Annotated in this window: 47 protein-coding genes, 1 tRNA gene and 1 pseudogene (1 of these 49 cut by a window edge); 25 read left to right on the forward strand and 24 right to left on the reverse strand. The window is 72.5% G+C overall.

Features of this window, described 5'->3' with window-relative positions; all coding sequences use genetic code 11:
- Positions 1-127: 127 nt before the first annotated feature.
- Positions 128-421, reverse strand: coding sequence for a YiaA/YiaB family inner membrane protein (locus tag ACZ4XD_RS27835; RefSeq protein WP_085922519.1), 294 nt, complete (start codon positions 419-421; stop codon positions 128-130).
- A gap of 161 nt (positions 422-582) precedes the next feature.
- On the opposite strand from ACZ4XD_RS27835, the gene ACZ4XD_RS27840 reads away from it, so the two are divergent.
- The 3 genes from ACZ4XD_RS27840 to ACZ4XD_RS27850 all read left to right on the forward strand — a co-directional run bounded on the left by ACZ4XD_RS27840 (position 583) and on the right by ACZ4XD_RS27850 (position 2478).
- Positions 583-656 (forward strand) — tRNA-Pro (locus ACZ4XD_RS27840).
- A 290-nt stretch (positions 657-946) separates the two neighbouring features.
- Complete coding sequence (locus ACZ4XD_RS27845) at positions 947-1591, forward strand: LysE family translocator (RefSeq protein WP_042160946.1); 645 nt, start codon at positions 947-949, stop codon at positions 1589-1591.
- Positions 1592-1755: 164 nt separating this feature from the next.
- A complete protein-coding gene (locus ACZ4XD_RS27850; RefSeq protein WP_468046506.1) occupies positions 1756-2478 on the forward strand; it encodes a DUF6215 domain-containing protein in 723 nt (240 codons plus the stop codon).
- A 39-nt stretch (positions 2479-2517) separates the two neighbouring features.
- On the opposite strand, the gene ACZ4XD_RS27855 is transcribed toward ACZ4XD_RS27850, so the two are convergent.
- Positions 2518-2751 carry a hypothetical protein gene (locus ACZ4XD_RS27855; protein WP_468046508.1) on the reverse strand — a complete coding sequence of 78 codons (234 nt, stop codon included), beginning with the start codon at positions 2749-2751 and terminating at the stop codon, positions 2518-2520.
- A gap of 280 nt (positions 2752-3031) precedes the next feature.
- Here ACZ4XD_RS27855 and ACZ4XD_RS27860 point away from each other — a divergent pair, with 280 nt between their 5' ends.
- The 5 genes from ACZ4XD_RS27860 to ACZ4XD_RS27880 all read left to right on the forward strand — a co-directional run bounded on the left by ACZ4XD_RS27860 (position 3032) and on the right by ACZ4XD_RS27880 (position 8169).
- Positions 3032-3520, forward strand: coding sequence for a helix-turn-helix domain-containing protein (locus tag ACZ4XD_RS27860; protein ID WP_466856833.1), 489 nt, complete (start codon positions 3032-3034; stop codon positions 3518-3520).
- A gap of 79 nt (positions 3521-3599) precedes the next feature.
- A complete protein-coding gene (locus tag ACZ4XD_RS27865) occupies positions 3600-4208 on the forward strand; it encodes a hypothetical protein (protein WP_245698946.1) in 609 nt (202 codons plus the stop codon).
- The gene (locus ACZ4XD_RS27870; protein ID WP_468046510.1) at positions 4201-5421 is read left to right on the forward strand and encodes an MAB_1171c family putative transporter; all 1221 of its coding nucleotides are present in this window, start codon (positions 4201-4203) and stop codon (positions 5419-5421) included. Before ACZ4XD_RS27865 ends, ACZ4XD_RS27870 begins: the two co-directional genes overlap by 8 nt.
- 154 nt (positions 5422-5575) lie before the next feature.
- Entirely contained in the window at positions 5576-6799 is a 1224-nt protein-coding gene (locus ACZ4XD_RS27875; protein WP_468046512.1) for a cytochrome P450 family protein, read from the forward strand.
- A gap of 209 nt (positions 6800-7008) precedes the next feature.
- Positions 7009-8169, forward strand: a complete 1161-nt coding sequence (locus ACZ4XD_RS27880) for a D-alanyl-D-alanine carboxypeptidase family protein (protein ID WP_468046514.1) — start codon at positions 7009-7011, stop codon at positions 8167-8169.
- Between the two features lie 180 nt (positions 8170-8349).
- Here ACZ4XD_RS27880 and ACZ4XD_RS27885 read toward each other — a convergent pair whose 3' ends face one another.
- From ACZ4XD_RS27885 to ACZ4XD_RS27910, 6 genes are all read right to left on the reverse strand, one after another.
- Positions 8350-9087, reverse strand: a complete 738-nt coding sequence (locus ACZ4XD_RS27885; RefSeq protein ID WP_468046516.1) for a DUF309 domain-containing protein — start codon at positions 9085-9087, stop codon at positions 8350-8352.
- A 130-nt stretch (positions 9088-9217) separates the two neighbouring features.
- Positions 9218-9550: a DUF427 domain-containing protein gene (locus ACZ4XD_RS27890; protein ID WP_468046518.1), complete on the reverse strand. Its 333-nt coding sequence runs from the start codon at positions 9548-9550 to the stop codon at positions 9218-9220.
- Positions 9551-9675: 125 nt separating this feature from the next.
- Positions 9676-10146 (reverse strand): thioesterase family protein, encoded by a 471-nt coding sequence (locus ACZ4XD_RS27895; RefSeq protein WP_468046520.1) that lies wholly within the window; start codon positions 10144-10146, stop codon positions 9676-9678.
- A complete protein-coding gene (locus ACZ4XD_RS27900; protein ID WP_468046522.1) occupies positions 10143-11114 on the reverse strand; it encodes a 3-hydroxyacyl-CoA dehydrogenase NAD-binding domain-containing protein in 972 nt (323 codons plus the stop codon). Before ACZ4XD_RS27900 ends, ACZ4XD_RS27895 begins: the two co-directional genes overlap by 4 nt.
- Positions 11115-11174: 60 nt before the next feature.
- Complete coding sequence (locus ACZ4XD_RS27905; RefSeq protein WP_468046524.1) at positions 11175-12062, reverse strand: beta-keto acid cleavage family enzyme; 888 nt, start codon at positions 12060-12062, stop codon at positions 11175-11177.
- A gap of 50 nt (positions 12063-12112) precedes the next feature.
- Entirely contained in the window at positions 12113-12982 is an 870-nt protein-coding gene (locus ACZ4XD_RS27910; protein ID WP_468046525.1) for a TetR/AcrR family transcriptional regulator, read from the reverse strand.
- 205 nt (positions 12983-13187) lie between these two features.
- Here ACZ4XD_RS27910 and ACZ4XD_RS27915 point away from each other — a divergent pair, with 205 nt between their 5' ends.
- The 3 genes from ACZ4XD_RS27915 to ACZ4XD_RS27925 all read left to right on the forward strand — a co-directional run bounded on the left by ACZ4XD_RS27915 (position 13188) and on the right by ACZ4XD_RS27925 (position 18167).
- Complete coding sequence (locus ACZ4XD_RS27915) at positions 13188-15251, forward strand: SpoIIE family protein phosphatase (RefSeq protein WP_468046527.1); 2064 nt, start codon at positions 13188-13190, stop codon at positions 15249-15251.
- An 84-nt stretch (positions 15252-15335) separates the two neighbouring features.
- Positions 15336-16736, forward strand: coding sequence for a glutamine synthetase family protein (locus tag ACZ4XD_RS27920; protein ID WP_468046529.1), 1401 nt, complete (start codon positions 15336-15338; stop codon positions 16734-16736).
- A gap of 141 nt (positions 16737-16877) precedes the next feature.
- Positions 16878-18167: an MFS transporter gene (locus tag ACZ4XD_RS27925; protein ID WP_468046531.1), complete on the forward strand. Its 1290-nt coding sequence runs from the start codon at positions 16878-16880 to the stop codon at positions 18165-18167.
- A 45-nt stretch (positions 18168-18212) separates the two neighbouring features.
- Here ACZ4XD_RS27925 and ACZ4XD_RS27930 read toward each other — a convergent pair.
- Both ACZ4XD_RS27930 and ACZ4XD_RS27935 read right to left on the reverse strand, forming a co-directional pair.
- Positions 18213-18332 (reverse strand): annotated as a pseudogene (locus ACZ4XD_RS27930) (M81 family metallopeptidase); the annotation flags it as partial.
- 28 nt (positions 18333-18360) lie between these two features.
- Positions 18361-19080 (reverse strand): L,D-transpeptidase family protein, encoded by a 720-nt coding sequence (locus ACZ4XD_RS27935; RefSeq protein WP_468046533.1) that lies wholly within the window; start codon positions 19078-19080, stop codon positions 18361-18363.
- On the opposite strand from ACZ4XD_RS27935, the gene ACZ4XD_RS27940 reads away from it, so the two are divergent.
- Positions 19079-19348 carry a hypothetical protein gene (locus tag ACZ4XD_RS27940; RefSeq protein WP_468046535.1) on the forward strand — a complete coding sequence of 90 codons (270 nt, stop codon included), beginning with the start codon at positions 19079-19081 and terminating at the stop codon, positions 19346-19348. The two genes, ACZ4XD_RS27935 and ACZ4XD_RS27940, sit on opposite strands and share 2 nt — an antisense overlap.
- A gap of 467 nt (positions 19349-19815) precedes the next feature.
- Positions 19816-21213 (forward strand): NADP-dependent succinic semialdehyde dehydrogenase, encoded by a 1398-nt coding sequence (locus ACZ4XD_RS27945; protein WP_468046537.1) that lies wholly within the window; start codon positions 19816-19818, stop codon positions 21211-21213.
- Positions 21214-21489: 276 nt separating this feature from the next.
- Here the strand turns inward: ACZ4XD_RS27945 and ACZ4XD_RS27950 are convergent, their stop codons facing one another.
- A complete protein-coding gene (locus ACZ4XD_RS27950; RefSeq protein ID WP_468046539.1) occupies positions 21490-23634 on the reverse strand; it encodes a SpoIIE family protein phosphatase in 2145 nt (714 codons plus the stop codon).
- Positions 23635-23967: 333 nt separating this feature from the next.
- Here ACZ4XD_RS27950 and ACZ4XD_RS27955 point away from each other — a divergent pair, with 333 nt between their 5' ends.
- On the forward strand, positions 23968-24399 hold the full coding sequence (locus tag ACZ4XD_RS27955) for a DUF2000 family protein (RefSeq protein ID WP_468046541.1): 432 nt from the start codon (positions 23968-23970) through the stop codon (positions 24397-24399).
- 206 nt (positions 24400-24605) lie between these two features.
- Here the strand turns inward: ACZ4XD_RS27955 and ACZ4XD_RS27960 are convergent, their stop codons facing one another.
- From ACZ4XD_RS27960 to ACZ4XD_RS27975, 4 genes are all read right to left on the reverse strand, one after another.
- Entirely contained in the window at positions 24606-25829 is a 1224-nt protein-coding gene (locus tag ACZ4XD_RS27960) for a metallophosphoesterase (RefSeq protein WP_468046543.1), read from the reverse strand.
- A 237-nt stretch (positions 25830-26066) separates the two neighbouring features.
- Positions 26067-26576, reverse strand: a complete 510-nt coding sequence (locus tag ACZ4XD_RS27965) for a DUF1990 family protein (RefSeq protein WP_468046545.1) — start codon at positions 26574-26576, stop codon at positions 26067-26069.
- A gap of 112 nt (positions 26577-26688) precedes the next feature.
- On the reverse strand, positions 26689-27540 hold the full coding sequence (locus ACZ4XD_RS27970; protein ID WP_468046547.1) for a crotonase/enoyl-CoA hydratase family protein: 852 nt from the start codon (positions 27538-27540) through the stop codon (positions 26689-26691).
- Complete coding sequence (locus ACZ4XD_RS27975; RefSeq protein WP_468046549.1) at positions 27540-29204, reverse strand: acyl-CoA dehydrogenase family protein; 1665 nt, start codon at positions 29202-29204, stop codon at positions 27540-27542. Before ACZ4XD_RS27975 ends, ACZ4XD_RS27970 begins: the two co-directional genes overlap by 1 nt.
- 84 nt (positions 29205-29288) lie before the next feature.
- On the opposite strand from ACZ4XD_RS27975, the gene ACZ4XD_RS27980 reads away from it, so the two are divergent.
- Complete coding sequence (locus ACZ4XD_RS27980; RefSeq protein ID WP_468046551.1) at positions 29289-30062, forward strand: PaaX family transcriptional regulator C-terminal domain-containing protein; 774 nt, start codon at positions 29289-29291, stop codon at positions 30060-30062.
- Positions 30063-30146: 84 nt separating this feature from the next.
- On the opposite strand, the gene ACZ4XD_RS27985 is transcribed toward ACZ4XD_RS27980, so the two are convergent.
- A complete protein-coding gene (locus tag ACZ4XD_RS27985) occupies positions 30147-31550 on the reverse strand; it encodes an alpha/beta hydrolase family protein (RefSeq protein ID WP_468046553.1) in 1404 nt (467 codons plus the stop codon).
- Between the two features lie 386 nt (positions 31551-31936).
- On the opposite strand from ACZ4XD_RS27985, the gene ACZ4XD_RS27990 reads away from it, so the two are divergent.
- Entirely contained in the window at positions 31937-33205 is a 1269-nt protein-coding gene (locus ACZ4XD_RS27990; RefSeq protein ID WP_468046555.1) for an aspartate aminotransferase type Ic, read from the forward strand.
- 93 nt (positions 33206-33298) lie between these two features.
- Here the strand turns inward: ACZ4XD_RS27990 and ACZ4XD_RS27995 are convergent, their stop codons facing one another.
- Positions 33299-34495: a lactonase family protein gene (locus tag ACZ4XD_RS27995; protein WP_468046557.1), complete on the reverse strand. Its 1197-nt coding sequence runs from the start codon at positions 34493-34495 to the stop codon at positions 33299-33301.
- Positions 34496-34791: 296 nt separating this feature from the next.
- Here ACZ4XD_RS27995 and ACZ4XD_RS28000 point away from each other — a divergent pair, with 296 nt between their 5' ends.
- Complete coding sequence (locus ACZ4XD_RS28000; RefSeq protein ID WP_468046644.1) at positions 34792-35880, forward strand: tetratricopeptide repeat protein; 1089 nt, start codon at positions 34792-34794, stop codon at positions 35878-35880.
- On the opposite strand, the gene ACZ4XD_RS28005 is transcribed toward ACZ4XD_RS28000, so the two are convergent.
- Complete coding sequence (locus ACZ4XD_RS28005; protein WP_468046559.1) at positions 35774-37198, reverse strand: lipase maturation factor family protein; 1425 nt, start codon at positions 37196-37198, stop codon at positions 35774-35776. The genes ACZ4XD_RS28000 and ACZ4XD_RS28005 overlap by 107 nt on opposite strands.
- A gap of 391 nt (positions 37199-37589) precedes the next feature.
- On the opposite strand from ACZ4XD_RS28005, the gene ACZ4XD_RS28010 reads away from it, so the two are divergent.
- The gene (locus tag ACZ4XD_RS28010; RefSeq protein ID WP_158686011.1) at positions 37590-37760 is read left to right on the forward strand and encodes a hypothetical protein; all 171 of its coding nucleotides are present in this window, start codon (positions 37590-37592) and stop codon (positions 37758-37760) included.
- A 55-nt stretch (positions 37761-37815) separates the two neighbouring features.
- Here ACZ4XD_RS28010 and ACZ4XD_RS28015 read toward each other — a convergent pair whose 3' ends face one another.
- A complete protein-coding gene (locus ACZ4XD_RS28015; protein WP_468046561.1) occupies positions 37816-38391 on the reverse strand; it encodes a TIGR03086 family metal-binding protein in 576 nt (191 codons plus the stop codon).
- A gap of 122 nt (positions 38392-38513) precedes the next feature.
- Positions 38514-40343: an alpha-L-fucosidase gene (locus ACZ4XD_RS28020; protein ID WP_468046562.1), complete on the reverse strand. Its 1830-nt coding sequence runs from the start codon at positions 40341-40343 to the stop codon at positions 38514-38516.
- A 308-nt stretch (positions 40344-40651) separates the two neighbouring features.
- Between ACZ4XD_RS28020 and ACZ4XD_RS28025 the strand changes: the two genes are divergently transcribed.
- On the forward strand, positions 40652-42214 hold the full coding sequence (locus tag ACZ4XD_RS28025; RefSeq protein WP_468046564.1) for an AMP-binding protein: 1563 nt from the start codon (positions 40652-40654) through the stop codon (positions 42212-42214).
- Positions 42215-42245: 31 nt separating this feature from the next.
- Here the strand turns inward: ACZ4XD_RS28025 and ACZ4XD_RS28030 are convergent, their stop codons facing one another.
- Positions 42246-43088, reverse strand: coding sequence for a nitroreductase/quinone reductase family protein (locus ACZ4XD_RS28030; RefSeq protein ID WP_468046566.1), 843 nt, complete (start codon positions 43086-43088; stop codon positions 42246-42248).
- A gap of 527 nt (positions 43089-43615) precedes the next feature.
- Positions 43616-45724, reverse strand: coding sequence for an alpha-galactosidase (locus ACZ4XD_RS28035; RefSeq protein WP_468046568.1), 2109 nt, complete (start codon positions 45722-45724; stop codon positions 43616-43618).
- A 421-nt stretch (positions 45725-46145) separates the two neighbouring features.
- On the opposite strand from ACZ4XD_RS28035, the gene ACZ4XD_RS28040 reads away from it, so the two are divergent.
- The gene (locus ACZ4XD_RS28040; RefSeq protein ID WP_468046570.1) at positions 46146-48224 is read left to right on the forward strand and encodes a restriction endonuclease; all 2079 of its coding nucleotides are present in this window, start codon (positions 46146-46148) and stop codon (positions 48222-48224) included.
- Positions 48225-48278: 54 nt separating this feature from the next.
- Here ACZ4XD_RS28040 and ACZ4XD_RS28045 read toward each other — a convergent pair whose 3' ends face one another.
- On the reverse strand, positions 48279-49082 hold the full coding sequence (locus tag ACZ4XD_RS28045; RefSeq protein ID WP_468046572.1) for an alpha/beta fold hydrolase: 804 nt from the start codon (positions 49080-49082) through the stop codon (positions 48279-48281).
- A gap of 343 nt (positions 49083-49425) precedes the next feature.
- Here ACZ4XD_RS28045 and ACZ4XD_RS28050 point away from each other — a divergent pair, with 343 nt between their 5' ends.
- The 4 genes from ACZ4XD_RS28050 (at position 49426) to ACZ4XD_RS28065 (ending at position 54572) form a co-directional block, all read left to right on the forward strand.
- Positions 49426-50517: a tetratricopeptide repeat protein gene (locus ACZ4XD_RS28050; RefSeq protein WP_468046574.1), complete on the forward strand. Its 1092-nt coding sequence runs from the start codon at positions 49426-49428 to the stop codon at positions 50515-50517.
- 108 nt (positions 50518-50625) lie between these two features.
- Positions 50626-51795, forward strand: a complete 1170-nt coding sequence (locus ACZ4XD_RS28055; protein WP_468046576.1) for a CapA family protein — start codon at positions 50626-50628, stop codon at positions 51793-51795.
- 34 nt (positions 51796-51829) lie between these two features.
- Positions 51830-54277: an excinuclease ABC subunit UvrA gene (uvrA, locus tag ACZ4XD_RS28060; RefSeq protein ID WP_468046646.1), complete on the forward strand. Its 2448-nt coding sequence runs from the start codon at positions 51830-51832 to the stop codon at positions 54275-54277.
- Positions 54278-54359: 82 nt separating this feature from the next.
- Complete coding sequence (locus ACZ4XD_RS28065) at positions 54360-54572, forward strand: EF-hand domain-containing protein (RefSeq protein ID WP_468046578.1); 213 nt, start codon at positions 54360-54362, stop codon at positions 54570-54572.
- Positions 54573-54581: 9 nt separating this feature from the next.
- On the opposite strand, the gene ACZ4XD_RS28070 is transcribed toward ACZ4XD_RS28065, so the two are convergent.
- Entirely contained in the window at positions 54582-55544 is a 963-nt protein-coding gene (locus tag ACZ4XD_RS28070; RefSeq protein ID WP_468046580.1) for a LysR family transcriptional regulator, read from the reverse strand.
- Between the two features lie 115 nt (positions 55545-55659).
- Between ACZ4XD_RS28070 and ACZ4XD_RS28075 the strand changes: the two genes are divergently transcribed.
- Positions 55660-56140: the 5' portion of a LysE family transporter gene (locus ACZ4XD_RS28075; protein WP_468046582.1), read on the forward strand. Its footprint extends 158 nt past the window's final position; 481 of the gene's 639 nt are visible here — the first part of the coding sequence; the start codon lies at positions 55660-55662; the stop codon falls past the right edge of the window.

Consider the following 56140-nt stretch of genomic DNA (forward strand, 5'->3'; position numbering starts at 1 on the left):
CTCCCCCCCTCCCCGATGGCGCCTCTCCCCCCCCCTCCCCCCCCCCCCCCCCCCCCCCCCCCCACCCTCCCCCCCCCCCCCCCTACCCCCCCCCCCCCCCCCCCCCCCCCCCCCCCCCCCGCCGGGGTCAGACCTGCCCCGGCTTGAAGACGTCCTGCTCGATGAGGAGCTTGTCGATCCGGGCCTTGTCCACCCGGTTCGTCACCTCCTCGACCTCCTGGCGGTCGCGCACGCACTTCGCCAGCGTGAACGCCGACGACACCACGAAAATCAGGCCGAGAGCGAGAAAACCGCGCTCCCACGGCCCCACCGGCAGCTTGATGATCCCGATCACCAGCGCCACCAGCGACAGCCCGAAGGAGATCGCGGCCTGCACGAAGAAGGCCGTGGTCGTCGGCCGCTGAATCGATGGAGTAGTCATGCGCGTAGCGTGGCGGCACGGTGACACCGGCGCATGAGTACAGCTACTCATCTCGCACCCGCCGCCCCGCCGCGAGCCGGGAAAGTGGCAGCCCCCACCCTCTGACATGCGGTATTGTTCTCGTGCGCGGTCAGCCGGGACATCCCGGCCGCATCGGGCACCGGGACGTGGCGCAGCTTGGTAGCGCACTTGACTGGGGGTCAAGGGGTCGCAGGTTCAAATCCTGTCGTCCCGACGGTGCAAGCGCAGGTAGGGGCCATCTTCGGATGGCCCCTACTGTGCGTTCCGGAGCACTCGGGCGCGGAGCAGGGGCTCTCCGCATCGGGCCCGTCCCACTCAAATGCCGTGCGTGCCTGCCGGGTTGGGCTCGCCTGGCCTCATAACCTCCCGCGGCCGCTTCGGGCATCAGCGAGCCCGGGGAGCAGCCGGTGCCCGGCGATATCGGTATGTGGATGAGCCTGGAGCGGATGGTCCGCCCTCTGTTTGTATGAGCCCCTGGAACGCATTTCAGGAGGTGGGGGACACATGGTGTCCACGGAGAGCATTCTCGCGTTTGCGGCGATGTCGCTGCTGGTGATCGTGATTCCGGGGCCGAGCGTGCTGTTCGTGATCGGCAGGGCCCTTGCGCACGGCCGCCGCACGGCGCTCGCGACGGTCCTCGGCAACCTGGTCGGTTCGTACGTCCTGGTGATTGCTGTGGCGTGGGGCCTCGGCGCGCTGGTGGAGAGCTCGGCGGCGGTGTTCATGGGCGTGAAGATGGCCGGCGCGGCCTACCTCGTCTATCTGGGCGTGCAGGCGTTCCGGCACCGCAAAGAGATGCGCGCGGCGGCCATGGAGGCCCCGGCGAGTGAGCGGCGTGGCGATCTGCGGACGATCCTGGACGGGATTTTCGTGGGCGTCACCAACCCGAAGGGCATCGTCTTCTTCGCCGCGGTGCTGCCACAGTTCGTGGACCACGCGGCGGGCCACGTCCCCGTCCAGATGATGGTGTTGGGCCTGGTCCCGGTCGCCATCGGCCTGATCACGGACACCCTGTGGGGCCTGGGTGCCTCGGCGGCCCGTTCCTGGTTCGCCCGCTCGGACCGTCGTCTGTCGATGGTCGGCGGGGCGGGCGGCTTCGCCATGATCGGGCTGGGCGTGACGGTGGCGGCGACGGGCCGCGCCGACTAGGGACCGGACGGCGAGCCATGAGCCGAGCCGGCGGTGCCACCGGGCCACAGCAAGAGCGCCCAGGGAGGGCCGGCGCCGTGGTGACGGCGAATTCCCTTGTCCACCTGATGATCGCGGGTTAAGGTCCGGGGGCACTTATCGGGGGATCATGGCAGGTGGGGGACATGGTGGACGATTCTGGCGCGCCCGCGAAGGGTGCGCCCGCGCAAGGGGCGGGCGCGGAGGGTGCGGGCGCGTGGGGGCAGGCCGTCGCTGCCGTGGCACTGGTATCGGCACTCGGTATCGGTCTGTGGGCGTTGCAGGGGACATCGTCGTCCTCGGACAGCGCCCCGCCGCCCGCCACATGCTCGGGCGGGGAGTCCAAGAAGGAGTCCCGGCGCGTTTCCGGGGCGCAGCTGTGCGCGGCGCTGAACCGTCCCGACCTCGCTGAACTGCTGGGCACGCCGGGGCAGACCGCGAAGACGGCAGGCGGCAGCGCCAGCTCCGTCAAGCTCGGCAACGGCAAGGAGATCGCCACTCCGTCTGCCCAGGTCGAGTTCGAGGACTGCACCGTCACGCTGTCGGCCACCTACGACGGTCACCCGGTGGCCGGGTCCGCCGCGCTTCTGGGGGACGGCGCGCGGCAGCAGACGGTTCTGGACCGCCCGGCGGTCGTCTACGCGGACCGCACCATCAGCATCAGATTCCGCCTCGACGGGAGCGACACCGACAGCGGCCCCGGCGTCCCGGCCCGCACCCTCACCGTGGCCCGGGACGCCAAGGACAGCGGCGGTTCCTTCGAGGTGTCGCTGTGGCGCGCGGACGGCGCGGTGCCGGACGACGCGGTGCTGCTCCGGGTCGCCGAGAAGGTGCTGCCGACGGTGCCGGGGTGGGCGGCAGCGGGGTGACTGCCTTGAGCTCCTGTTCGGTGGCCGGGCCCGGCTCTTTCATCCCTGTACGCGTTGGGCCTCGTCCCTGATCTTCTTCTTGTGCTTGTCCGTGAGCTGGAGGTATCGCTCGCAGCGGCCGCACTCCACGCACACCAGCACCTTGCTCGGAATGTCCTCGGCCCCCCAATAGCCGAGCTCCACCATGAACTGCCTCTTGACCGCCTTCAGGCAGTAGACCTCTTCCGAACCGCAGGCAGGGCATGTTCCTTGGCGCATGTTCGTCACCGTCATGGGCTGGCAGCTTAGTGGGCGGGGGGTGAGTCGCGGCCAACAGGGGAGTGGGCGGGCGGGGTTGGGTGAGGGGCGAGTTCTGACGAGGCCAAGGAAGGCGGCGTGCTGCGCGTGACGCTCCGTATGACCTGCGCCCTTCGTCACTCAACTCCCGGTTAAGTCCAGCGATCCCTACTGTCCGTAAGTGGACTGGTGCACCGCGTTCCTGGCGTGTCAGGATGAACGCGAGGTGACGGGGCCTTAACTGTTCGTTGGGCTCAATCGACGGGGGACGGTAGACATGAACGTGGGGGGAGACAGCCGGTCCAAGGGGGCGGGCAGTGTGCTCGCGGAACGGCTCAACCACCTCTTCGCGAACATGCATCCGCCGGGGGCTCCGTATACCAACGCCTTTGTGGCCGAGGAGATCAGCGGGGGAGCGGAGGAGTACGGCGGGGTCAAGGTCACCGAGCAGTATCTGTCGATGCTGCGCAACGGCAGGCGTACGAACCCGAGCCCGGAGCTGCTGCGCGCGCTGGCCAAGTTCTTTGCCGTACCGGTCGGTTATCTGCTGGGGGACCTCTCGCAGCCGCAGGCCGCGCGGGTGGAGGAAGAGGTCCGCTTCCTGGCCGCGATGCGGGATCAGCGGGTGCGCGCGATCGCGCTGCGCTCCGTCGGGCTGCCGCCGGAGGTGCAGGACAGTCTGACGACGATCATCTCCCAGTTCCGGCAGCAGATGAATCTGCCGGCCGATCCGCCGGAGCAGGGCGGTGAGCGACGCGGTGAGTGAACCGGTGCGGACCGCTGAGCGCGGCCAGATCTTCTCTTCCTGGCAGCGGGTCGGAGACGAGGACGGGACGAGCATGCGAGTGGGGCAGATACGCCGGCGGTGCAAGCGGCTCATCAAGGAGCTCGCGCTGCCGGCCACAACCGATCTGCGCGGAATGTGCGACATCGTCGCCGCGCGGGTGGCGCGGCCCGTCCATCTGGTGCCGATGAGCCTGGGCGGGGTGGTCTCGGGGATGACGGCCGTCACCGATGACGGCTACTGGGTCTTCTACGAGCTGAAGACCTCACCGTGGCACCAGGCGCACATCGTGCTGCACGAGCTGAGCCACCTCCTGTTGGGACACGGCCAGGATCCGGCGGTCACCGAGGACGCGCTGAAGCTCTGGACACCGTCCGTCGATGTCGCCACCGCCATGCGGCGGATGGGCCTGACCATGGGCTTCGCCCGGCATCACGGCTATGACAACCTCGCCGAACGGGAGACCGAAGTGCTCGGCACGCTCCTGATGGAGCGGGTGGCGCCGTCCGCGGCCGAACGCGCCCTGCCCCTGGAGGGTCAGGCGGCCGAGCTGGCGGCGGCGCTCGGGCCCGCGCTCCAGCACATCCGGCGGCAGGAGACACCGGCCGGGGACGAGCGGACCGACGGCGCGGGAGCGGGCGCGCCGCAGGACGGGGGTCCGCGTGTTTGACGTCATCTATCTGTCGTTCGGTGTCGCCGCCTGGGCGATCGTCGGGTACAAGTCCGTCGCGTGGTTCCGGGACCGCAGCAACGCGGACCTGGGGCTGGCCTGTGTGATGACCGGCGGGGTGGCGACGGTCTTCCTCTTCTCCGCACCCAGCGTCTACCGCGCCTTCGACCGGCTCACGGGCGTGGCCAACCTCGCCATGGTCTTCCTCTACTCCTCCGTCGTGGTGTTCGCCGCCGGTGCGCTGGTGTTGCTGCTGCGCTGGACGGCGGGCGAGGGCGCGCAGGCGCGGGCCCGTGCCCGACGCAGGGCGCGCGTCGCCGTCGGGAGTGTGGCCGCGCTGTGGGCGGTGGCGATCACCGGCTTCGCGGTCGGCCGGCCGGACGCCGTCGAGCACCCCCGCGACTTCAGCACCGCCTACACCGACTCCCCGGGAGTCATGCTCTTCCTGGTGCTATATCTGGCCATTTTCGGACTGAGCTCGGCGGCCCTGGGGACGCTCTGCCCCCGTTACGCCGCGCAACTCGGCGGCACCCACCTGGCGCGCGGTCTGCGGGTGCTGGCCGCGGGCTGCTGGCTCGGCCTGGTCTACTGCGCCTGCAAGGTGATCGGCTTCGTCCTGTCCTGGACGGGCCACCCGGCACTGTGGCTCTCCAACGGGGTGGCCCCGTTGAGCGCCTCGGTCGCGGCGCTGATGGTTCTCGCCGGATTCGCGCTGCCCGCGGCCGGCCCCCGGGTCGCCGCCTGGCGCCGGCTGCGCCGGCTCTCCCCGCTCTGGCGGACCGTCACCGCGCAGACCCCCGAGGTCACGATGGGCTCCCCGGCCTGGTCCGTACGCTGGCCGTTCGCCGACCTGGAGTGGCGGGCCAACCGGCAGATGGCCGAGATCCGGGACGTACAGCGCGGCATCCGCCGCCATGTGGAGTCCGACGCCGTCGACATCGCCCGCGAGCGGGCCCGCGCGGTCGCTCTCGACGACCGGCAGCTGGCCGCCGTCGCGGAGGCCGCCGCGCTCCGCCGTGGCCTGGAGAACCGTGCGGTGGGCCATGTCCCCGACCACGGCGCCGACAGCGTGGTGGTCGCCAACGGCACGGATCCGGCCGAACTCACCGCGGAGTACGAGCACTTGGCACTGGTCGCGGATGTCTACCACTCGCCGCTGATCGACACCGTACTCACCGAACTGCGCCAGCGGAGCTCCGTGGCGCACGGCTGAGGAAGCACCACAGACGGGGTGGCCCGGCACGGGGGTCCGGGCCGCCCGTACCACCCCGGCGGCACCGGCCCATGAGACCGGTGCCGCCCTCGGGGCCGTCACCGGATGGCGCGCGCCGGACGGGAGGATGGACGGCACGGCCTAGGGTCGGCTCATGCAGAACACCGCCGAGACCGGCCCCGACGCCCCCATCGATATGACGCCCCTGCTCGACGATCCGTACGCCGCCTATGCCGCGCTGCGGGACGCCGGACCGGTGCACCGGATCACCGGAGCCGATGGGAACCCCGCCTGGCTGGTGACCCGTTACGACGACGTCCGCCGCGGCCTCGCCGACCCCCGGCTCTCCCTGGACAAGCGGCATGCCACACCCAACGGTTACCGCGGTTTCGCCCTGCCGCCCGCACTGGACGCGAATCTGCTGAACATGGACCCGCCGGACCACACCAGGGTGCGCCGGCTGGTGGTCAAGGGCTTCACCACGGGCCGGGTCGAGGCGCTGCGGGCGCCCGCACGGCGGATCGCCGACGAACTGCTGGACGCGATGGCGGAGCGCGGCCGCGCGGAGCTGATCGCCGACTACGCCGGGCCGCTGTCGATCGCCGTGATCTGCGATCTGCTGGGCATCCCGCACCGTGACCGCCCCGATTTCCTGGCCTGGTCGGACGCCCTCATCACCCCGGACCCGAGCCGGCCGGAGCTGATGAAGGAGGCGATCGGGGCGATGCTGACGTTCTACACCGGACTGATCGCGGCCAAGCGCGCGGAACCGGGCGACGACTTGCTCTCGGATCTGATCGCGGTGCGCGACGAGGCGGCCCCGGGCGAGGAGGACGACCGGCTCACCGAGGACGAACTGACCTCGCTCGCCTTCCTCATTCTCTTCGCCGGATACGAGAGCACGGCCCATCTCATCGGCAATGCGGTACTCGCCCTGCTCGACCACCCGGACCAGCTCCGGCAGTTGCAACGCGATCCGGCCGAACTGCCGACGGCCGTGGAGGAGTTCCTCCGCTTCGACAACCCGTATCCGGTGGCGATCCGTCGCTTCCCCATGGAGGACATGGAGATCGGCGGCGTACGGATCCCGGCCGGGGAGAGCGTGCTGCTGTCGATCGCGTCCGCGAACCGCGACCCCGCGCGCTTCCCCGAACCGGACACGCTGGACCGCGGCCGGGACCTCTCCGGGCACCTCGGGATGGGGCACGGCATCCATCACTGTCTCGGTGCTCCGCTGGCCCGGCTGGAGGCCGTCACCGCGCTCGATGCGCTCCTCGGCCGCTTCCCGGAGCTGCGACTGGCCGTCCCGCGTGGTGATTTGCGGCATCGTCGGGCGCTGCGGGCGCGTGGCCTGATTTCGCTGCCCGTCACCTGGTAATCGGCGAACGAACAAGTTTTTGAGGCATAACCGTTCGCTCATGCGGTAGAAAGGTTCCTGAGACCCGCCCGGTGTGCATCCCCCGTCGCACCGGGCGGGTCCTTCTTTGCACCTGTTGCAGTTGCGACACGCCCGGTGCTTCGGCGCGGCCCTGAGCCGACTGGCTCAACCGCGCTGCGGTCCGCGGCACCACTTCTTAGCGTGACGGCATGGCAATTGACGCGTGTGTGTCCAGGAAGGCCGGTGCGGTGGCGCTGATCGCCGTCGCCGGTGTCTCGCTGACGTCCATACCGGCCGCGGCCAACGGGGCGACGGCCCGTCAGCCCGCCGCCGCGGTACAGGCGCCCACCGACCCCGGCACGGCGCGGCTGCCCAGCGGCCTGAGCGCGCTGTCCTGGATGGTGGCGGACGCGGACACCGGCAATGTGCTGGCCGCGAAGAGCCCGCACCGCAAGCTCGCCCCGGCCAGCACCCTCAAGACGCTGTTCGCGGTCACCGTCCTGCCGAAGTTCTCGGCGGGCACGGTACGCCGGGTCAGCTCCGCCGACCTCGCCGGTGTCGGGGCCGGCAGCAGTGTCGTCGGCGTCCGGCAGGGCCGCCGCTACACCGTCGGCGACCTGTGGCGCGGGGTCTTCCTGCGCTCCGGCAACGACGCGGTGCATGTGCTGGCCTCGATGAACGGCGGCTGGCGGACCACGGCGGAGGAGATGCAGGAGACCGCCAGGAAGCTCGGCGCACGCGACACCACCGTCAAGTCCCCGGACGGCTATGACGCGCCCGGTCAGGTGTCCTCCGCCCACGACCTGACCGTCTTCGCCCGCGCCGGGCTCGCCAACGAGGACTTCGCCCGCTACTGCGCCACCGCCCGCGCCACGTTCCCCGGCGCGGGCGGCGCCACGCAGATCGAGAACACCAACCGTCTGCTGGCCGGCTCGCACGGGATGTCCCGCTACCCCGGCATCATCGGCGTCAAGAACGGCTACACCAGCAAGGCCGGCAACACCCTGATCGCCGCCGCGCGCCGGAACGGCCGCACCCTCCTGGTCACCGTCCTGAACCCGCAGTCGCAGGAGTACAACGGCGTCTACAAGGAAGCCGCTGCCCTGCTGGACTGGGGCTTCCGCACCGCCGGCACGGCCCAGCCGGTGGGCACCTTGCACGCCGTACGCGCCACCGACGACGGCGCCGGCCCGATGCGCCCGGTGGCTGCCGAGGTCACCGGAGCGGAAGCCCGCGGCGGCGCCCCCTGGCGTACCACCCTCGTCCTCGGGGCGGGCGCCGCCGGCGTCGCGGCACTCGGCTTGGGCCCCCTGCTCGCTCGATGGCGGCAGGCCCGCGACCGCAGCGGCCGGAGGGGAGGGACCGCGTAGGCCCGCTGGGGCGGTGGCCCGTGGTGGGTACGACGGCGAAGAGGGCGACGACGGCGACGGCTCCGCGCGTTTCGGCGGAGCCCGGTGCCCTCGGTCCCCTGGGGGCGTGACATACGGGCGTGACCTAGGGGGTCTCCGGTGGGTCGGCCCGGCCCGGGACCCCCGTGGGGCGCTTTTCGGTCATGTCTCCCGTCGCCGCAGCCGGGGCGCGGTCTCCGCCGCCGGTACGGATCCGGAGCTGGTCAGCCGTCCGGTCAGTTCCTGGGCCCAGGCCATGAGTCCCGTGATGTCGATCCTGTAGGGGGCCGGGTCCGCATACGGTGCGATCGCCCGCGCGCCCCGGTCGAGCAGCGCCGTTCCGCCCACGGTGTTGCCACGTGCCGCATGGGTGAGACCCACCGCGAGCTGGGCGAGTCCCCGCCACAGTTCGCGCTCCGACTCCGGCGCCGCCTTCCAGGCGTCCTCCAGGACCTCATGGGCGTGGAACGGCATCCCGCCGTCCAGCAGCCGCTGTGCCTCGGTCAGCGACTGTGCGGGCGTCCGGGGCACGCCCTCGGGCTGCCGGGCCACGCCGGGGGAGCCGTACGGCAGCGGCCGGCCGAGCCCGTCACGCGGGCGGGCGTTCCGGGCCCGCCCCTCCTCGTCACGGTCCCGGCGGCGCGGCCCGGCGGGGTCGGGGGCACCGGAGCCGGAGGCGGTGTCGTCGCCCGCGCCGTCGCCCGAGCCCTCACCGCTCGTTTCCGCCCCGGCCCCACAGTGCTCGCAGACCGCACTGCCGGGCCGTTCTCTGATCCGGCCGCAGGCGTCACACACCTGGTCCAGCCAGCAGGCCGGATCGCCGCCTTCGTCGACCGCCCGGTGCGGGGCGGACGGGCGGGACGTGAGGGGCCGGTCGTGGGAGCTGTCCGCGTCATTCACGCTTCGATTGTGCGCCGTGTGGGCGGGTCGGTGTCGTCGGGGGGCGGGCGCGTTGCCGTATGGGCGAGCGCGCGGGCATTGTTAGGTTTCTTTCCTATTCGCCCGGGTGGGGGCCCCGGGCTGCCACGGCTCAGACCAACTCGACCTCGTAGAAGCAGAAATGGTCCTTGATCCGGGCGACCTCGGGATGTGGCTCGGGGTAGGCCCAGACGATGTCCTCCGGACCGCCGGCGAGCGACCAGTAGGAGGCGGTGCCCTTGAAGGGACAGACGGTATGCGTCGCGGACGGGGCGAGCAGCTCGGTGCGTACGTCCTCGGGAGGGAGGTAGTAGCGCACCGGATAGCCGGTCTCGGAGAGCAGCAGCGGGCGCCGGCTCTCGGCGATCAGCTGTCCGCCGATCTCGACGCGGACGTGGTCGGTCCCTTCTTCGACGCTGATGCGGTGGCCTCGGGTGGTGCTCATGGTCACTTCCCTTCGGTGGGCGGGGAGGTGGCTCCCTCCCGGTCCAGCATCGCACCGGGAGGGAGCGGGGCGGGGCCAAGACGTCGCCACCGCGGCAGCCCCGCCCGTCCGGGCCCGTCGCCGCCTCACACCTCGCGGATACCGCGCCCCGCCCACTCCGGCGCCGGCGCGACGATGCCGGTGAGGCGCTCGCGGGCCGTCGGGGGCAGCGGGGCCGAGCGGCCGGTGGCCTGGTCGAGGTGCAGGGTGAACAGCTCCTCGGTGGCCACCGGTTCGCCGGAGAGTTCCCCGGCGAACATCTCATGGACCAGTCGCAGCTTCTTGCCGTCCACGCCCAACACCCTTGTGCGGACCGTGAGTTGGCTGTCGCGGGCGACCTCGTGGAGATAGCGGACATGGGCCTCGACCGTGTACAGGGAGCAACCGGTGCGCTCCCGGTAGGCGGCGTCGAGACCGGCCGCGTCCATCAGGGCGTCGGTCGCGAAGCCGAAGACCAGGACGTAGTAGGCCTCGCTGAGATGGCCGTTGTAGTCGATCCACTCGTCCCGGACCGTCTGGCGGAAGAGGGGCAGGCCGTCCGTGGTGGTGTCGGTCATCGGTGGGTGCTCCCCAGCCGGCCCGTGGCGCGGAGGACATCGATGACGCCCTGGTCGCGCGCGGCGACCAGATCCGCGTACGTACGGTCGCCCGCGGCCTCCCGGCAGCCGTCGACCATCGCGTCGCGCAGCGCACGGTCCAGCTCGGGCGCCTCCAGACGGGTCCACGGCGACTTCAGGGACGGGCCGAAGTGGTCGAGCATATGGGCCATTCCGCCCTCGCCGCCGGCCAGTGCGAAGGTCAGGCAGGGGCCCATGAACGCCCAGCGCAGGCCGGGCCCTTCGGTGATCGAGGCGTCGATGTCCTCGACCGTGGCCTCGCCGTTGGCGACCATGTGGAGCGCCTCGCGCCAGAGTGCCTCCTGGAGGCGGTTGGCGATGAAGCCGGGCAGTTCGCGGTCCATGGTGATCACGGATTTGCCCGCCACGTCGTAGAAGCGGGAGGCCCAGGCGACGGCCTCGGGGTCCGTCCGCTCGCCGCCGACGACTTCCACCAGCGGGATGAGGTACGGCGGGTTGAAGGGGTGGCCGACGACGAGGCGGCCGGCGTGCCCGGCCGCCGTCTGCATATCGGTCATCGGGTAGCCCGAGGTGGAGGAGGCGATGACCACGCCCGGCCGGGTGGCGGCGGCCAGCTCGGCGAGCAGGGAGCGCTTCAGCTCCAGCTTCTCGGGGGCGCTTTCCTGGACGAAGTCGGCCTCGGCGACCGCCTCGGCGAGGGTGCCGGCGAGCGTCAGCCGGTCCTGCGAGGCGCCGTCGGCCAGACCTATCTGCTCCAGCGCGGGCCAGGCGGCGGCCACCAGGCGGCGCAGCCGGTCCTCGGCGTCCGCGGCCGGGTCCCAGGCGGTGACGTCGTAGCCGCGGGCGAGGAAGTGGGCGACCCAGCCGCCGCCGATCACTCCGGCGCCGATACAGGCGACGCGGCGTACGTCCTCGGGGGCACAGGGGGCAGGGGTGGTTTCCGGCATGAGGGAGCGGCTCCAGGGGCGGGAGGGAGGGGACGGGAAACGGGGGAGTGCGGCCGCGGGTCAGGTGCGGGGCTTGAGGCCCAGGAGGGCCCGTGCCCGGTCGGGAGTGGCGACCGTGGCGCCGAGCAACTCGGTGATCTGGACGGCGCGTTCGACGAGCTGCCCGTTCGTGGCCCGGACACCCTTGCTGAGGTACAGATTGTCCTCCAGGCCCACCCGCACATGCCCGCCGAGCAGGATCGACTGGGCGACCCACGGCATCTGCATCCGGCCGAGCGCGAAGCTCGCCCACCGGGCGCCCTCGGGCAGCATGTGCACCATCGACTGAAGTACCCCCGGGTCGGCCGGTGCGCCCCACGGGATGCCCATGCACAGCTGGAAGACGGTCGGGTCGTCCAGCAGCCCCTCGGCCAGCAACTGCTTGGCGAACCACAGCTGACCGGTGTCGAAGATCTCCAACTCGGGCCGTACGCCGAGCTCCTGGATGCGCTTCGCGCCCGCCCGCAGCATGTCGGGGGTGGAGACATAGAGGTTGGAGCCGTCGCCGAAGTTGAGCGAGCCGCAGTCCAGGGTGCAGATGTCGGGCAGCAGTTCCTCGACGTGCGGCAGCCGCTCCAGGCCGCTCACCAGGTCCGTACCGGGCAGCTGTCGCAGCGGCCGGTCGGGGTCGATCACCAGGTCGCCGCCCATACCGGCGGTGAGGTTGATGACGACGTCGGTGCCGGTCTCCTTGATCCGCTCCACCACCTCGGCGTACAGCCGCGGGTCGCGCGACGGGGCGCCGGTGCCGGGGTCGCGGACATGGATGTGCACCACCGCGGCGCCCGCGGCCGCCGCCTCCACGGCCGAGGCGGCGATCTGCTCGGGCGTCACGGGGACGTGCGGGGAGCGGCGGACGGTGTCACCGGCGCCGGTGAGCGCGCAGGTGATGATGACCTCGTGGTTCACGGGGGTCCCTTCTACGGGGGTGGGTGCCTCGGCCTCGGTGGGAAACGGCGTCAGGCCGTGGGGGCGGGGGTGAGTTCGCCCGCCACGAAGGCCAGCAGAGCGGTGTGCATGGTGTCGGGGCCCGTGCTGTCCGGAGCGGTGGCGAGCACCTGAGTGGCCAGGCCGTCGATCAGTGCGGTCAGCCGGAGCGCGGTGAACTCCGGATCGACGGTGCGGAAGACGCCCTGGTCGACGCCGCGGCGTACGACCTCGGCGACGGTGGTGCGCCACTGCCGGTAGTAGTGCTCGTGCAGCCGCCCCACGGCGGTGGAGCGGGCGGCCTGGGCCCACAGATCGAGCCAGACCAGCCACTGGCGGCGCTGCTGCCCGGTGCGCGGGATCTGGAGCGCGATCAGCTGGAGCAGCTCGGCATGTGCGTCGGGGGCCGCGGCCGACTCCGCGGCGCGGCGCGCGGTGTCCTCGTCCATGCACCAGCGCACCGCCGCTTCCAGCAGCTCGTCGCGGCCGGGGAAGTGGTAGTGGACGGCGGCCGGGCTGGTGCCGCAGGCGGCGGCGATATCGGCGACCCGTACGCCGTGGAAGCCGTGCTCGGCGATCAGCCGGACGGTCTCCCGTACGAGCTGGAGCGGCCGGCCGCCCTCGGGCGCGGCGACCGGTTCGCGGCCGGCCGGCGCCGCGGGCCGCTCCGGGGCGCCGAGCAGCCAGCCGGTGTCGACCGCCCCGATATCGGCGATCCACACGATCTCGGCCAGCGTGAAACGCCGGGTGCCACCCAGGGACCTGGACAGCTTCGAGGGGTCCATCACGATCCGGCGGGCGAATTCGCGCTGACTGCATCCGAGCCGGCCGATCACCTGCCGGACACGTTCCGTGACTTCTCCGGCATCGTCGGCGACCCGCTCTCCGGGGGTGTCCTCCATGGTCCGGGACCGTAACAGCGTGTTGAGAACATCGCAACGGGCGGGGGCACATGTGCAGACGTATGAGCCTGGTACGGCTGGGCCCAGGGCGCGGTGGTGCGGGAAACCTGAGAGCAGAGTCAGTACAGTGCGATGGCTGCCGCGGCGGCTGCGGACAACCGGACTGGGGACGCCGCAATCCGGGTGAATGTGGCAAAGTGACGACATGGCTGACCGGGGAGCGAAGCGCCCCACCGTGTCGGTGCCGGACGACTGGCCCGCCCACCCGGACCTGACCCTGGCCCTCAACGGCATGGGCGGCTTCGACTGGGACCTCGACAGCGGGCTGATGCATATGGACCCGCCCGCCCTCGAGGTCTTCGACATGCTCCCGGCGGAGTACGACGACCGCCCGGCCACCCTCAACAGACGCGTCCCGGCCCATGAGGCGGCCCGTCTCGACGCCCTGGTCGCCCGGGCGCTCAAGGACGGCAGCGACTCCTACGGCGCCTACTTCCGGGTCCGGCTGCGCGACGGTGAGCTGCGCTGGACGCACAGCCAGGGCAGTATCCGCCGGGACAGCACCGGCCGGCCGCGCCGGATCATCGGGGTGGTCCGCGACGCCAGCCACGAATACACCCACGCGGCGGAGCGGCTCGCCGGAGATGAGGAGCGCCGGCGGCACACCAGCGTCGTCGAGCGCACCACCGCCGCCCTGGCCCACGCCAGGACGGTCGGTGAAGTGATCGCGGTGCTCGCCGATGAGCAGGGGCTGAGCCGGCTGGGCGCGGAGAACGTGATCCTGGGTCTGGTCGAGGCGGGACGCATCCGGCTGATCTCCGAGGGCAAGGCCGGCAGCTTTGTACCCGACCTCGAATACACGCGGGTGGGCGACGAATTCCCGATGAGCGAAGTCGTCCGCACCCTCACCCCGCGCTATGTGGGCAGCCGCGCGGAATTCCGGCACAAGTGGCCCCGGCTGTGGCCGGCCATCGAGCCGCTGAACGTCAACTCCGCCGCCTATCTGCCGCTGATCGCACAGGGCCGCCCGATCGGGGTGATCGGTCTGTTCTTCGAGCGGGAGAGCGACTTCCGCGACCAGGAGCGCAACGTCCTGGTGGCGCTCGGCAGCAGCATCGCGCAGAGTCTGGCCCGCGCCATGCTCTACGACCAGGAGCACGATCTCGCCGCCGGCCTCCAGCAGGCCATGCTGCCGCGCCGGATCCCTGGCATCCCCGGTGCCCAGATCGCGGTCCGCTATCGCTCCGCCCGGATGGGCCGGGACATCGGCGGCGACTGGTACGACGTGATCCCGCTGCCCGACGGCCGGGTCGCCGCCGTCATCGGCGACGTCCAAGGCCATGACACCCAGGCCGCGGCTCTCATGGGCCAGCTGCGGATCGTGCTGCGCGCCTACGCCGCCGAGGGGCACGCCCCCGCCACCGTCATGGGCCGCGCCTCCGCCTTCCTCAACGAACTGGACACCGACCGCTTCGCCACCTGCACCTACGTCGACGCCGACCTGAGCACCGGCTCGGCCCGGATCGTCCGGGCCGGCCATATCGACCCGCTGCTGCGGCACGCCGAGGGCATCTGCCGGCGGCTGCCGGTGGCCGGCGGGCTGCCGCTCGGTATCTCGTCCGAATTCCGGCGGCTCGACTACCCGGTCACCACCGTTCAGCTCGCTGCCGGCGACACCCTGCTGCTGTGCACCGACGGCATCGTCGAGCAGCCCGGTACCGACCTGGACATCGGGATGCGGGAGCTGGCCCGCCAGGTCCGCGACGGCCCCCAGGACGTCCAGCAACTCGCCGACCGGCTCTGCGAATCGGCGGGCGACCGGACCGGTGAGGACGATATGGCGCTGCTGCTGCTGCGCCGGCTGGGCGCCCCGGAGCACGACATCGTCGGACGCTTCCGCCAGCACATCGCGCCGGCCGACCCCGAGGGACTCTCCGCCGCCCGGCACATGATCCGGGCCGCGGTACGGGCCTGGGGCGCGGCGGACCGTTCGGAGGAGATCGAGCTGGTCGCCGACGAGCTGATCACCAATGCGCTGCTGCACACCGACGGCGAGGCCGTGGTCAACATCCGTATGCCGCACAGCGTCGGGCGGCTGCTGCGGCTGGAGGTCGAGGACCACTCCAGCAGCCTGCCGCGCCGCCGCGAACCGGGCGAGGCCGGTGTCTCCGGCCGCGGTCTGCTCCTCGTGGACCGCCTGGCGGACGTGTGGGGTGTGGAACCGCGCGGCAGTGGAAAGTGCGTATGGTGCGAGTTCAACTGCTCCTGACCGGTCGGCGCCGAGGCGTACCGGGAAGGGCGATCAGCGGGCACGGGTGCCGAGGCTTCGGCACGGTCGAGTGAGGACGGCTCTATGGGAACGCGGGCTGCGGAACAGCGCGAGGAAGCCCGCCAGTTGGCGGCGCGGCTGGAGGCGGAAGGCGTCCGGAACGTGGCGCTGACCTGGGTGGACAACGCCGGCGTCGTCCGCGTCAAGACCATTCCGGCGCAGCGGCTCCCGGCGGCCGCGGAGCGCGGCGTCGGGATGTCGCCCGTCTTCGACGTCTTCACCTCCGACGACGCCATCACCGAATCCGAGCACCTCGGCGGGCCCGACGGTGACCTGCGGCTCTTCCCCGACCTGGACCGCGTCACCGTACTCGCCGCCCAGCCCGGCTGGGCCTGGGCCCCGGCGGACCGCTACGACCAGCTCGGCCGGCCGCACCCCGCCTGCCAGCGGCAGTTCGCCCGGCGGATGGTGGAGCGGGCTGCCGCGGCCGGGCTGGAGCTGCGGATGGGCTTCGAAACGGAATGGGTGGTTACCCGCGCCGCGGACGGGCCCCACCCGGCCACCGCCGGCCCGGACGAGACATTCGACTACCCCTGCGCGGGCCCCGCGTACGGCATGACCCGGGTCGTGGAACTCTCCGACTACCTCCGCGATGTCACCGAGGCGTTGGCCGTCCAGGGCATCGATGTCCTCCAGCTCCACCCCGAGTACGCGCCCGGCCAGTTCGAGGTCACCACCGCCCCGGCCGATCCCGTCCGCGCAGCCGACGACGTGGTGCTGGTCCGCGAGACCGTCCGCGCCGTCTCCGTCCGGCACGGCCTGCGTGCCTCGTTCGCCCCGTCGTTCATCGCCGGACAGGTCGGCAACGGCTGCCACCTCCACCTCGGTCTGTACCGCGACGGCAGCAGCCTGCACCGCACACCGGACGCCTCATGGGGCCTGGCACCGGACGCGGTGGCCTTCCTCGGCGGCGTCCTGAACGCGCTGCCCGCGCTGCTCGCCATCGGCTGCCCCTCGCCCGCCAGCTATCTGCGGCTGCAGCCCTCGCACTGGGCGGGCGTCTACCAGTGCTGGGGCGTGGAGAACCGGGAGGCGGCGCTGCGCCTGATCACCGGCGCCCCCGACGACCCGGACGGCGGCCATGCCGAGGTCAAGACCTTCGACGCCGCCGCCAATCCGTATCTCGCGGTCGGCGCGGTCCTCGCCGCGGGGCTGCACGGCATCGAGACCGCGGCCCAGCTGCCGGCCCCGCACGCCGGCGACCCCGGCACCCTCGGCGTCCGCGAACGCGCCCGGCGCGGCATCGTACGGCTCCCCGGCACCCTCACCGAGGCGGCCGACCGGCTGGAGAAGTCCGCCCCGCTGTACGAGGCGATGGGCGAGGTCCTGCACGGCGCGGTGCTCGCGGTCCGGCGTGCCGAGGAGGCCCACTTCGCCGAGTGCGAGCCGGAGGAGATCGCCGCGGCTACTCGGTGGCGGTGGTGAGCGGGACCGCCCATACGCTCCGGCGGTAAGCGGTAAGCGGTAAGCGGTAAGCGGTAAGCGGTAAGCGGTAAGCGGCAAGGGGTAAGGGGCGGGAGGCCGGAGCGCCTCTTCCCGCCCCGGCGCACCCCGCGCCCCCGTCACATGCTTTACTGCCGCGTGCCCCCTACAACGACCTCCGAAAAGGGCGAAATACCGCTGCGCTCCCGGATATTCGCCGATCTGACCCCGCTGCGCACCTCCCCCGATTACCGCCGTCTCTGGTGTGGCAACACCATCTCCTGGATGGGCCAGCAGATGACCGCACTCGCGGTCTCCCTCCAGGTCTATGCCCTCACCCACTCCACCTTCTCGGTCGGCCTGGTGGGTCTGTGCTCCCTGGTGCCGCTGGTCATCTTCGGGCTGTACGGCGGCGCCATCGCCGACACCGTCGACCGCCGCAAGCTGGGCCTCTACAGCGCCCTGGGCGCGACCGTGCTGTCCCTGGTGCTGGCCGCCGCCGCGCTGGCCGGATACCACCGGGTCTGGCTGCTCTATTCCGTCGTCGCCTTCCAGGCCGTCTGCTTCGCGATGAACTCACCGGCCCGCAGCTCGATGATCCCACGGCTGCTGCCCACCGAACAGCTGCCGGCCGCCAACGCCCTCAACTCCCTGACCGGCAACCTCGGTCTGATGGGCGGGCCGATGCTGGGCGGGGTCATCGTGGGGCTGTGGGGCTATCAGACCGCGTATCTGATCGACGTGGTGGCCTTCAGCGGCTCGCTCTACGCGATGTGGCGGCTGCCGTCCATGCGGCCCGACCAGGGGGAGGGGCCGCGGCGCCGGGCCTCCGTACTGGACGGCCTGCGCTTTCTCGCCACCCGTCCGAATCTGCGGATGACGTTCTTCTCCGACCTGGCGGCGATGGTGCTCGCCCAGCCGCGCGCACTGTTCCCGGCGGTCGCGGTGCTCTGGTTCGGCGGGGACGCCAAGACCGTCGGCCTGCTGGTCGCCGCGCCCGCGGTGGGCGCCGTATTGGGCGGGCTGTTCTCCGGCTGGCTCGGCGGGATCCGCCGGCACGGTCTGGCCATCCTGATCGCGGTGGCCTGCTGGGGCGCGGCCATCGCCTGCTTCGGGCTCTCCCGGCAGTTGTGGCTGGGGCTGTTCTTCCTGGCCGTGGCCGGCTGCGCGGACACCGTCTCGATGGTCTTCCGCAGCACCATGCTTCAGGCGGCGACACCGGACGCGATGCGCGGCCGGCTCCAGGGCGTCTTCATCGTGGTGGTCGCCGGCGGCCCCCGCCTCGGCGACTTCCTCGCCGGCTCCGCGGCCGACCTGACCTCCCCGGCCACCGCGGTCATCGGCGGCGGCCTGGCCTGCATCCTGACCGTAACGGCCCTCGGCCTCGGCCGCCGTGCCTTCGCCCGCTACGACGCCCGCGACCCACAGCCGTGAGGGGCCCCTGGGAGCCAGGACGTGGCCCGTCGAGCGCGCGGTGAGATCGGCCTCCGCGTCGTCCGGTCCGACCACGCTCGTGGCGCCGTGGAGGTCGTACACCAGCCCGGCCGGCGGGCCCGACTCCCGGATCCGGCCGGTCAGTTCGCGCTTGGTGTGGTTGTACGTGGCACGCCTCGCCCCGCGCCCCCGGTCAGTAGCGAGTCAGCGCCGTTGCTCCGGACGCCGTGCCGATGGCCATATGCGGATGTGCGGACGGTCGTACCCAGGACAGGATGCGCGCCATCGCCCCGGCCGGTACGGAGACACAGCCGGCCGTGGCGCCCTTCCCGTGGACGTGGAGGAAGATTCCGGCTCCGCGGCCGCGCACCGGGCGGTAGTAGTTGAAGCCGATGACCAGGGCCCGGCTGTACTGCGTCGGATAGCCGGCCAGCCGCTCGGCCTCAGTGGCCGCGCAGTCCGGGGGCAGCGGGTCCACCCAGCGGTTGTAGGAGGCGGAGGCGTTGTCCTCGCACCACCAGGAGTGCGCGCCGACCCTGCGGTACGGGACCGTGGTGCCGGGTGGTGCAGGGGCGGTCCCGAAGCCGAATGGCAGGTCGTACAGGCCGGTCGGGGTGGTCGAGGTGCCCTGCACCCGGCTGCCGCCCTCGGCCAGTCCGCCGGCTCCGAAGCGGGCCGGCGCCGAACCCCTCAGTTGCCAGCGGCCGTTGTGCCGCTGCCACCACTGCACGGTCCCCGTGGTGGCGTCGAGGGTCCGCGCGCGGGCGGTGATCAGCTGGCTGCCGCCGCCGGTGTCGGCCATGGCGGCGGGGAGGGGGACGCCGGGGCCGGGAGCGACGGCGGGCGGCGCGGCCGCCGCACCGGGGGCGGCAGGCGCACCCAGCGCCACGCCGGCCGCCGACAGCAGCGCCATGACCCCGGCGCCGAGCCTGCGCCGGGCGCTCCCCGACAGAGCCCCGGCCCCGGCCCAGATCCGGGTCCTCGCGGGCAGCGTCCCGCCCTCGGTCCTGCTCCGGGGCCTCGCCCGTAGTGCCAGGCCCCTGCCGCGGCCCCTCGCCCGCAGCGCCACCACCACACCCCCGACCCCGCCGCCGGTCCCCGCCAGGCGCGGCGTCGTCCTCGTCCTCGTCTTCAACCTCGGCCGTGTCCCGGTCCACGTCATGGGCATGACCGCACGGTAGGACGTGACCGGCCTGCCCGGCGACGCCCGATCGGGTCATATACGCCGTGCCCCGCCCGTCCGCAACCCGTCCGCGGCAATCCGCCGTGCGCCGGGGCCATGGACGGGCGAAACTCGGGTACGGGGGCTGATGTGCCACTAGCCGTCTCATTCTGGAGGCCCGCAGTGCAGCGGCAACCGTATACGTGCAGTGAGCGCACGCTCGACCGAGATCCGCAACCGACCCCGGATCCGGGGGGACCACCGCCGAACCCCGTCCCGGACCCGCTCCCCGGCCCGCCGGTCCCGCCCGCGCCGCCCGAACCCATACCGCCGGAACCGTCGCCGATACCCCGTCCGCCCGGACCCGATCCCGACCCGGTCCCGGAGCCGTCCCCGGCTCCTTCGCCGCTCTCCTAGGAGCCGCCCGGACTATCGCCCCGTATACCGCGGGTACCACGTCCCCGCACCACCAAGGAGGTGCTGATCATGGCCATCGCCACGGTCAACCCGGCCACCGGCGAGACCCTGAAGACCTTCGACGCGCTCAACGCGGGCGAGATCGAAGATCATCTGGTCCGGGCGGAGCAGGCTTTCCAGGAGCACCGGACCACGAGCTTCGCCCGCCGCGGGGAACTGCTCCTCAAGGCCGCCGACCTGCTCGACGCCGACCAGGACGGCATCGCCCGCACGATGACCACGGAGATGGGCAAACCGCTGGCCCAGGCGCGCGCGGAGGCCGCGAAGTGCGCCAAGACCATGCGCTGGTACGCCACCCACGCCGAGGCGCTGCTCGCCGATGAGCACCCCGACCCCGCCGACGTCAGCGACTCCGGCGCGCGGCGCGCCGTGGTGCGCTACCGCCCCCTCGGCACCGTGCTCGCGGTGATGCCCTGGAACTTCCCGCTCTGGCAGGTCGTACGGTTCGCCGCGCCCGCCCTGATGGCGGGCAACACCGGGCTGCTCAAGCACGCCTCGAACGTCCCGCAGACCGCCCTGTACATCGAGGAACTCTTCCGCCGTGCCGGTTACCCCGAGGGCTGTTTCCAGACCCTGCTGATCGGTTCCGGCGCCGTCGAGGACATCCTGCGCGACCCGCGGATCGCCGCCGCGACCCTCACCGGCAGCGAACCGGCCGGCCGCGCGGTGGCCGCCGTCTCCGGCGACGAGGTCAAGAAGACCGTCCTCGAACTGGGCGGCAGCGACCCGTTCCTCGTGCTTCCCTCCGCCGATCTCGACAAGGCGGCCCGCGTCGGCGTCACCGCGCGCGTCCAGAACAACGGGCAGTCGTGTATCGCGGCCAAGCGGTTCATCGTGCACGAGGACGTCTACGACGCGTTCGCCGAGCGGTTCACCAGCCGGATGGCCGCACTGACGGTCGGCGACCCGCTGGATGAGAACACCGATATCGGGCCGCTCTCCAGCGAACAGGGCCGCTCCGACCTGGAGGAGCTCGTCGATGACGCGGTCCACAAGGGCGCCACCGCCCTGTGCGGCGGCCAGCGGCCACCGCAGCACCGCGCGGGCTGGTTCTATGAGCCGACGGTGCTGTCCGGCATCACCTCCGAGATGCGCATCGACCAGGAGGAGGCGTTCGGGCCGGTCGCCACGCTCTACCGCGTCGCCGACGTGGACGAGGCGGTGCGGATCGCCAACGACACACCGTTCGGGCTCAGTTCCAATGCCTGGACCCGGGACCCCGAGGAACAGGACCGGCTGGCCCGCGATCTTCAGGCCGGCGGGGTCTTCTTCAACGGGATGACGGCCTCCCACCCGGGCCTCCCGTTCGGCGGCGCCAAGCGCTCCGGCTACGGACGGGAGCTCTCCGGGCACGGCATGCGGGAGTTCTGCAATATGACGACGCTGTGGTACGGGCCGGAGGACTGAGAACCCGTACGCCACAACGGAGTTGGCCCCTGCGGGTGCGCCTGCCGGGCCGGTTTTCGTGGGGGACGGGAGCGGGTACGTTCCGGTTAGGCCGAGTCGGCCAACGGCCAGGTTGGTCGGCTCGGCCCCTCGTGGACCGGGGCGGGCCGCAGCGGCCGCGGCGCAGCGGGCCCTCGCCCGACGACGACGGTCCGGCCGGTGCTGGCGGTCCGAGGGCCGGTGGACGGCCTCCGGCAGAGCCCGGATGTCGCCAATCAGCTTTCCCGGCACGGGAATTCAGTGCGTCAGATCCGCCGTGTCCGGCACCGCGAACTCGCACCACAGGGCCTTGCCCGCGCCCCGCGGCTCCGCGCCCCATGCGTCGGCGAGCGCCTCGACCAGCATCAGGCCCCGGCCGGAGGTGGCGGTCTCGCCGGGGTTGCGCCGCCGTGGCCACCGGCTGGAGCGGTCCTCGACCTCCAGCCGGATCCGGCGCGGGGTGCCGGACAGCAGCTCCATGGAGACCAGGGCGCCGCTCTCGGTGTGCGTCAGCGCGTTGGCGATCAGCTCGGAGGCGGCGACCTCGATGTTGTGCATCACGGCGCCCGCCCGCCACTGGTCCAGGGTGCGGCGCAGCGCGGAGCGGACCTCCGCGGCGCCCGACGGATCGGCCTGATGCACATGCAGCCGCAGCCGCGGGGTGGTGGCGCCCCCGGGGCCGGGCAGCCGGTGCAGCAGCAGGAGGGCCATATCGTCCTCCGAGCCGGGATCGGCCCACAGATGGTCCGAGAGCCGGTCGGCGAGCGCCTCCAGGTCCGTGGGCCCGGCGCGGACCGCAGCGGACAGCGCCTCGATCCCGGCGGAGATGTCCCGGCCGGGGTGTTCCACCAGGCCGTCGGTGCACAGCAGCAGCGTCGACCCCGGCTCCAGGAACAGCTGGGTCTCCGGGAAGTGGTCGTGCCCGAAGTGCGTGGCCAGGCCCAGCGGCAGGCCGCCGCGGACCTCGGGCCAGTCGATGTGCCGGGCGCTGTTGCTGATCAGCGGGCCGAGATGGCCGGCCCGCGCCAGGTGCAGCGCCCCGGATTCCAGATCGGCCTGGATGTACGTACACGTCGCGAAGCGCTCGGTGTCCAGCTCGGCCAGGAAGCGGGAGGCCCGCACCAGCACGGTCTCCGGGGAGTGCCCCTCGCTGGCATAGGCGCGCAGCGCGATACGCAGCTGGCCCATCACGGCGGCCGCATGGGTGTCGTGGCCCTGCACATCGCCGACCACCAGCCCGGTCCGCCCCTGGGGCAGCGCGATCACGTCGTACCAGTCGCCGCCGATGTCCCGCCCGACGCTCGCCGGGTGGTAGCGCACGGTGACCGCGCCGCCCGTGAGGGGCGGCAGCCGGCGCGGCAGCATCGTCGCCTGAAGGCCCGTCGCGAACTCCCGTTCCTGATCGAAGAGGGTCGCGCGCTGCACCGACTGCGCGACGACACCGGCCAGCGCCAGCGCCAGGTTCCTGGCCTCCGGCGACTGCACCGCCGGTTCGGCGTTGAACAGCCCCAGCGCACCGATGACGGTGTCCTGCGCGATCAGCGGCAGGAACGCCGCGCTGCCCGTCGGCAGCACATCCGTATACGGGCGCAGCCGCGGATAGCGGGCGATCAGCTCACCGCGGCTGCTGAGGAAGATGGACCGCCGGGAGCGTGCCGCGTCGGCCAGCGGCAGGGTGTCGTCCAGCCGTGAGGTCATCATGTCGTCGGGCACCTCGCCCTCCAGCCCGGCGGTGGCGATGACTTCGAACTGGTCGTTCTCGACCAGCCCCAGGACCAGTCCGTCCGCGCCGAACCGCCGGGCGCCGCCGGCTCCGGTGAGCACCCGGGTCACATCCCTGACGGACAGCGCACGGGCCAGCGCGGCGGTGGTCTGCTGCACCATCACGGTCTGCCGCTGCCGCTCCTGCTGGAGCGACCGCAGCAGCGCGGAGTCCGCCAGCTCGCTGGTCGCCTCCCGGACGATGCCGATGATCCGGTACGGCTTCCCGTCCGCGTCGTGCAGAATCCGCCCCTGCGAATGCGTCCAGCGCTGGGTCCCGTCGCGACACTGGAGCCGGAAGTAGGCGCCGTACGACGAGTGGCCGTCCTGGAGGGCCTGGGAGAGCGCCTCGTCGAGCCGCAGCCCCTCCTCCGGCGGCACGCGCGTGACCAGGGACATCGGCGCGCCGTCGTATTCGTCCGGGCGGAGGTCGAAGACCTCCATGGCACCGGCGTCCAGGGCCATGGAACCGCGGTCCAGATCCCAGTCGAAGGTGCCCATCCGGTTGAGGGAGAGCCGCTCGCGCAGTCCGATGGGCTCCCGGTGTGACACCCCGGGGGTGTCCTCCGCGACATGCCGCCACGCCCGGTCGGCCCGGGGGTCATAGTCCTTGTCGGACGGTTCCAGGGGCGGGCCGGTCATGGTGTGCCGTGCCTCGTGACCCCGCCGCGCGGGACGTGCGGGCCCGCTTCCCGCGGGCGGCGGCGCATCGGGACGGCAGCCCGCGACACCGCGCCGAGCACCCCTCGCGCCCTCGGTCGCGGGCCGTTGACCGGGGCCGATATCCACCGGAACGCGGCCATGCGAACACCCTAGGCGCGGGCCGCGGGACCCGCATTTCCGGTACGCCGGGAAGACCGGGCCGGCGGGGAGCGCCGGCCGGCACCCGACCGGCCGCCTCGGTCTCGCTCTGACCAGCAAGGACGCCAAGAACGTACAAGAAGGGGCGGCGGGGCGGGCGGCAGTCTCGGAGGCATGACGAACGAGAACACCGCCGTACGTTTCGAGACCAAGATCGCCGTTCTGCTGCGCGAGGACCTGGAGCCCTGGCAGCGGCTGAATGTGACCGCGTTCCTGGTCAGCGGCCTCGGCTCCGAGCTCCCCGAGGTCATCGGGGAACCGTACGCCGATGCCGACGGCACCCCCTATCTGCCCATGTTCCGCCAGCCCGTCCTGGTCTTCGAAGGCACGAAGGAGACCCTGACCGCCGCGCACGGCCGCGCCCTGTCCCGCGCGCTTCCCCGGTCGGTGTTCACCTCCGACCTCTTCGTCACCGGCAACGACCGGGACAACCGCGCGGCGGTGCGGGCGGTGCCGAAGGACCGGCTGGACCTGGTGGGTCTCGCCGTGTACGGACCGCGCAACGCCGTCGACAAGGTGCTCAAGGGCGCCCGTATGCACCCCTGAGCGCTGCCGGACACCCGCCGGCACCCGCCGACGCCGGCCGCGCCCACCAGCACACGGCCGGTGTGTTCAGGCCCAGGACGAGGTGCCGTGGACGGGTGAGACGGACTGGACGTCCTGGAAGCGGCGGGCGCGACGGCCGCAACTGCCCCTGGTAGTCGCATGAGGCGAGCCGTCCCGGGAGTGCGCCCCCGGGACGGCTGCTGTGGTCAGGCGGGTGCCCCGGCCGGGGCCGCCACCGGGCGGGTCTGGCGGGTGCGGTGGGCCAGGGTGGCCTTCCGGGTCGCCACGTCGACGGTGTACGCGTCGATGGTCAGCCGGGCGCCGGACACCTTCAGCACCATGAAGCCGTGGTCGGAGAAGTTCTGCCAGGCCGCCGGGTGGCCGTGGTGTGCCGTGCCGTCCTCCGTCTTGGCCGACGCACCGCACACCACCTGCCGGGTGCCGCCCGTACGGGCCGTCGGCTCCAGGATCTGAAGCGTGTGGTCATGACCGGACAGGATCAGATCGGCCCGTCCGCAGACCACGTTCTCGTACATGTCCTTGAGGTGGACGCCGCTGGTGTAGTTGCCGATCTCGAAACCGTCGTAGGAACCGGCGCTGCCGTGCTTGCCGTTGTTGAGGTACGGGTGGTGGCCGATCACGACCTTCCAGCGGGCCCGCGAGGCGCGCAGCGCGCCGTCCAGCCAGGCGCGCTGCTCGCGCATGTACGGCCCGTCCCAGCGGTAGTGCGGGTCGAGCTGGGCCACATACGACGACCAGGGAATGGTGTCGATGGCGAAGAACTCCACCAGCGGATCGGCGGCGGGCAGCGGCACGCTGTAGTAGCGGCTCGGCATGTACCAGCGCCGTGAGGTGGCGGCATAGGCGACCTCGCGGTCACCGCGGGACGGGTCGCCGCCGCTGCCGGGGATCAGCCCCGAGCAGTCGTGATTGCCCAGCACCATCAGCCAGGGCACATCGATACCGCTGTTGGGCTTCTCGAACTTGTCCTGGAACTCCGAGTCGTCGTCGGATTCCGGCCCGTTCTCGTAAATGTTGTCGCCAAGGCCCACCGCGAGGCCGATCCCCTCGGTCCGGCAGAGGTCCCGAGCGGCGGCCGCCACCGCGTACTGGGCCTCGTCCCCCGTCCCCGCGTCACCGGTCACCAGGACGGCGAACTCGCCCTTGCCATTGGGGTGGTCGGGGAACGGAAAGGCTCCCGGACCCCCGAGGCGGGGCGTGGCGGACGCCCGTGACTGGGCCGGCGACGGCAGCATCGTGAGCGCCGCACCGGCCATCGCGCCGCCCAGCAGGGTCCGCCGGTTCACCCACTGCGGAACGCGCCCCGTCGTCCGCATCGACGGCCCCCCGGCCGTCGCCTCCGACCCGGCCCGCAGCCACTCCCGCTCGGTCATGTCCGCCTGCGGCGGGATCAGTTCGTCATCACACATGTCTGGTTTTCTTTCATGGTCACCAGAGGTGATGGTGACGAAAAGATGAAGCAGAAGTGGACGTATAGCGATCGGCGGCCGTATTGCTACGCGTCGGTAACTACCCGTATTCCAGGGGCTATCAGGGTGTGAGCAGGGCGCCGTGGCGAGCGCGCCGCGTCCGGAGCCGGCCGGCCGGACGGGTGCCGCGACGGGCACCGCGGCGGGCGGCGGTGGCCGGTTCCCGTCAGGCGGAATTCACGGACGGTTCACGAGGCGGCGGAGGGTCCGGCCGAGATGGCGTACGTACTGACGCTGGAAGACCGGGACCAGCGGGCCCCCGAGCCGGGTGAGCGTCCGGGCGGGCCGGCTGAAGGCGGTCACCGTGAACCAGACCGAGCCGTCCGCGCGCAGCTCGGCGACGAACGCCTCCTCACCGCACTCCGGATGCCCCTGCCGGGCCCCGTAGCCGAACCCGACGCGGTTCTCCTCGGCCACCGTCCACACCACGGTGCACGGCGCCCGCAGCCGCAGCGGGCCGAAGCCCAGTGAGACCTCGACATGCACACCCGGCGCGGCCCGTGGGGCGTCCGAGCGGATTCCGGTGCCCGCCGCGCGATGCATCCGGAAGGCGGTGATCGCCTCGCCCGCCGCGGTCAGCACCGCGCGGCCGTGGCCCAGCAACAGCTCCTCGCGGAGGTGCTGGTAGCCGGGCGGCAGCGGGGTACGACGGGTGCCGCCCTCCTCGGGGTAGTTCAGATCGCGCATGGCGGGCTCCTGGAGGAAGGGCGGCGACGACGGGGCAGAGCGACGGTACGCGGCCGGCCACGGGCGTTCAACGACACCGGCCGTCCGCGGGGTGGCGGCCCCGCGGCTGCCGTCAGCCGCCGTGACCAGGGCCGGAGCGGGAGGAGTCCGGCGCGGTCCCGGGGCGGGGCGGCTCCGTGGGCGCGACGGCTGCCGGATCCCGGCTGCCGTCCGGCGTACCGTGCCGCCCCGCGCCCGCGGTGAACCGCGCCGCGCCCTCTGCCGCCTCGGGCAGCACCGACTGTCCGTAACGGAGTTCCGCGGCCATCGCCGATTCCTCGTCCCGGCCCTCCTGGTCCAGCAGGGACGCCCGGTCGCTGCGCAGACACGCCTGCGGGAAGCGGGCGAGCTCCGCCGCCAGCAACTCCGCCTCCGCGCGCGCCGAACCGGCCGGCACCACCCGGTGGACCAGGCCGATGTCCTGCGCCTCCGCCGCCGGGACCGGACGCCCCGTCAGCACCAGGTCCATCGCCCGGCTCGCGCCGATCAGCCGCGGCAGCCGCACCGTACCGCCGTCGATCAGCGGTACGCCCCAGCGCCGGCAGAACACCCCGAACACCGCGTCCTCCTCCGCCACCCGGAGATCGCACCAGAGCGCCAGCTCCAGACCGCCGGCCACCGCATGCCCCGCGACCGCCGCGATCACCGGCTTGCCGAGCCGCATCCGGGTCGGGCCCATCGGCCCGTCCCCGTCCGGGGCCACGCGGTTGCCGCGCTCGGTGCCGATCGCCTTCAGATCGGCACCGGAGCAGAACGTCCCGCCCTCGCCCCACAACACCGCGACCCGGGCACCGTCATCGGCATCGAACTCCCGGAAGGAGTCGGCGAGTTGCCGGGCGGTCGCGCCGTCCACGGCATTGCGGGCGGCGGGCCGGGACAGCACCACCGTCGTCACCGGGCCGGCGCGCTCCACCCGTACGGACATCAGGACGCGTTCCCGGCCGCATCCGCCGCATCCGGCCGGGCCCGCTCCAGGACCGAGGTCAGATCGGCGCCGGCCGGCAGGGTGCCGAAGGCATGGCCCCACTCCCCGTCCAGGCGCGAGGCGCAGAACGCGTCGGCGACCGCCGGGTGGCTGTGCCGCACCAGCAGCGAGCCCTGGAGCACCAGCGCCATCCGCTCCGCCAGCGACCGCGCCATCAGCTGCGCCCGCTCCGGACTGGCGAGCCCGCCGAGCATCTTGCGGACCCCGGCCACCGCGGCGTCCAGCCGCCGGTCGGCGCCCGCCGCGGTCTCCACCTCGGCGAGGAACGCGTCCAGCGCGGCTGGCTCCTTGCCCAGCGCGCGCAGCACATCGAGCGCGGCGACATTTCCCGAGCCCTCCCAGATGGACAGCAGCGGCGCCTCCCGATAGAGCCGCGGCATGCCGGAATCCTCGACATAGCCGTTGCCGCCGAGACACTCCAGCGCCTCCGCCGCATGGGTGCTGCCCCGCTTGCACACCCAGTACTTGCCGGCCGCCAGCGCCAGCCGGCGCAGCGCCGCCTCCCCGGCGTCCCCGGCCTGTGAGCGGTCGACCGCCGTCGCCAGCCGCATCCCCAGCAGGGTCGCCGCCTCCGACTCGACCGCCAGATCGGCCAGCACCGAACGCATCAGCGGCTGGCGGTCCAGCTCCCGCCCGAACGCCCGGCGGTGCGCGGTGTGATGCAGCGCCTGCCGCAGCCCGGCCCGCATCCCGGCCGCCGACCCCAGCACACAGTCCAGCCGCGTCATGTTCACCATCTCGACGATGGTCCGCACCCCACGGCCCGGCTCGCCGACCGGCCAGGCCACCGCCTCGTCGTACTCGATCTCGGAGGAGGCGTTGGAGCGGTTGCCCAGCTTGTCCTTGAGCCGCATCAGCCGCATCCCGTTGAGCGTGCCGTCCGGCAGCACCCGGGGCACCAGGAAGCAGCTCAGCCCCTCCTCGGTCTGCGCCAGCGCCAGGAAGACATCGCTCATCGGCGCCGAGGTGAACCACTTGTGGCCGGTGAGGCGGTACGTGCCGTCCCCGGCCGGCACCGCGCGCGTGGAGTTGGCCCGTACGTCGGAGCCGCCCTGCTTCTCCGTCATCGACATACCGGCGATCAGGCCCGACTTGGTCAGCGGCGCGCGCAGCCCGAAGTCGTAAGCACGCGCGGCGAGCAGCGGCTCGTACTGCGCGGCGAGCTCCGGAGCGGCACGCAGCGCGGGCACCGCGGCGTAGGTCATCGAGATCGGACAGCCGTGACCCGCCTCGGCCTGCGACCAGACGTAGAACTTCGCGGCCCGCACCAGATGTGCCCCGGAGCGGCCGTCGGCCCAGGGCGCGGCGTGCAGTCCGTGCTCCACCGCGACGGTCATCAGCTGATGCCAGGCCGGGTGGAAGGCGACCTCGTCGATCCGGTGCCCGAAGCGGTCGTGGGTGTGCAGCCGCGGCGGCTGCTCCTCCGCCCAGCGGGCCTGGTCCTGCACCGCAGCGGAACCGGCCAGTGCGCCGAGCTCGGTCACCTCCCGCACGCCCCACTCGGCGCCGTCCCGGCGCAGCGCCTCCAGCAGGGCCGGCTCGTCCGCCGTGCTGAACCCGGTCAGCGGCGGGGCCTGATTCACGACTTCATGGGTGACGGTCATACCGTTGACGTTACAGAAACCTAACAGCCGTGGGAAGACTGTAATGCCAGCCGAAGCCCGCCCTCGCTAGAATTTCCGGCACATATGAACGACGACCGCATCCGCACGATCGACGACACCGGGGCCGCCGCGCTCGCGCTGCGCCCGCTCACCGCCCGCTCCATCGTGCTGAGCACGCTCCTCGGGCATCACCCGCCGCGGCTGCCCGCACGTGCCCTGGTGCGGGTCGGCGAGCTCTTCGGCATCGCCGAGGGCACGGTCCGGGTCGCGCTCTCGCGGATGGTCGCCGCCGGCGACCTGCGCCAGACCGATGGCTCGTACGCCCTCACCGCGCGGCTGCTGGCCCGCCAGACCCGGCAGGACGAGAGCCGCTCACCGCGGACCACCCCCTGGAGCGGCGGCTGGGAGATCGCCGTCGTCGCCACCCCGGAACGCCGCCCGGCGGCCGAGCGCACCGCGCTGCGCCAGGCCATGGCGGCACTGCGGCTGGCCGAGCTCCGCGAGGGCAGCTGGCTGCGCCCCGCCAACCTCGACCGGCCCCGGCCCGCCGTCGTCACCGACCAGTGCACCTGGTTCACCGGCACCCCGGACGACGATCCGGCCGCCCTCGCCGGCCGGCTGTGGGACCTGGCCGGCTGGGCCCGGCGGGCCCGCGCCCTGTCGGCCGCACTGGACCGCGCCGGCACCCACGCCGACCGCTTCACGGTCGCGGCGGCCGCCCTCCGCCATCTCCTCGCCGACCCGCTGCTGCCCGCCGAACTCCTGCCGGAGAGCTGGCCGGGGGAGCAACTCCGCCGCAACTACGCCGAGTTCGAGACCGAGCTGCGCGATCTGCTACGGCAGTACCTGGCCGGTTAGCGCCCTCGTGCGCAGCCCCGTACGGACCGCGCCCGGACCCCGACGGGCCGCGGCCCTCGCCCTGCGCGTACGCCGCAACAGCCCTCAGCTGCCGGACAGTTTCTCCTCCAGCCAGTCGAAGACGACCTCGCAGTGCTGCTGCGGGGCCATCGGGGAGCAGTGCAGCTGTGCGCCGGTGGCCGCGGTGAGCTTCACATAGTCCTTGGGAGCCGTCAGCTTCTCGAACAGCTGGCGGGGCTGCCCCGGATAGAACTGCTCGAACTCGTAGTCGAGCACCAGCGTCGGCATCTTGATGCGGCTCACGACGTCCGTGATGTCCAGCGACTTGATGAGGGTGGCCGGAGTGTAGAAGTCGGTGAACATCTTGCCCGCGCGGGCCGCGAGCATCGCGGGCACCGAGAACGGTTCGATGCGCTTCTTCATCGTCGCGGCCTCGGCCGGCGACAGCCCGGGGACCACCTCTTTGTTCCAGATGGTGTTGGTCTTCGCCTTGTCCGGGGTGAGGATCTCCCGGATCTCCGGCGGGAAGCCCAGCCAGGGGGAGAGCACACCGGGCATCGCCACCAGAGCGGCGATCCGGTGCTCGAAGGCCGCCGCCCGGGGGGCCAGATCCCCCGCCATGCTCAGTCCGGTCAGGGCGATCTTGCCGGTGTCCACGTCCGGGCGGGCGGACAGCCAGTCGACGAGCGGGGTGACGACCTTCTCCCAGCGCGGGGTGAAGACCACCTGGTCGACGAAGAGCAACTGGCCCTGGCCGGGCCCGTCGTAGACCAGGGCGTTCCAGCCGCGCTGAAGAGCGGCGGCGACGCCGTAGGTCCACATGTCGACGTTCTGCCCGTCGCTGCCGTTCGTGAGGATCACGGTCGGGCGCCGCTCGCCGGAGCTGTCCGGCCGGAAGAACCACACGGGCAGCGGGGTCTTCCCGTACGGGATGCGCGCCGTCACCGGCACCGGGTCGCACCGCTCGCAGAACGCGTCCCAGGCGCCGCGTCCCGCCTTGTAGAGCGCCTCCTCGCTGCCGGGGGTGTCGGAGCCGAGGACGAAGAACAGCGCCTGTGCGTAGTACTGCGCGGCCCGCAGGGCACGGAAGCGGGTGGTCTGGGTGTCGGGCTCACCACTGCTGGGCGGTTTCCGCAGCTGATCGCCGAGCGTCTTGAACGTCTCGGTGTAGGTCTGCGCGGACAGCCCGGCCTTATTGATCGTGTTCACGGCGGTGAGGACCTCGCCCACCTCGGCGGAGCCGTAACCGGAGCCGCCGAGCGTGAAGAGCCCGTTGAAGTTGAAGGCGGGGTCCTTGAAGAGCGTCATCACGCCGGGCGTCGGATCGCTCGCCGAGGCATAGGCCCGGGCCGTGCGACGGGTCGGGGGCGCCGTCGCGGGCGTCGCGCTGCACCCGGCGGCCAGGAGGGCCCCGGCCCCGCCGACGAGCCCGGTCAGCGTGGTGCGGCGGGTGGGGCCGGAAGCGCGATCAGCCGATGCGTTCGTCATGCCGCCCGAACGTACGAGCCGCGTCCCCCGGCCCCCCTCTGCGACACCCGGCCTTCCCCCGAACGCCACGCTCCGCGGCGCACCCCGGCCCGCCCCGGCCCGGCGCCCGGCCACCCGGGGTTCCTGGCGGTCCGGCGGCGGGCGGTGCATCGAGGGCGGGGACGCGACCATCTGCGCATACTTCGAAGAACGCCTATTCATGCGCATGCCGGACGAAAAGCCGCAAACAGGAATAGGGGAGCGGCGGAGAACCCCATCAGGCCGGGCCCGAGCAAGATCCACCCGGGGCTGGCCGGAGCGTTCGAACGGCGGTTTGTATCCTCGGCAGGCAGTACCGAAGCCCCGGGCGCCGTCCCCGCGGCGCCACCGGCCTGAGAGGAAACACCATGACCACCGAGCTGAGCGCCGACGCCCCGGGTGGGCTCCTTGAGCGAGCCCGCAAGGACTATCAGGATCTCGTGGGGCGTGGGCTCTCGCTGAACCTCACCCGGGGCAAGCCGGCGCCCGAGCAGCTCGACCTCTCCGCGGACCTGCTGAGCCTGCCGGCCGGGCGGCACACCGCCGCCGACGGCACGGACGTGCGCAACTACGGCGGTCTTCAGGGGCTGCCGGAGATCCGGGAGATCTTCGCCGAGGTGCTCCAGGTGCCGGTCGGGCAGCTCCTCGCCGCGGGCAACTCCAGCCTTGAGCTGATGCACGACTGCCTGGTGCACGCCCTGCTGAGCGTGCTGCCGGGGGCCGAGTCGCGCTGGGTGGACCAGGAGCGGATCGCGTTCCTGTGCCCGGTCCCGGGCTACGACCGGCACTTCGCGCTCTGTGAGCGGTTCGGGATCGAGATGATCCCGGTGCCGATGACGGCCGAGGGGCCGGACATGGCGGTCGTGGAGCGGCTGGTCGCCGAGGACCCGGCCGTCAAGGGCATCTGGTGCGTCCCGAAGTACAGCAACCCGGACGGGGTCTGCTACAGCGACGCGACGGTGGCGCGACTGGCCGCGATGAGCACCGCCGCGCCCGATTTCCGGATCTTCTGGGACAACGCGTACGCCGCCCACCACCTCACCGACGAGCCGGCCGAGATAGCCGACCTGCTCGCCGCGTGCGCGGAGGCCGGGAACCCGGACCGTGCGTTCGTCTTCGGCTCCACCTCGAAGATCACCGCGGCGGGCGCCGGCGTCGCCTTCTTCGGCTCGTCGCCCGCGAATGTGCAGTGGCTGCTGGGCAACAACGCCAAGCGGTCGATCGGCCCGGACAAGGTCAACCAGCTGCGGCACGCGATGTTCCTGCGGGACACCGACGGGGTGCGGGCCCACATGGAGCGCCAGCGCGCCCTGCTCCAGCCGAAGTTCGAGATGGTGGCCCGGATCCTGGAGACGGAGCTCGGCGGCACCGGGCTCGCCCGGTGGACCGACCCCAAGGGCGGCTACTTCGTCACCCTCGAAGTGCCGGACGGCTGCGCCAAGGAGGTCGTACGCCGGGCCGCCGAGGCGGGCATCGTGCTGACCCCGGCCGGCGCCACCCACCCGTACGGCGACGACCCGCGCGACGCCACCATACGGATCGCGCCCAGCTACCCGGGCCTCACGGAGCTGGAGCAGGCCATCGAGGGCCTCGCCGTCTGCGTCCGGCTCGTGGGCTACGAGCAGCAGGCCGCCTAGAAGGTCTCCGCCGGCCGGCGCGGCTCGGACCGCGTCGGCCGGCCCCTTGCCGCAGGTGACCCGGGCGGGGCCGGCGCGGCGCCTGTGGCGCGTTCACCGCGGCAGTACGCACACCGGGACCGGAGCCGTGAACGGGTCTCCCGTGCGGCGCAGTTCCCCGGTCCGGGCGTTCACCGAGAACACCGTCACCGTCCCCGACTTCTGGTTCGCCGCGAACAGCCATCGCTGGTCCGGCGAGAAGGCGATCTGCCGGGGGAAGTCCCCGCCCACGGGCACGGTGTCCAGCAGCCGCAGCCGGGCCCCGGCCGCCTCCACGGCATAGCGGGTCAGGCTGTTGTGACCCCGATTGGCGAGATAGGCGAAGTCGCCGCGCCTGGTGACCAGGACCTGTGCGGGATAGCTGGTGCCCGGCCCGGTGCCGGTGGGCTGCGGCGCGCCGGGCGTGAGCCGTCCGCTGCGGCGGTCGTAGCGGCAGACCACCACCGTGTTGTCGACCTCGTTCGCGAGGTACGCGAAGCCGCCGGAGGGATGGAAGGTCAGATGCCGGGGGCCGGCCCCGGGCCGCAGCGACGCCGATGACACCTGGGTCAGCTTTCCGGCCGAGGTGTCGAGCCGGTAGGTGTAGACGGTGTCAGTGCCGAGGTCCACGGCCAGTACATGGCGGCCGTCCGGGGCGGTGATGATCTGGTGGGCGTGCGGCCCGTCCTGGCCGGGGCCGGGCGGCGGGCTGGAGTGGGTGACCAGATCGGTTCGCTCGCCCAGGGCGCCGGTGGCCGGGTCGACCGGATGCACGGCGACGCTGCCGGAGAGGTAGTTGGCGCTGAGCAGCCAGCGTCCGCCGGGATGGACCGACAGATGGCAGGGGCCCGCACCGCCGGTGGACCGGGTGCCCAGCACCGCGGGCGGGCCGTCCGGCCGTAGCGCCATGGCGGTCACCCCGCCCTGCTCCCGCTCGTTGACCGCGTAGATCGTCCGGCCGGCCGGCGCCAGGGCCAGGTACGAGGGATCGGCGACCCCCTCCACCACCCCGCCCGCGGTGATCTGCCCGGTCACGGAGTCATACGTCCCGAACCCGACGCCGGCGCCGCCGCCCGGGACCGAGGTGTAGGTCCCCAGGAAGAGCGGGCGGACGCGGGGCGGGCGGGGCCCCGGGCGGTGGGTGGCCCGGGCCGGTCCGGGGTCCCGGATCGACAGCAGCCCCGTCCCGGCCGCCGCGCTGAGCCCCGCGACGGTGCCGAGGAACCGCCGGCGTCCGGTCCCGGCGGGTGTTCCCGTGTCTTCTGCTCCCATGCCACACCTCGTGCTCGCGGTCGGTGGTCCGTGATCGGGTGGTCGTCAGCAGGGTGTCCAATCCGGCCCGCTCGGGCAAGCAGAGCGCCCCGCGGGGTGCGGTGCGCCGGGCCCGCGCGCTCTTCCCTCGGAGGGATGACCCTGACGGACCCGTACATCCTCAAGATGACCATGGTCCTCATCCGTAGCACTCGAGTCGTACGGCACAACCCACATGCGGGCTGATTCGCCGGACCCCCTCCCGCCCATAGGTTGTTGATCAAGGCACGGAGATGAGTCGAGAGGGCCACGGATATATGTACGGCAAGGCATTCGCCCCGGAATATCAGGGTGAGTTGGGCTCGGCCCTGGGTGTGAACTCCTCGTACGAGGAGGTGCTGACGACGGCGAGCCGGGCGCACGCCGACGCGGGCACACCCCTGGAGCGCTCCCGGGCCGCGCTCGCGGTCGCCGAGGCCAACCGCCGGCTCGGCCGGGTGACCGAGGCGGGCGACGCCTGGCGGGAGAGCTACCGCAGCGCCCGCACCGCCGGCGACCCGGGCGCCATGGCCTGGGCGCTGTGGAGCGGCGGCACCCTGGCCCGCCAGTGCGGGACGCTGCCGCTCGCCCGCCGGCTGCTCACCCACGCCGTCGCGCTGGCCGAGGGCAGCGGCGACCGCCTCGCCCACGGCTACTCGCTCGCCGGCCTCGCCGAGACCGGCCGCATACAGGGCGACTACGCCGCGGTCGCCGAGCTCCATGAGCAGCTGCTCGAACAGGGACGGGCGCACGGCGAGGCCCGGCACATGGTCTGGGCGATGTCCGGCATAGCCCAGATGCACCGCAACACCGGCGGCTACGACAAGGCCCTGGAGCTGTTCGAGGAGTCCGCCCGGATCGCCGCCGACGCCGATGACTTCCGCGGGCGCGCCTGGTCGCTGCGCGGCGTCGCCGATGTCCTGTCCGTACAGGGCGAGACGGACCGGGCGCTGGCGCTGCTGTCCGAGGCGGAGACCATCTGCCGCACGATGGACCTGGCGAGCGCGCTGGCGTACAACCACAAGATGCGCGCCAACGTCTTCTACCGGGCGGGCCGTTACGAGTCCGCGCGGGAGACCTACACCCTCTCGCTGGCGGAGTTCCGCGAGATGCAGGAGCCCCGTGGCGTGGCGCTCTCCCGGCTCGGCCTCGCCAAGTCCCGCGCCCGCCTCGGCCGCGACGAGCAGGAGACCCTGGCCGAACTCGACGTGCTGGAGCAGGACTTCGTGCGCATCGGGCTGCGCCACGCGCGCGATATGGTCATCGCCTTCCGCGCAGAGCTGACCGCGCGAGAGGCGGCAGAAACTCCCGCTCCTCGGTGCGATGCCACCACGCCCCGGTCTCCCGCAGTTCCCGCCAGGTCGTGAAGCGGTAGCGGAAGACCCGGGCCCTGATCCGGGCCGGCGGCAGATCGGGGAACGGATTGCCGCGCAGCAGCCGCAGCGTGTCCCGGTCGTTCTCCAGCAGCCGGGCCACGAACGGCAGGAACCACGCCTGTGCGTAGGCCGGTGACAGCGCGGCGAACCACATCAGCCAGTCCAGTCGCAGGTGATACGGCGCGAACTGGCGCGGCAGCCGGCGCACCGCGCCCGGCTTGCCGTGGAACTCGTACGCGAGCCAGGTGGTGTCCGGCCCGGTCACCGCGTCCGCCGTCCCTTCCACCACGATCTCCCGGCGGACCCGGGTGATACTGCCGAACGCCCCGTACGAGTTGACCAGATGCAGCGACTCGTAGGACGTGTTCATCAGCTGCTGCCGGGCCAGCAGATTGCGGGCCGGGCGGTAGCTGAGCGCGAGGACGCCGGCGGTGGCGAGGAGGACCAGGACCTCGAACCAGACGGGCGGCGCCGGCAGCGGCGCGGCGGGCTGCGCCCACAGCGGGGCGGCGGCCGACAGGGCGAGCACGATGGTCACCCAGTTCAGCCAGGCGAAGTTGCCGGACAGCACCAGCCAGAGCTGGGTGACCACCATCACGACCGCCGCCCATCCCGCGATCGGCTGCGGGGTGAACAGCAGTACCGGCACGACGAGTTGGGCGACATGGTTGGCGGCCACCTCGACCCGGTGCAGGGGCTTGGGCAGATGGTGGAAGAACCAGCTCAGCGGTCCCGGCATCGGCTGGGTCTCATGGTGGTAGTAGAGGCAGGTCAGATCCCGCCAGCAGGTGTCACCGCGCATCTTGATCAGCCCGGCCCCGAACTCGACCCGGAACAGCAGCCATCGCAGCAGCCACATGACCGTCACCGGGGGAGCGGTCTCGGCGTTACCGAGGAACACCGCCAGCGAGCCGGCCTCCAGCAGCAGCGACTCCCAGCCGAAGCCGTACCAGGTCTGCCCGACGTTCACGATGGACAGATACATCGCCCACAGCGCGGCCCACAGCACCATCGACGCCCAGAGCGGCACGGCGTCCGCCGCCCCCGCCGCCACGGCCGCGGCGAGCAGGACCCCGCTCCACGACCACAGGGCGAAGAAGCGGTCCGAGTAGTGCCAGTGGAAGACCGAGGGCGCCGCGCGGAACGGCACCACCGCCACATACGCGGGCACCGGCAGTATGCCGCGCGCACCGATGAGCGCCCGGAACTGCCGCACCGCCGCGAGGAACGCGACCACATAGAGAACGGCCAGCGTGCGCTGGAAGACCAGCCGCCCGAGCCAGTAACCGGAATCGGAGAACCATGCCACCCGCCCATGGGTAGCACCGCGGCCGCGCGCTCTGCGGCATGGCACGCGGCCTCGTGGCTGGATCCTTCGCTCCTTCCCCAGCGTCAAGGAGCGAGGCGAATGCAGCAACCGCAGGGCCATTGGAGTGAGTGATGTGCATCACAAATCTCACCCTTTTCCCCCGTCATTGAGGGGGGCGGTATTCGCGCTTTCCGAGGACTTGACTTTCGCGACGGAAAACGTCGAGCGCGCCGCGTGCGGCGTCGTTACTCTGAGGGGCGACGGACGACCTTTCTGGGAGACGCCAACACCATTGGCCCGTCGCGGGAACGCCACAAACCTTGGCTGACCTCCCGGTTTGTGAACAAGGCGCCACCGCGTCGGAACCAATACCTCGATGAAGGAGTGCGTGGTGGCTTTGCACAAGGCTCAACACAAGCAGCCCCGTTTGAAGCAGGGCGAGCGGCCAGGCCGGATCAAGGAAGTCCGCAATCTGGAAGTCTGGGACCGCTGTGCCCCGGTGCGCCTGGCCGGCTGCGACGACGATCCCGCCGAGCCGAATATCTTCCGCGGCATCGACTGATCGGCTGATCTCAGGTGTGGCGCCGGCCCTGACCCGTGGGCCTCCTCCTCCCGGGTCAGGGCCGGCGCCCGAGCAGGCACAGCAGCCGGGTGAGCGCGTCGGCGTCGGCCGGTGGCGTGACCGCGGGGGCGAACAGCCCGGAAGCGGAGAGCCCGGGTGCATACGGCTCCACCTCGCGCAGCGCCGCCGTCGCCAGATGGCCGGGCAGTCGCTCCTCGGCGCCGATCGCACGGGACAGATCCCAGGCGTGCACCACCGCGTCGGCCATCATCTGGGTGCAGTACGCGCCGGCCCGTTGGGTGCCGTAGGACAGCTGGACCGGGCGGTTCAGCGCACCGCGCTCCGCGAACGCCGCCACGGCGGCCACCGCCGCGCGGTCCCAGGCCCCGGCCGGGTCGTCCCCGAGCACATCGCCGTCGTACTCCGAGCCGACGTCCGTGATCGAGGCGCCGTCACGCACCAGGCGGGGCACCCACAGCTGCTCGGCGGTGAGGTGGTTCACCAGATCGCGCACCGACCAGTCCGTGCACGGCGTGGGGCCGTCCCACTGGTCGTCGCGGACGGCATGCACCCGGGTCCCGAAGAGTGCGAGAGCCTCGCCATGGGTTCGCAGGATCTCGTCGTTGTCCATGCTCCCCGAGGATAGGAGCGGGCACCGGCAACGGCGCCCTGACGCACGGCCGGTCACCTCAGCGCCCGCGGTGACCCGAACGGCCCAACGGGGGCGGTCGATTTCCCGCCCCCCGGCCGCGGTCAGTCGGCGTAGAGCTGACGCCGCGGCACGATCTGCCGGTCCTGACTCGGGCTGGACCACAGCAGCTTCAGATGGGCCTCGCCGGTCTGCTCCGTGTGGTCGATCCGGATACGGTGCCGGTGACCGGCCTTCAGGGTGACCGTCCCCTTGTCGACCTTCGGGCCGTGCGGGGTGGCGCTGTCGATCACCGGCCTGCCGTCGATCCACAGCCGCACGGTGTCGTCTGAGACGGTGGTGAAGGTGTACGTCTCGTCGTAGCGCGGCTCGATGCTGCCGGTCCAGCGGGTGCTGAAGTGATCGGCGGGGATCTCCGGGGCCGGTGAGCCGTCGAAGCGGTAGGACTTGTTCACCGTCGGATCGACGGCGGTCACCGCGGGCGGGCCGGAGAAGGAGTCATTGGCCCAGCTCCGCGCCGTCAGCCCGGTGCCCTGACCGGCGGGCGCCGCGGCCGGCGGCCGGATGGTGAGCCGGATGACGCTCGCCCGCGGATCGGTGGCAGCCCCGGACGGGGTGAGGTCGAAGCCGTCCCCGGAGCGGGCGACCGTCACCTGCTGGGAACTGCCCAGCACCCGGGCTTCGGTGATGTCGAACGGCGCCCTGGCCGTGAGGTGGAGGGGAGCGCCGGCGGCCGGCCAGGAGGTGACCGCGGCATACAGCTCGTTGCCCCGGCGGGAGACCGCGCCCCAGGGCGGGTCCGCCACCAGCCCGGTGTGCCCGGCCCCGTACACCGCGTCGCCCTGGCCGTGCGCGGTCAGCCAGCGGCCGGTCTCGCGCAGCCGGTCGACGGACGGCTGCGGGATGCGCCCGAGTCTGTCCGGCCCTACGTTGAGCAGATAGTTGCCGCCGCGGCTCGCCACGTCCAGCAGATTGCGCAGCACGGTCTCCGACGACTTCCAGTGGGTGTCGTACTTGGCGAAGCCCCAGTGGTCGTTGAGCGTCATACAGCTCTCCCACAGCTGCCCGTCCACCGGCTCCGCCGGGATCTCCTGCTCCGGCGTGCCGAAGTCGCCGTCGACCACCTCGCGCTTGCCGACGCGGTTGTTGACGATCAGACGCGGGTTCAGGCTGTGCAGATACGCCTGGAGGTCCGCACCATCCCGGCGGGACCAAGGGTTGGTGGGGTTGTCCGCGTCCCACTCGCCGTCGAACCACAGCAGCGCCGGGTCGTAGTGCTCGATCAGCTCCTTGAGCTGGGCATACATCCGCTTCTTGTAGTGCGGGAAGGTGCCCGGGCCGGCGAAGTCCGGGTCGTGCCAGTCCCAGATCGAGTAGTAGAAGCCGAGCTTGATCCCGGCGGCGTCGGCAGCCTTCTTCAGCTCGGCGAGGATGTCGCGCCGTGGGTCGAAGGAGGAGTGATCCCGCAGATTCCAGGTGTTCTGCCGCGTCGGCCACATCGCATAGCCGTCATGGTGCTTGGCGGTGATGACGATATAGCGCTGACCGGCGTCCTGGGCCGCCCGGACGATCGCGCGGGCGTCGAAGGCGGACGGGTTGAAGGTGGCCGCCTGCCGCTCGTACTCCTCGTCCGGGATCCCGCACTCGCGCTTGATCCACTCCGCGTTGCGGCAGACCGTGCCGTCGGGCCGGGTGTACTCGCCCTCCAGATTCGAGTACGCGCCGAAGTGGATGAACATCCCGAAGCGGCTCTGCCGCCACCACGAGGTGCGTGCCGAGGTGAAGGGATCGTCGGCGGCGTGGTTGGTACCGGGGCCGGCGGTGGGCCGGGGCGGGGGCTGTGCGGCGGCCCCGGGGCCGCCGGCGGTCAGCAGCAGGGCGCCCAGCGCCCCCGTCAGTCCCAGCAGCCCGAACCGTCCTGTGCGGCTGTGCATCGCTCGCTCCTCGGGTCAGTTGGTCACGTACGTGCCTCCTGTGCCATCCCGCATGGTGCAGCCCCGGCACTCGGACCGGAAGACCCCGGGCGCCACAGACATCGGAGCACATGAGGGAAGAAAGCGGAGAGTTGGGAGAGTTGGCCGCTGGTGAGCCGGGAGACCTCGGATCTAAGACGGGTGCGGGGGAGTGGCTGAGAAGAGGGCGTCCGATGGCCGGAAGCAATGCTGACGCATGGTCAGCGCCCTGGTGGGTAGCGCCACTTGCCGGTTCAATGAGCGAGCCGGCCGCACTCACTGGAGGCACCATGGAAGCCGTCGTCCGATCCGCCGCCGGGGCCCCGGCCATCCGCTGCGCGGGCCATGAGCGCGACTATCCGGCCTTCCTCGACCGCGCGGCGCGGATAGCGAACGGCCTGGCGGAGTGGGGCGTCGAGCCGGGCGACCGGATCGCCGTGGTGCTGCGCAACGAGCCCGCCCATCTGGAGATCACCGCCGGCGCCGCGCTCCTCGGAGCCTCGGCGGTACCCGTCAACTGGCACTTCCGGCACCACGAGCTACGGCATGTGCTCACCGACAGCGGCAGCAAGGTCGTCTTTGTGCACACCGATCTGCTGGCCGCGGTGGCCGCCGTGCTGCCCGACGGCGTACGGATCGTCGAGGTGGCCGTCCCGGCCGGTGTCGCGGCCGCCTGCGGGATCGCCCTGCCGCCGCCCACCGGCGCACACCCGCTGCTCGACGACTGGCTGGCGGACCGCACACCGCTGCCCGAGGCCGCCGCGGAGCACCCGCCCACCATCATCTACAGCTCCGGAACCACCGGCCGCCCCAAGGGGGTGCTACGCGAACCCGTCGCCGCGGACCGGCTGGCGGAGGCGGTGGCGCGGTTCCTGGAGTACTTCGCCGTCGCCCCCGGCGGCCGTACGCTCATCCCCGCCCCGCTCTACCACGCCTCGCCCAGCCAGCACGCCGTCCTCGCACTGGCGGCCGGTCTGGACATCACGCTGATGCCGCGCTTCGACGCCGAGGAGTTCCTCCGGCTGATCGCTCACCACCGCATCGAGCAGGTGCAGGTGGTGCCGACGATGTTCGTCCGGCTGCTGCGACTGCCCAAGGAGGTCCGTGAGCGCTACGACCTGTCCTCGCTCACCTCGGTCGTGCATGCCGCGGCGCCCTGCCCGCCGCATATCAAACACGCCATGATCGACTGGCTGGGGCCGGTGCTCAGGGAGTACTACGGCGGCAGTGAGACCGGCGCTGTGACCTGGTGCGACAGCGCGGAGTGGCTGGCCCACCCCGGCACCGTCGGACGGGCCACCGGCACCTGCGGGGTCGCGGTCCTCGGCCCCGACGGGGAGCCACTGCCGCCCGGTGCCACCGGGGACATCTACCTCAAACCCGCCGAGGACTGGCCCCGGTTCACCTACCTCGGCGACCCGGACAAGCGCGCCGCCATGGAAGCGGCGGGCCTGCCGGGCTACGTCACCATCGGCGACATCGGCCACCTCGACGCGGACGGCTATCTCTACCTCAGCGACCGCCGCAACGACATGGTCATCTCCGGCGGGGTCAACATCTACCCCGCGGAGATCGAGGGCTGTCTGCTGGCCCTCGACGGGGTCCGGGACGTGGCGGTCTTCGGTATCCCCGACGAGGAGTTCGGTGAGGTCCTCGCCGTGCATCTGGAGACCGAACCCGGCGTGCTGCTCAGCGCCGAGACGGTGCGTGCCCATGTCGCGGAGCGGCTCGCCGGGTACAAGGTCCCCCGGGCCGTGGTCTTCGAGGAGCGGCTGCCGCGCGATGAGTCGGGCAAGCTCTTCAAGCGGCTGCTGCGGGATCCCTATTGGGCGGGACACGACGGCGTGATCTGAACGTCGCGCCCGCCCGGCGGTTTACCGCGGTTCAGCACATTCCTCCGTCGAGGATCGGAATCAATTGCTTCTCCTCATAGGTGAGATGGTCTTCCACCTCCTTGGTGAGGCGCTCGACTTCGGCGAGCACCTGCTGCGGATCCGCGTCCTGGATGGAGATGACTTCCTGGAGGGCGGCGAGGAGGACCGCGAGTTTCTCGTGTTCCTGCTGAAGTCGCTCAAGGGCCGGGGCGAGTTCGGGATGGTTCCGGCCGAGCATCGGAAACATTCCGGCGTCCTCACCGGTGTGGTGGTGGTGAAATCCCTGGCAGAGGGTCAGACAGTTCACCCGGAGCTGGGCCCCTAGACCGGGGCCCGATGCGGCGATTTCCTCGCGGATCAGGGCGAGTTCCCGGCGGAATCCGTCGTGTACGGCCTTGAGCGCCGCGCCCGCCGAGGAGGCGTTGATACGTGGCGGCCCGGCCGGGATTTCCTCCAGGGCCACCACCGGAAGGATGCGCTCCGTCTTCTCCTGGTAGTCGGACCAGCCGGGATCGGTCGCGACCGCGCGGGCGAAGGCCTGGTCGCGTTCGGCGCCTTCCAGGACAACGGCCCGCGCCTCGTAGGTGAAGACGCCGGCCTCGACGGTCACCCGGGGCTCGGCCACCAGGTTGTGGTACCAGGCCGGGTGCCTCGGGGCGCCGGCCGCCGAGGCGATGACCAGGACCCGTCCGTCGCCGTCGGGAAGGTAGCCGAGCGGAGTGGTGTGCGGGGCGCCGGACCGCGCCCCCGTAGTGGTCAGCAGCAACAGTCGGCCGCCCTCGAAGGGGCCGCCGACGTGTCCGCCGTTGGCCCGGAACTCCTCGATGATCTGTCGGTTGAAATCGATCGGCATATTCGGTGTTTTCTCCGGGATGGGAAAGGAGGGGTGAGCCCGCTGAGATATGCGGGCAGGGCGAAGAAGCCCTGCGGGGAGACGGCGAACCGCTCATCGGGCAGGGCGAATTGACCTCGGGCGAAAGGCGTTCGTCCGGGGTGCGGGCGCCGGAAAGGCGGATAGGGAAAGGGTGCGCGATGACGCGTAAGGCGCGTGGCGGCGCGGGGCGCGGGCAGGGTGAAACCCGTACGCGAGCCGAACCCGCGGGAAAAGGAGAGCGCGCAGCGCGCGAAACTGAAAGAGCGGAGGGGGCGGGCCTCTTGGCGCCCGCCTGGCGGTCACGTGGTGACCGGGAACCTCACTCGCTCATGGCACATGGCCGACCCGGTAGTCACGCGACAAAGGTAATGCCATAAAGGAAAGAAGGCAATGCGAAAGCGACATCGGGCCAGGGGCCCCGTAGCTCCCGGTGCCGGAGCGGACGGCGCGCCGACGAGGAGCCGAACTCGCCGCCACCGAGGACCGATTGCCTCGCCGTCGCCCGCTCACTGCCGTACGGCCTCCAGCAGCACCAGCCGCTCCGGGAACAGTGTCGGTGCCTGCACGCCCACCTCGGCCAGTACCCGCCCTGGCAGTGTCACGCCCCGTTCCCACCAGGGCAGCGGGGACGTGACCGGCCCCTCCGGGTGGTCCCCCGGCGGCAGTGGCGACAGCCGGTAGTCCGCGTCCGGCTCCAGCCCCGGCAGCCGCACCCGCCCGGCCGGGGACTGCACACTCGTGGCCATCTGCACCAGCGCGAACACCGCCCGTCCGGCGTCCTGGGCCACCACGCCGTGCACCCACAGCGCCGGGTCGGGATGGTCGCCGCGCACCACCGTCCCGCTGTGCAGCAACGGCCGCAGCGTCCGGTACAGCGCCACCCACTCGGCCAGCCGCGCCCGCTCCGCCGCACTCGCCGCCGTCAGGTCCCACTCGATCCCGAAGTGACAGAACAGCGCGGTCCCCGCCCGGAAATCGAGGGTGTGCCGCCGCCCCGTCGTGTGGGCGACCGGCGCCCCCACATGCGCGCCGAGCAGCTCCGGCGGCAGCAACAGCCCGGTCCAGCGCTGGATGTGCTGCCGCTCCAGCGCATCGATGCAGTCGCTGGTCCATACCCGGTCGGTGCGCTCCAGCACGCCCAGATCCACCCGGGCGCCACCGGACGCACAGGACTCGATCTCCAACTGCGGATAGCGCGAGCGCAGTTCGTCCATCAGCCGGTAGGCGGCCGTCGTCTGATGGTGCGCGGCGGCGTCCACGAGGTCACGGTTGTGGTCCCACTTCAGATAGTCGATGGGGTGCTCGCGCAGCAGGGTGTCCAGCCGTTCGCGGACATAGGCGTACGCCTCGGGGCGGGCCAGATCGAGGACCTGCTGATGGCGGGAGGCCGGTGGCAGCCGTGACGGGCAGTCGGCCAGGATCCAGTCCGGATGCGCACGGGCCAGATCGGAGTCCGGATTGACCATCTCCGGCTCGACCCACAGCCCGAACTGCATCCCCAGCCCCCGCACGGTGTCGGTCAGCGGCCGCAGCCCGTCCGGCCAGACCGCCGGGTCCACATACCAGTCACCGAGCCCGGCGTGATCGTCCCGCCGTCCCCGGAACCAGCCGTCGTCCAGCACGAACCGCTCGGCGCCGACCTCGGCCGCGGCCCGCGCCAGCCGCTCCAGTGTGGCCAGGTTCTGGTCGAAGTAGACCGCCTCCCAGGTGTTGAGAGTGACCGGCCGGGGGGACGCCGGGTGTCCGTCGCGGGCCCGCAGCTCACGGTGGAAGCGGCCGGCCAGCTCGTCCAGGCCGTGGTGTCCGTAGGAGGCGTGGAGCCAGGGGGAGCGGTAGGTCGCGCCCGGGGCAAGTGGGAGCTCGCCCGGCAGCAGCAGTTCGCCGCCGGCCAGCACCGCCTGCCCGGCCGGGGTGCGTTCGGCGAGCGTGCGGTGGTTGCCGCTCCAGGCCACATGCAGCCCCCACACCTCACCGGACCGGAAACCGAAGCCCGCCTCCCCGGCGGTCAGCAGCAGCGTCGCATCGCTGCCGGTGCGCCCGCGCCGGCTCTCCCGCAGATGCGTGCCCAGCGTGAACGCGTGCCGCTGCGGGGCGCGTTCGCGCAGATGCCGGCCGGTGAGATCGAGGAGCTCGGTGGCCTGTGCGGGGAGCGGCAGGGCGGGCGTCAGTCCGGTGAGGTGGTAGGGCCCGTCGCCGGTGTTGGTGACCGCCGCGCGCAGCCGCACCAGCCCCGCATCGGTCAGCCCGAGCTCCAGCGTGAGCGCCAGACCGCCGTCCGGGTCCACCGCCTCGACGGTCAGTCGCCGGCTCTCGTTCTCCACGGACCTGCCGCGCACCGTGAAGGCGGGCGCGGCGGTACGGCCCGCACGGTGGCCGCTGAGCCCCTGGGTGCCGGGCCAGCCCGCGGACTGCTGGGGCAGCACGCTCAGCGGGACCGGCTCGTCCGGTGCGTTGGGGACGGTCTGGGGGACATCGGCGGCGAGCAGCCCGGCGAGCCGGCCGGGCGCGACCGCACCGAGGTCGGCGCCCCAGTGCACGACGCGCGGCAGACCGGCACCGGACATGTCCAGCAGCAGGCTGGTGCCGGCGGCCCGGAAGTGCAGGAGGTCGTCCATGGCGGGATCCCTTCGTAGCGGCCGGGAGGGCGGGGCGTACGCCGCTGCGTACCCGCCATGTCGACGGCGACATCGTGCTGGTGCCGGGGGTGCCCGACGGTGACGACCCGGCCGTCACAGCGGCCAAGCTGCGGGCGGCGGCGGCCGGATGAGGCACGGCCGGGGGCCCGGCGCGGCGGCCGGGCGATGCCCGGAACGGCGGCCGGCACATGCCCGGTCCACGCCCGGCGACCACACCCGCGAAGGCATTCGCGAACTTACCGCGAAGGCACCCGCGAAAGCACCCGCGAAGGGGGCCGATTCTTCGTACCCGACCGTGACCGGCCGCTCCCTCCCCCGCTAAAGTCTCACCAACAGCGCAGGTGAAACCGCTTCCACAGGGTCCGGGGGCAGCCGCCCCGGGGGGAGGACACAGAGCGATATGAGCCGCCGTTCCCACGGGTTAATGGCCATCTGGGCCGAGGCGCAGCGGCAGCAGCAGCGCCAACAGGAAGCCCAGCGCCGTGCGCGAGCACAGCAGCAGCGCGACCAGGAACGGCAGGCCCGGGACGCGGAACGGGCCATGGCGCGGATGCACCGCGAGCGGCAGACGGCCTACCGGCAGCAGCGCGAGGCCGACGCCCGCCGCCGCACCGAGGAGCTGGACGGCCGGGTCGCCGCGCTGACCGGCCTGCTCGCCGAGGGCTGCCGCGCCCCCGCGTTCTCCCCGGCCGCGCTGCTGCGCCCCGAGCGCATCGAGGAGTTCGCGCCCGGCGCCCTCGCCACCCCGGTACCGATGCCCGACCCGGCGCGCTATCAGGCCCCGCCGGGCGGTTGGCAGGCCGGCGTCCGCCGGGACCGCGCCCAGGGAGAGGCCCGCGCCCGCTACGAGCAGGACTGGTATGCCGCGCAGGCCGCGGAGAGCCGGCGGCAGGCCCAACTCGCGGCCTACCGGCAGCAGTACGACCAGTGGGCCGCGGGCGCGCTGGCCGAGATCCGGCAGCACAACGCCGGGATGGCGGACCTGCTGGACGGCCTGCGCGACGGCGACCCGGACGCCGCCGTCGAATACTTCTCCGCCGCGCTGTACTCCTCCACCGCCTGGCCGGAGGGCTTCCCCCGGCAGGTCGCAGCCGCATACGACCCGGCGGCCCGCCAGCTCGTCCTGGACTGGGAGCTCCCGGGCTACGACATCGTGCCGGAGACCAAATCCGTCCGGTACATGCCCACCGCCGACCAGGAGAAGGAGACCGCCCGGCCGGCCGCGCAGCGCCGGGCGCTGTACCGCGATGTCCTGGCCCAGAGCGTGCTGCTGGTGCTGCGTGACCTCTTCGCCGCGGACACCTACGGCACGCTGGACTCGGTGGCCCTCAACGGGTTCGTGGACGATGTGGACCCGGTGACCGGCCGCCCCGCCCAGGTGTATCTGGCGACCGTCATGGCGGCCCGCGGCGCCTTTGACGCGTTCCACCTCGCGCAGGTCAGCGCGGTGGAGTGCCTCACCGAGGGGCTGCGCGGACAGCTCGCGGCGCGCCCCGACCAGCGGACCGCGGTACGCCCCGGACGCCTGCCGGGCGACGTCGGCGGCGAGGTCGTCGCCCACGGCACCGACAGCGAACCGGATCTGTACGAGATGGACCCGCTCGCCTTCGAGAACCTGGTCGCCGAGCTGTTCCGCGCCATGGGCATGCAGGCCGTGACCACCCAGCGCTCCGGGGACGGCGGGGTCGATGTGGACGCGCTGGATCCCGACCCGATCCGCGGCGGCAAGATCGTGGTGCAGGTCAAGCGCTACCGCCACACCGTCCCGCCGACCGCCGTGCGTGACCTCTACGGCACGGTCCAGGCCGAAGGCGCCAACAAGGGCGTGCTGGTGACGACCTCCCGCTTCGGCCCCGGCTCCCACACCTTCGCCAACGGCAAACCGATCGGCCTGATCGCCGGCTCCGAACTCGTCGATCTGCTCGGCCGGTACGGGCTGCGCGGACGGCTCGGCACGGACGCGCCGGCCGGCTCCACCGCCGCCGACGAGGCGCCGGACCACAACGTCCTCGGCATGAACTGGTCCGGCGAGGTCGCCCTCGATGTCTGCGCCCTGGTGTGCAAGGGAACCAGCGTCCTGAGCGATGACCACTTCGTCTTCTACAACAACCCGCGCAACCCGGACGGCTCGGTGCGGATGCTGCCCGGCTTCGCACCCGACCGGGCCGCGATACAGGTGCGGTTCGAGGCGCTGCCGCCGGACGCCGACCGGCTGGTCCTGGTCGCGGCGATCGACCCCCAGGTCAACCCGGACGCCGATCTCGCCGGCTTCACCGACGCCCGGATCCGGCTGCTGGACGCGTCGGGGGAGGAGCTCGGACAGCTGGAGGTCTCGGAGGGGCGCCGCGGCGAGACCGCGCTGGTGCTCGGCTCGTTCCGGCAACGGGCGGGCGGCGACTGGGACTTCGTAGGGGGCGGCAAGGGCTTCCCGGGCGGCCTGGAGGCGCTGGTGCAGGAGTACGGCATCGACGTCGCCTGACGGTCGGGGCGGAGCGGTCCGTCCGCCGGAACGGCCCGGCCCCGGTCGCCCGGGTCAGCTCTGCCACAGCCGGGCGAGAACGGCGTTCACCTCGTCCGGCCGGTCCTGGTGCGGCGCGTGGCCGGCACCGGACACCCGCACATGGCGGGCGCCGATCGCCCCGGCGAGGTACTCACCGCAGGCCATCAGCGCGGTGCCGGTGAACTCCCGGTGGTCGGGGTGGGCGGTGTCCCAGGTCCCGTTGATGACGGTCTTGGGCATGGTGGCCCCGGCCAGCGGACCGAGCGGGAGCTCCGCATCCCACACGGGACGCTCGCGCATCGCCGACCGCACCGCGCGCAGCAGCCGCGGGGTCGGCTCCGGCATCGGCAGCCCGTATGGCTCGGTGGAGTGCCGCAGATAGTCCTCCGGACTCAGCTCCGGGTCGAGGTCGCCGAAAGACGCCCGGATGCGCTCCAGGGCGGCCGCCACGGTGGGGTGGCCGGCCGCGGTGCGCAGCGGGGACGGCTCGATGAGGGTGAGGGACCGCACCGCGGCCGGCTGGGCCGACGCGGCCAGCATCACGGCGGCCGCCCCGTAGGAGTGCCCCACCAAGTGCGCTTCACGGCTGAGCAGTGGGCCGAGATCCTCGGCGTCGACCGCGTAGTCGCTCCGCTCGGTGTCCGGGCTGTCGCCGAAGCCGCGCCGGTCGACGACTTCGAGACGGAACCGCCCGGCCAGCGGCCGCTGCGCCGCGAAGCACTCCGTGCCCCAGCTCATCGTGCCGTGCACCAGCACCGCCCGCGGCGCACCGGGCGCCGCCTCGTCCCACACCGTCACATGAAGCGGCGCACGGTCCCGGAGGGAGTCATGACTCATACGGCCTGAGGTTAGATCGCGCCGGGCTCACCCGACAGGCCCCCGCAGGACAGACCACCGCCCCGGCGGCGGGGCGGTCCGGCTGAACTACCCGCATGGCGGTCGCTGGGGGCCATTGCGCTGGTCAAGGCTGGCCGCAGGGCTGACGGTGGTGGCCTGCGGCCAGGGTGTCCGTCGTGCTCCGGCCCGTCGGACGGACAGCTCGGCCGGGCGCGGAGGCGCTGGTCCGCGGCACCGGACCGGTCGGTCACCACATGCATGGGACGGACGGAGCGCGCCCTGGCGGGCCGGTTCCGGGAACGGTGGAGTGATGGTGCGGAGAGCGGGGCGCCGATGGGGCGCGATGCCGGCGAGGCTGCGGTGGGGCAGGCAACTCCGGGCGGCCAGGAAGGACGTCGCCACGCAGCGTGGCCAGGCGGAGGCCGACGCGGACCCTCGCTACCGCCTCGCGCTGACACGGTCCCTGCGCACCCTGGGCGAGCTGCTGGCAAAGGTGGACCGCCCGGCCGAGGGGCTGCCGCACGTCGAGGAGGCCGTCGCCATCTGCCGCCCCCTGGCCGATGTCGAACTCGCGCGCCATCGCGCCCTCCTCTCCGAGTGCCTGGGCACGCTCGGTGAGCTGCTGACGACGCTGGTCCGGCCGGACGCGGCGCGGGCCGCACGGGACGAGGCCCTCGCCCTGAAGAAGGAGCCCGAGGAAATCGTCGCCTTCTACCGCGACCTGGCCGAGGCCGAACCCGACCGGCGCCCCGCCCTCGCCGCCGCCCTGTACTACCACGCCGCCTGGCTGAAGGATCACGACCGGCGGGCCGAGTCCCTGCCGCTCCTTGAGGAATCCATTGCGCTCCGTCGCGAGCCGGCGGAGGCCGACGCGGAACCGGTCCTCCGCCGTATCGCTCTCGCCCGGTCCCTGTGTCTCCTCGGCGAGCTGCTGGGGCAGCTGGACCGCCCGTCCGAGGGGTTGCCGTACGTCGAGGAAGCCGTTGCCCTCGGCCGTGACCGGGCAGCGGCCGACCCGGACCCGCGTCGCGGCATCGGGCTCGCCCTGTTCCTGCGAGGACTCGTCAGGCTGCTGCTTCAGCTGGACCGCCCGGAGGAGGCACTGCCGTTCGCCCGGGAAACCGTCGACCGCTGGCGCAGGGCGTCGGAGGCCCATGCCGACGACCGTCGCTACCAGGCCGGCCTCGCGCTCTCGCTGCACACCCTCGGCGAGATGCTCGCAAAGCTGGACCGCCCGGCTGAAGGGCTGCCGTTCGCTCAGGAAGCCGTCGACCTCTACCGTGCCTGTGTGGGCCTCCTCGGCAGCCACCGTCTCGCCGGCGCCCTGCGCACCCTCGCCGACGCGCTGGCGGCGCTGGACCGCCCGGCCGAGGCGCAGGCGGCACGGGACGAGGCCACGGCCCTCGCCGCGGAGACGGAGTCGGACAACCCGTGAGCCGTCCGGCCGCCCGATGGCGGCAGTCGTGAGTCCGTACGGGGGAGAGCCGCGGACATCGGCGTCTCGGGGCATTTCCGGTCATGTCCCTGCTGATATCTGTCAGGGATGAGCGCGTACACCCGGTATGCAGCCGTCGCCCTGCTCGCCGCGCTGGCCATGGGCTGCACCCGTCCGCACCCCGTCCCACGGCCCGCCCCGCGGCCCTCCCCGGAGCCCGCTCCGCGGGCCCATGCCGGTGCCCCCGTCACCCGGGCCGCCGGCCGGCAGCCCTTCACCCTGGTCGCCGCCGGGGACGTGCACCCCTCCGACCGCGAGGTACTCGCCACGGCCCGGCGGGACGCACCGCACGACGGGTACGACTACCGGCCGGCGCTCAAGGGCGTCCGGCCGGTCATCTCCGCCGCCGATCTGGCGCTGTGTCATCTGGATGCCCCGCTCGGACCGCTGACCGGGCCGTTCACCGGCTACCCCGTCCTCCAGGGGCCCCCGCAGATCGCCACCGCGCTGAAGGCGACCGGCTACGACTCCTGTGCCACCGCCTCCCACCACGCCCTCGACCGCGGAGTGCCGGGTGTGCAGCGCACCCTGGAGGCCCTGGACACCGTCGGGCTGCGCCACACCGGCTCCGCCCGGGACGCCGCCGAGCGTGCCCGTCCGGCGCTGCTGCGGGCCCCTGGCGGAGCACGGGTGGCCCACCTCGCGTACACCTACGGCACCGGGAGCGGGCGGCGCCCGGCGTACGCACCGTGGACGGTGAATCTGCTCGACGCGAAGCGGATCATCAAGGACGCCCGGGCGGCCCGCCGGGCCGGGGCCGATGTCGTGGTCGTCAGCCCGTACTGGGGCACGGAGTACCGAACGGCCCCCGACGCACGGCAGATCAGGCTGGCCCGGCTCCTCACCGCGGCCGAGACCGGCGGCCGGCCCGATATCGATCTGATCGTCGGCACCGGTGCGCACACCCCGCAGCCGTACGAGAAGGTCAACGGCACCTGGGTCGTCTACGGCCTCGGTGACCAGCTCTCCGGCGTCATGAAGAAGCCGCACGGCAACTGGGGTAGCATCGCCCGCTTTTGGTTCGCGCCGCCGCAGCGCCCCGGCGAGCGCTGGCGGGTCACCGCGGCCGAGTACGTCCCGCAGCTCGCCGCGCAGGGTGCGCGGGTCCGGGTGCGCGATCTCACCAGGACCGGCGGGCACGACCGGATCCGCAGGGAGATCGGCAAGGCGGTGCTGAGCCGGGGCGCCGCGGCCGACGGGCTGACGACGGGGCGGTGACCGACCGGAGCCGGCGGTGACCGATCATGGAGGGATGGCCGACTCGTACGTACGGGTGCGCGGCGCCCGTGAGCACAACCTCCGCACCATCGATGTGGACATCCCGAGGGACGCGCTGGTCGCGTTCACCGGGGTGTCCGGATCGGGCAAGTCCTCGCTCGCCTTCGGCACCCTCTACGCAGAGGCGCAGCGCCGCTACTTCGAGTCGGTGGCCCCCTACGCCCGACGGCTGATCCACCAGGTCGGCGCGCCCAAGGTCGAGGACATCACCGGACTGCCGCCCGCGGTCGCCCTGGAACAGCGGCGCTCCGCGCCCACCTCCCGCTCCTCGGTCGGCACCGTCACCACCCTCTCCAACACCCTGCGGATGCTCTTCTCCCGCGCCGGCGACTACCCGGAGGGCACGGCGGAACGGCTCGACTCCGACGCCTTCTCGCCCAACACGGCGGCCGGGGCCTGCCCGGAGTGCCACGGCCTGGGCACCGTCCACCGGGTCACGGAGCAGTCCCTCGTCCCCGACCCGGCGCTCTCCATCGGGGAAGGTGCCATCGCCGCCTGGCCCGGCGCCTGGCAGGGCAAGAACCTCCGCGACATCCTCGCGGCCCTCGGCCATGACATCGACCGGCCGTGGCGTGAGCTGCCGCAGGCCGACCGGGACTGGATCCTGTTCACCGACGAACAGCCCGTCGTCACCGTCCACCCCGTACGCGATGTGGGCCGCATCCAACGCCCCTACAAGGGCCAGTACATGAGCGCCCGGCGCTATGTGCTGCACACCTTCGCCGACTCCAAGAGCGAGACCCTGCGCAAGCGCGTCCAGGGATTCATGGTCGCCGAGCCCTGCCCGGTGTGCGCCGGGCGCCGGCTGCGCCCCGAGGCGCTGGCCGTGACGTTCGGGGGCCAGGACATCGCCACCCTCGCCGGAATGCCGCTCGGCGCCCTCGCCGAGCTGCTGCGCCCCACCGCCGCACGGCCGGACGACGAGGTGGCCCCCACACTGGCCCGCGACCTGGTGGCACGCATCGAGGTGCTCACCGAACTCGGGCTGGGCTATCTCAGCATGGACCGCCCCGCGCCCACCCTGTCCGCCGGTGAACTCCAGCGGCTGCGGCTGGCCACCCAGCTGCGCTCCGGCCTCTTCGGCGTCGTCTACGTCCTGGACGAGCCGTCCGCCGGCCTGCACCCGGCCGATACGGAGTCCCTGCTCACCGTGCTCGGCCGGCTCAAGGAAGCGGGCAACTCGCTGTTCGTCGTCGAGCACGACATGGACGTGGTGCGGCGCGCCGACTGGATCGTGGACATCGGCCCGCGCGCCGGGGAACACGGCGGACAGGTGCTGCACAGCGGGCCGGTCGCCGGGCTCGCGGACGCCACCGCCTCCGCCACCCGCCGCTTCCTCTTCGACACCGCACCACCCGCCGCAAGCACGGTGCGCCGCCCCGCGGGCACCCTCACGCTGCGCGGCGTCACCCTGCACAATCTGCGCGGTCTGGACGCCGCCTTCCCGCTCGGCGTCTTCACCGCGGTCACCGGCGTCTCGGGCTCGGGCAAATCGACGCTGGTCACCCGGGTCCTCGCGGAGGCCGTGCGGGAGCACCTCGGCGACGGGACGCCCGAGGCGGGCGAGGACGCGGCCGGGCCGATGGCCCGCGCTCAACTCACCGGCGCCGAGGGCCTGTCGGCGATCGACCGGCTGGTGCGCGTCGACCAGAAGCCGATCGGCCGGACCCCGCGCTCCAACCTCGCCACCTACACCGGCCTCTTCGACGCCGTACGCAAGGTCTTCGCCGCCACCGACGCGGCCCGCGCCCGCGGCTACACCGCCGGACGGTTCTCCTTCAACGTCACCGGCGGCCGCTGCGAGACCTGCCAGGGCGAGGGCTTCGTCGCCGTCGAACTGCTCTTCCTGCCCGGCACGTACGCACCCTGCACCGCCTGCCACGGCGCCCGCTACAACCCCGAAACCCTGGAGATCACCTACCGGGACCGCACCGTCGCCGAGGTCCTCGCGATGACCGTGGACACGGCCGCGGACTTCCTCGCCGACATCCCGGCCGCCGCCCGCAGTCTGCGCACCCTCCAGGACGTGGGCCTGGGCTATCTGCGGCTCGGCCAGCCCGCCACCGAGCTGTCCGGCGGCGAGGCCCAGCGCATCAAGCTCGCCACCGAACTCCAGCGGACCCGCCGCGGCCACACCCTCTACCTCCTCGACGAGCCCACCACCGGGCTCCACCCCGCCGACACCGAGGTGCTGCTGCGCCAGCTCCACGGCCTGGTGGACGCCGGCCACACCGTGGTGGTCGTCGAGCACGACATGGGGGTGGTGGCCGGCGCCGACCATGTCATCGACCTCGGTCCGGGTGGCGGCGCGGACGGCGGCCGGATCGTGGCGGCGGGCACCCCGGCCGAGGTCGCGGACGCGCCCGGGAGCCGGACCGCCCGCTACCTGGCCCGGCGGAGGGCGCGGCCGGACGCTTCCTGACGGTCCGCTAATGTACGCAGGTCAGATCACCAGGTATCACCACCGCGCAGCACTGCGCAGCACCACGAAGGGGGCACCTCACATGGCAGACATGGAGAAGGCCAGGGCGGCGTTCGACCGGTTCGACGCGGACGGCGACGGCCAGGTCACGCCGGAGGAGTTCAAGCACGCGATGGCCGAGATGGGCGACCCGTTCGTCACCGGCCCGGTCGCCGAGGCGGTCATCAAGGCCAAGGACGCCGACAGCGACGGCCGGATGTCCTTCGACGAGTTCTGGCAGGCCCTCCAGGCCTGACCCGCCCGCTCACACCCCCTTCGCCTCCCGTTCGCCCGCGGCCGCGCGCAGCGCCGCCAGCCCGCGGGCGACCGGGGGCCGGCGCTCACTGCCGCGCCGCACGGCCGCCAGGAACCGCCGTACCGGGAGCGGCTTCCCGCGCAGCGGCACCCGTACGACCGGACACTGCTCCGGCACCGGCGCCAGCCTCGGTATCAGACAGATGCCGAAGCCGTGCGCGACCAGGGCGGCGACCGCGTACCAGTCCACCGCGTCATGGCGCACCCGCGGGGTGAAGCCCGCCGTGGCACAGGCGGTCAGCAGCAGCTGATGCTGATCGGCCGGATCCCCGGCGCGGATCCAGCTCTCCCCGGCCGCCTCCGCCGGCGTCACGCCCTGCGCCACCCGTCCGGCGAACCGGTGCCCGCTCGGTACCAGCAGGTCCTGCGGCTCCTCCAGAAGCGGTTGTTGGGTGAAGCGCGCATCGTCCGACGGGGGCACCTCCTCGCTCGGGCGAAGCCGAGAGCTCGGCACGGGACCGCCCGGCGCCGGAATCACCACGGCGATATCCGCCCGGCCGGCCAGCAGCAGCTCGAAACGGTTCTCGCCCGGGTCCTCGCCGATCTCCACCGCCAGCCGGGGCAACTCCTCGCGCAGCCGCGCCACCGCGGGCGCTATCACCCCGGCGATCGCCGTCGCCACCCCCGTGATCCGCAGCCGCCCGGCCACCCCGTCCGCGTACCCCGCGAGATCCGCACGTGCCTCCTCCCAGCGCACGAACAGCGCATCGGCGTGCTCGACCAGCGCCAACGCCGCCGGAGTCAGCCGCACGTTGCGGCCCACCGGCTCCAGGAGCTCCAGCCCCAGCCGGGCCGACAGCTGCCGCAGCTGCTGGGAGACCGTCGACGGGGTCAGATGCAGCGCCTCGGCGGTCGCGGTGACGGTGCCCCGCTGATGCAGGACGCGCAGGGTCTGTAACCGGGGATCGATCATGCGGGGAGAGCGTAGACGCCCACGGGCCCCGCCCCAACCGTGCGGAGATGCCACACGGTTTCCTGCGGAAACTTTCGATGGACCCACCCCATGGGACCGCCCGAAGGTGGACGGCATGACCGAGATCCTGACCGAAGCCTTTCTGCCGGGCCTGTGGGCGGGCTATGCGCTGGCTGTTCCCGTCGGCGCGCTGGCCGTACTCCTGGTGGGCGTGACCGCCCGGACCTCGTTCCGGGTCGGCGCCTCGGCGGCGCTCGGAGTGGCGACCGCCGACGGCCTCTACGCGCTGGCCGCGATGGCCGGCGGCGCCGCCCTCTCACGCGCACTCGCCCCGGTCGCGGGCCCGCTGCGCGCACTCGCCGCCCTCGTCCTGCTCGGCATGGCGCTCCGGACCGCCGTACGGGCACTGCGCCACCGCGGCAAGGAAGAAGGCCCGGAACGGGACGTCCTGGGACGCCCCGGCCGGGCCTATCTGGCCTTCCTGGGGCTGACGTTGATCAACCCCTGGGCGGTGCTCTACTTCTCGGCGCTGGTGCTGGCCGGTGGTGCGGGGGCCCTGGGCGACGGCGCCGCCGGCCCCGCAGCCTTCGTGGCGG

Source organism: Streptomyces sp. NPDC029466, assembly GCF_055574515.1.

Excerpts from the sequence above, each read along its gene's own strand:
- ACZ4XD_RS27855 (WP_468046508.1), bottom strand. The coding sequence starts at position 2,751 with ATGACGGTGACGAACATGCGCCAAGGAACATGCCCTGCCTGCGGTTCG.
- ACZ4XD_RS27925 (WP_468046531.1), top strand. The coding sequence starts at position 16,878 with ATGCTTTACTGCCGCGTGCCCCCTACAACGACCTCCGAAAAGGGCGAA.
- ACZ4XD_RS27860 (WP_466856833.1), top strand. The coding sequence starts at position 3,032 with ATGAACGTGGGGGGAGACAGCCGGTCCAAGGGGGCGGGCAGTGTGCTC.
- ACZ4XD_RS27990 (WP_468046555.1), top strand. The coding sequence starts at position 31,937 with ATGACCACCGAGCTGAGCGCCGACGCCCCGGGTGGGCTCCTTGAGCGA.
- ACZ4XD_RS28070 (WP_468046580.1), bottom strand. The coding sequence starts at position 55,544 with ATGATCGATCCCCGGTTACAGACCCTGCGCGTCCTGCATCAGCGGGGC.
- ACZ4XD_RS27955 (WP_468046541.1), top strand. The coding sequence starts at position 23,968 with ATGACGAACGAGAACACCGCCGTACGTTTCGAGACCAAGATCGCCGTT.
- uvrA (WP_468046646.1), top strand. The coding sequence starts at position 51,830 with ATGGCCGACTCGTACGTACGGGTGCGCGGCGCCCGTGAGCACAACCTC.
- ACZ4XD_RS28015 (WP_468046561.1), bottom strand. The coding sequence starts at position 38,391 with ATGGACAACGACGAGATCCTGCGAACCCATGGCGAGGCTCTCGCACTC.
- ACZ4XD_RS27965 (WP_468046545.1), bottom strand. The coding sequence starts at position 26,576 with ATGCGCGATCTGAACTACCCCGAGGAGGGCGGCACCCGTCGTACCCCG.
- ACZ4XD_RS28040 (WP_468046570.1), top strand. The coding sequence starts at position 46,146 with ATGAGCCGCCGTTCCCACGGGTTAATGGCCATCTGGGCCGAGGCGCAG.
- ACZ4XD_RS27915 (WP_468046527.1), top strand. The coding sequence starts at position 13,188 with ATGGCTGACCGGGGAGCGAAGCGCCCCACCGTGTCGGTGCCGGACGAC.
- ACZ4XD_RS27875 (WP_468046512.1), top strand. The coding sequence starts at position 5,576 with ATGCAGAACACCGCCGAGACCGGCCCCGACGCCCCCATCGATATGACG.
- ACZ4XD_RS27950 (WP_468046539.1), bottom strand. The coding sequence starts at position 23,634 with ATGACCGGCCCGCCCCTGGAACCGTCCGACAAGGACTATGACCCCCGG.
- ACZ4XD_RS27850 (WP_468046506.1), top strand. The coding sequence starts at position 1,756 with ATGGTGGACGATTCTGGCGCGCCCGCGAAGGGTGCGCCCGCGCAAGGG.
- ACZ4XD_RS27970 (WP_468046547.1), bottom strand. The coding sequence starts at position 27,540 with ATGTCCGTACGGGTGGAGCGCGCCGGCCCGGTGACGACGGTGGTGCTG.
- ACZ4XD_RS27995 (WP_468046557.1), bottom strand. The coding sequence starts at position 34,495 with ATGGGAGCAGAAGACACGGGAACACCCGCCGGGACCGGACGCCGGCGG.
- ACZ4XD_RS27975 (WP_468046549.1), bottom strand. The coding sequence starts at position 29,204 with ATGACCGTCACCCATGAAGTCGTGAATCAGGCCCCGCCGCTGACCGGG.
- ACZ4XD_RS28050 (WP_468046574.1), top strand. The coding sequence starts at position 49,426 with ATGCCGGCGAGGCTGCGGTGGGGCAGGCAACTCCGGGCGGCCAGGAAG.
- ACZ4XD_RS27940 (WP_468046535.1), top strand. The coding sequence starts at position 19,079 with ATGACCCCGGCGCCGAGCCTGCGCCGGGCGCTCCCCGACAGAGCCCCG.
- ACZ4XD_RS27985 (WP_468046553.1), bottom strand. The coding sequence starts at position 31,550 with ATGACGAACGCATCGGCTGATCGCGCTTCCGGCCCCACCCGCCGCACC.
- ACZ4XD_RS27890 (WP_468046518.1), bottom strand. The coding sequence starts at position 9,550 with ATGAGCACCACCCGAGGCCACCGCATCAGCGTCGAAGAAGGGACCGAC.
- ACZ4XD_RS27935 (WP_468046533.1), bottom strand. The coding sequence starts at position 19,080 with ATGGCGCTGCTGTCGGCGGCCGGCGTGGCGCTGGGTGCGCCTGCCGCC.
- ACZ4XD_RS27880 (WP_468046514.1), top strand. The coding sequence starts at position 7,009 with ATGGCAATTGACGCGTGTGTGTCCAGGAAGGCCGGTGCGGTGGCGCTG.
- ACZ4XD_RS28030 (WP_468046566.1), bottom strand. The coding sequence starts at position 43,088 with ATGCCGATCGATTTCAACCGACAGATCATCGAGGAGTTCCGGGCCAAC.
- ACZ4XD_RS28045 (WP_468046572.1), bottom strand. The coding sequence starts at position 49,082 with ATGAGTCATGACTCCCTCCGGGACCGTGCGCCGCTTCATGTGACGGTG.
- ACZ4XD_RS27910 (WP_468046525.1), bottom strand. The coding sequence starts at position 12,982 with ATGGAGGACACCCCCGGAGAGCGGGTCGCCGACGATGCCGGAGAAGTC.
- ACZ4XD_RS27845 (WP_042160946.1), top strand. The coding sequence starts at position 947 with ATGGTGTCCACGGAGAGCATTCTCGCGTTTGCGGCGATGTCGCTGCTG.
- ACZ4XD_RS27920 (WP_468046529.1), top strand. The coding sequence starts at position 15,336 with ATGGGAACGCGGGCTGCGGAACAGCGCGAGGAAGCCCGCCAGTTGGCG.
- ACZ4XD_RS27835 (WP_085922519.1), bottom strand. The coding sequence starts at position 421 with ATGACTACTCCATCGATTCAGCGGCCGACGACCACGGCCTTCTTCGTG.
- ACZ4XD_RS27945 (WP_468046537.1), top strand. The coding sequence starts at position 19,816 with ATGGCCATCGCCACGGTCAACCCGGCCACCGGCGAGACCCTGAAGACC.
- ACZ4XD_RS27960 (WP_468046543.1), bottom strand. The coding sequence starts at position 25,829 with ATGTGTGATGACGAACTGATCCCGCCGCAGGCGGACATGACCGAGCGG.
- ACZ4XD_RS27900 (WP_468046522.1), bottom strand. The coding sequence starts at position 11,114 with ATGCCGGAAACCACCCCTGCCCCCTGTGCCCCCGAGGACGTACGCCGC.
- ACZ4XD_RS28025 (WP_468046564.1), top strand. The coding sequence starts at position 40,652 with ATGGAAGCCGTCGTCCGATCCGCCGCCGGGGCCCCGGCCATCCGCTGC.
- ACZ4XD_RS27895 (WP_468046520.1), bottom strand. The coding sequence starts at position 10,146 with ATGACCGACACCACCACGGACGGCCTGCCCCTCTTCCGCCAGACGGTC.
- ACZ4XD_RS27980 (WP_468046551.1), top strand. The coding sequence starts at position 29,289 with ATGAACGACGACCGCATCCGCACGATCGACGACACCGGGGCCGCCGCG.
- ACZ4XD_RS28000 (WP_468046644.1), top strand. The coding sequence starts at position 34,792 with ATGTACGGCAAGGCATTCGCCCCGGAATATCAGGGTGAGTTGGGCTCG.
- ACZ4XD_RS28065 (WP_468046578.1), top strand. The coding sequence starts at position 54,360 with ATGGCAGACATGGAGAAGGCCAGGGCGGCGTTCGACCGGTTCGACGCG.
- ACZ4XD_RS28035 (WP_468046568.1), bottom strand. The coding sequence starts at position 45,724 with ATGGACGACCTCCTGCACTTCCGGGCCGCCGGCACCAGCCTGCTGCTG.
- ACZ4XD_RS28055 (WP_468046576.1), top strand. The coding sequence starts at position 50,626 with ATGAGCGCGTACACCCGGTATGCAGCCGTCGCCCTGCTCGCCGCGCTG.
- ACZ4XD_RS28020 (WP_468046562.1), bottom strand. The coding sequence starts at position 40,343 with ATGCACAGCCGCACAGGACGGTTCGGGCTGCTGGGACTGACGGGGGCG.